The sequence below is a fragment of the Planomicrobium sp. CPCC 101110 genome (assembly GCF_007859395.1).
In the GTDB taxonomy this organism is placed as follows: domain Bacteria; phylum Bacillota; class Bacilli; order Bacillales_A; family Planococcaceae; genus Planococcus.
Map to the genome: position 1 here is coordinate 1 of NZ_VOHD01000016.1, position 56,136 is coordinate 56,136.

Here is a 56,136-nt window from a genome sequence, read left to right on the forward strand (position 1 = left end):
TCTAGCCAGGCTTGATCAGTAGTTGTTTGCTCAAGCCGCCAAAGCGGCTCTCGCAGAAATTTGTTTCGGCGTTCGGAACGCCTCAACAATCTTTGTTGACGTTTTGCTGTTCAGTTTTCAAGGTTCATGTTGTTCGTCGTCTTTAGCGACAACTTTTTTAGTATACCATTTCCACAATTCGATGTCAACTATAAATTTTTAATTTATATCGAGGAATCGTTTTGCTTTATCGGCAACTTTATTAGATTACCTCTTTCGCAACTCTTTGTCAACATCTAATTTCGTTGTTTTTATCGAGTCGTTTTGAGGACATTTACTAATATACCAGCCCCTAATATCTAAGTCAACACTTTTAATTGATTAATTACATTTAAGAATCATCTTTTAATAAAGCTTCTCATCCCGCTCAATATTCAGTTAAGGGGTGCACCCGTTTGCGCTTCCCGATCGCCTTCTTCTGCTCCATAAAAAAATAGCCGTCCGGCTGCTCCCTTAGCAAGGGCAGCCGGATGGCCATTGATCGTTTATCTTTTTTTAGCAGCTGGCTGTGCTGCGGCTTTCCGCGCTGCACGACGTTCCTCTAGTTTTTGCCGGTCTTCATCAGACTTGGCGTTATATTTCGGCAAGACTAAAAGTTGATATGCATTCACTGATAAAAACGGGAACAGCAGTAACGTAACCCAGCTGTCGATATTCCCGGCTTCCACCATTAAAGCTGGCAGCCATTCTAACGTAGTTACTACAATCATGAAGAACAAAGCGGAAATGAATGTCGCTTTGTTTGTCCATTTCGCTTTGAAGTAAGCCGTTGTTACAGCAGTTGCAACTAAAACAATCAGCAATACAGCATAAAGCCATGCTTGTCCAGTGGTTTCAGCATTTGGCGCAAAGCGGAAAACAATCAAATCGAAAATAACCACCGCAATGATCAGAAGTTGAACCCAGTTCCAAAGCCGAAGCGTCCGGAACATGTTCATACCAAACTGATGGATTGTCAAATAAGCGAAAAAGCCCATCTGCGCTATCAGGCTCATTGTTGCCCCAACAACCACCATCCATACAAAGCCTGCAACGAATTCTCCCCACTGGCCAGTCTGGAATGCGTCTGCAAACACATCGTTCCAGCGAATAAACAACCCAAGGATCCCTGTTATCAATCCACCGATCAAAATTGCATTTATAGAAAATTTTATCCAATTTCGTATTGTCACTTGAATGCCTCCGTTATTTGAAGTCCTTTTACAATTGTATCAACCGCCAAGGGAAAAATCCATCAGCCATACGCAATAGATGTGAACAAACCTTGAAGGTCTGGAATAGAAGCAGAAAACCCGGAAACCGCATTCGGTTCCCGGGCCGTTCAATTATTTATTTCTTTGCAAATTGCGCCAGGATTTGCTGAGCAATTTCTTCATAAATTTTTCCTGTCGGGTGATCTGCAGCATACACAGACGGGGCAAAATCTTCCTCATTCCAATCAGGCTGGCCAAGCGGAATCTGGCCAAGCAAAGGCGCCTGTAATTCTTCTGCCAATTTCGGGCCGCCGCCTTGTCCAAACAAATATTCTCTGGCCCCTGTTTCTTTGCTTTCGAACCACGCCATGTTCTCGATGACGCCAAGAACTTCGTGATCTGTTTGAAGAGCCATGGCGCCTGCGCGTGCAGCTACGAACGCAGCTGTCGGATGCGGCGTTGTGATGACAATCTCTTTTGATGCCGGAAGCATTTGATGGATGTCGAGTGCAACATCCCCTGTTCCAGGCGGCAAATCCAATAGTAAATAGTCAAGTTCTCCCCATTCTACATCACGGAAAAACTGATCCAAAACTTTTCCAAGCATCGGGCCACGCCAAACAACCGGCATGTTATCTTCTACAAAAAAGCCCATGGAGATCACTTTTACGCCGAAACGTTCTACAGGAATGATTGTGTTGCCGCGTACAACAGGTGTTTTATCGATGCCCATCATATCGGGCACACTAAAGCCGTAGATGTCAGCGTCAATCAAGCCGACTTTTTTTCCAAGCCGCGCAAGTGCCACAGCCAAGTTGACTGAAACTGTCGACTTGCCGACACCGCCCTTGCCGCTTGCAATCGAAATAAATTCAACTTTGTTTAATGGCGACAACAAGTCTTGCGCTTCAGCAGCTGTTGCTTGTCCGCGGAATTGGGCCAAAGCTTCCGGAGGCAGTTCTTCAAAGCGAATTCCGACAGAGGCTGCACCCGCTCCTTTTAGCATTTCAACAACTTTCATTTGCAGTTGCATTTGTTCCGGTGTATTTGTTTTGGCAATTGCCAGCTTTACACTGACATGATTTTTTTCTTCTTTTATCGAGACAGAAGTAATGCCGTTTGTTTCAGTCAGAGATCTATGTAAAAAAGGATCTTGCAACGCTCCAAGCAAATCACGAACTTGTTGTTCATTAATCATAATCGATACACTCCTTAGGTCTTTTGCTACCGTACAGTATAACACAGAGTTTTCTATTTTAAATCTATTCAGTCTTCGGAAAAGAGATAAACAAACCCCTCTTCTCTGTGAAGAAGAGGGGCAAGATCTTTGTTCAGTTTCCTGTCAGTTCCCTGGTCTTAAGCGCCTGGGTGAGCGTACTGTAAACTTCAATATCTTTGAATTGTATGCCCAGATGAACAGCTGTCTGTGCGATATCCGGCCGAATGCCTGACAATGATGTTCTGACGCCAATCAAATCCAGCCCTTTAATCAATTGGAAGATTTGATGGACAACCATCGTATCGATCACCGGCACTCCCGATAAATCGATGAACAACCTTTCGAGCCCGTGCTTGGCGCTTTTTTGTAATGTATTCTCGAACATCACTTTGGCGCGGTATGTATTGATCTCCCCGATCAAAGGAAGCAGACCCGTCTTATTGGCAAGAATGATGACCGGTGAACTTAACTCGATGATCATCTCCTGCTGAGCATTGGATTTTTCTTCAGCTGCCTTCGCATTCTCGCAGCTGAACCTTAAAATGATTTCACTAATGCCATTTACAATGGCGCGCTTCCAAGCTGTAATCTCTTCATATGGGACCATTCCTTTATAAAGCAAAGCATATTCTTCTACAAGATCCAAATACTGATTCTGTGTGCGGAAGAATTCCCGGATTATATCTGTGATGGGCGTAGCTAAATGGGCTTCGTCCTGCGCAATGGCTGTAACCCACTCTTGAAAGTCTTCAAAAAATTCCTTTTCTCCTTTGTTGAAAATCGAAGAAAAGTTAACATGGAAATCATGGTTTTGCTTTTTAAGCGTCTCAACAACTTTGGGGTCGCGAGAACCATAAACGCCGCCTTGGCTATCTCCTAAAGAAGCATACCACTCCTCTGTTAAGTCCCATGTTTTTTCTATAAAGTATTCATACAACTCGACTTTCTTTCCCATTCTTTTTTCTCCTCCTGCAGTATACTCCGGGCATCTTTATTGCACATCATGATTCCAATCTGATGAAGCCAACATGCAAAACAAACACTAATCCCTTAAAGACCTTCTGTTTTTATAATATATCATCCTTTCAAAATTTGCATTGTGAGACCGCAAAAGAATTTTTTCAGATACTGCTCTTGTTAACCCATTTTTGAGTTTATTTCATTCCTATGTCATTTTTCCGACTCCATTCTAAACAGCTTTGAAACATGCTATGCTGAAGTCCAACGAGGTATCGCATAGATTCTTTTCAGCTTTTATACTCCCTTTCCAAAAATAGAAAGGAGAATGCTCTGTGTCTTTAGAAAGCATAAAAGAGATCCTAGAAACGGTTTGTTACTACAACACGGTGAACATCACCCAAACATTCAGCAAAAATGAACAAGCGCTATTTACTGTAGTCTGTTTAAAAAATACGTCTACCTTGGAAGTAAAGAACCTTCAGACGCAAATGGTCAGTTATTTTGAATCAGTAGAAGAGGCAGCGGTTGCCATCGACAAAGAAATAAGTGCCTGTAACGTGACCTCCTGATTTTTTAGGGGGTTTTCCTTTTGGATCGATTTATGATTAACCATAAAAAAAGCCCTCTTCTCGAAATGAGAAAAGGGCTTTTGTTGATCCAATTAACGTTTTGAGAACTGAGGTGCGCGACGTGCAGAACGAAGACCTGGTTTCTTACGTTCTTTCATGCGTGGGTCGCGTGTCAAAAGACCAGCAGATTTCAAAGCAGGACGGAAAGCAGGGTCTACTGTAAGTAGAGCGCGTGCGATTCCGTGGCGTACTGCTCCAGCTTGACCTGTGAAGCCGCCGCCTCTTACGTTTACAAGCACGTCATAGCTTCCAAGAGTTTCAGTAGCTACTAGTGGCTGTTTGATGATTTGCTCAAGCGTTTCGTATGGAACGTAATCCGATACGTCACGGTTGTTGATTGTAATTGTGCCGTCGCCAGGTACTAGACGTACGCGAGCTGTTGAATTTTTACGGCGACCTGTACCGATATATTGAACTTGTGCCAAAGGTGTATCCTCCTCTTATTTACTAATATTATCCGCGAAGTTGGTAAACTTCAGGCTGTTGCGCTTGGTGTTTGTGTTCTGGTCCAGCGTAAACGTGAAGTTTGCTGAATGTTTGACGTCCTAAAGAGTTTTTAGGAAGCATTCCTTTGATAGCCAATTCAAGCATTTTTGTAGGGTAGTTTGTGCGCATTTCAAGTGCAGTACGCTGTTTCAACCCGCCGCTGAATTGAGTGTGACGGTAGTAGATTTTGTCAGTTAACTTTTTGCCAGTTAAATGAATCTTGTCAGCATTGATGATGATTACGTGATCACCAGTGTCAACGTTTGGTGTGAATGTTGGTTTGTATTTCCCGCGCAAGATTGAAGCGACTTCAGAAGCTAAACGTCCAAGAGTTTGCCCTTCTGCATCGACAACCAACCATTTACGCTCTACTTCGTGACCTTTAGCCATGAATGTTGTACGCATGTATATTGTCCTCCTAATAAATCGTCTCTTTTATAAATCACAGTTCCATGTTCCGTTGTTCCGTTTTTTCGTTATCCCTAACAAATAACCTTCCGGGGCATATCGTGGGGGTAATGAAAATACCATACATCATGTTATAACGCCAGCGCTTGAAAGTCAAGTGTTTTTCTAAAAACACCAGGAAAAGTTGCTTCAGTCGGTATAAGCTACATTTTCCAAGTAAAGCCCATGTGCGGCGGCCGTTTTCCCGGCAGCGCTTCGATCAGCCGCCGCCACGATTCTGGCCATTTCATCTACTGTTCTTCTTCCAAGGCCAACTTCCATCAAGGTGCCGGCAATTATCCGCACCATATTGTATAAAAAGCCGGATCCTTCTATCACCATATGGAGTTCTTCTCCGTGCTCTTCGATCTCCAATCGGCGCACCGTTCGGACTTTATCGACAACTCCGGTATTTGCAGCGCAAAAACTGGAAAAGTCATGCGTGCCTATCACAGCCTCTGCTGCCTGCCTCATCGCTTCCACATTCGGGCGCTGCTTTGTATGCACCATGTAATTCCGAGTGAACGGGCTAATGATTTGGCTGCGGTCCCATTTATAGCGATACGTTTTCCCGCTTGTATGGTAACGTGCATGAAACGCCGGATCTGCTTCCTCAATGGCCAAAATCCGAATATCTTCAGGCAGCAGTACATTCAAAGCCTTCAGCCAGCCGGCAACCGGAATTGCGAGTGTCGTGTCAAAGTGAATAACTTGACCCGTCGCATGCACTCTAGCGTCTGTCCTTCCGCTAGCTACAACTTGAATCGTCTGTCCTTTATGAATGGTTCTTAGTACGTTCATCAACTCTTGCTGCACAGTGCGCGAATCCGGTTGGACCTGATAGCCCGCAAATCCTGAACCGTCGTAAGCAATTGTAGCCTTCATTCGTTTCATTTCGTCTCTCCTTAAACCCGCAAATACCATAGAACGGCCGCTAAGCCCACAAGAAGCACCAAACTTAACGTATCAACAAATCTCCAGTTCAACTGCCGGTAGCGTGTTCTTCCGGCATCTCCGCGGTACCCTCGCACTTCCATAGCTGTCGCTAGATCTTCTGCCCGTTTGAAGGCACTGACAAACAACGGGATAAGCAATGGCACGACCGCTTTCACCCGCTCTTTTATCGGACCAGATCCAATATCCGACCCTCTCGCCATCTGGGCTTTCATGATTTTCCCTGTCTCATCCATCAGAGTCGGGATGAAACGCAAAGAAATTGACATCATCAATGCCAATTCATGGACAGGCAATTTCAACCGCTTGAACGGCCCAAGCAAAACTTCAATTCCATCGGTAATTGAAATTGGCGAAGTGGTCAACGTCAAAATACTTGTGATAAATACCAGCACCAAGAACCGGATCGAGATGAAAATCCCTTGCCTCAATCCTTCTTCGTAAATCTCCAGAAACCCGAAATTTATGAGCAGGTCTCCTTCTCTCGTAAAAAAGATATGCAAGAGGAATGTAAAAATCACCAATATAATGACCGGTTTCAGACCCGTGATCAAAAAGTAAAGGCGAATTTTGGATAAAGCCACAACCAAAAACGTAAACGCAAGCAAGACGGCATACGTCACCACACTATTGGCAATAAAAACAATAGCGATAAACAAGAAAACAAATAGAATTTTAGCTCTCGGATCCATCCGGTGGACAAAAGAGTTCCCAGGGATAAAACGCCCAAAAATCATCTTTTCCATCATCCCAGATCACGCCCCTTTGAGAGTGCAAGCGCAATATTTTTGGCCAATGCTTCTTCTGTCAATGAAATCCCGTCCAACACAATGCCGGTCTTTTCTTCAAATTTGCGCTGAAGCCGTATAGAACGAGGGGGTTCCAGGCGGTAATCCTGAAGCTGCTCTTCATCCGTAAAGATGTCCCTCGGCTCTCCTGTAGCCACACAACGGCCGTTGTGCATGATTGCCACCAAATCTGCGTAACGTGCAGCGTCCTCCATGCTATGCGTCACTAAGACAGTCGTTAAGTTTTTTTGTATATGAAGCTGATGGAAAAGGTCCATAATTTCACGGCGACCTCTTGGATCCAAGCCCGCTGTCGGTTCATCAAGCACCAGCACATCTGGTTCCATAGCCAATACACCTGCTATTGCCACTCTCCGCATTTGCCCCCCTGAGAGGTCGAATGGGGATTTGGACAATACTTCAGGAGGCAATCCGAGCTGTTCAACCAATTCATGGGCCCGGCGGCTCGCTTCTTCTTCCGGCACCCCGTAGTTCAGCGGTCCGAACATGATATCTTTCAAAACTGTTTCGTCGAACAACTGCTGCTCTGGAAACTGGAAAACTATACCGACTTGGCGCCGTACAGGCCGCAGATTCTTCGCTTTGACTCCTGCCTGGAGTTTCCGGTCCCCAATAGTCACATGCCCCTCAGTCGGCAATAACAACGCGTTCAGATGCTGCAATACTGTCGATTTGCCTGATCCTGTATGGCCGATAATCGCCGTATAGGCTTCTGATGGAATATGTAGCGTCACGTCATGCAGCGCTCTTTTTTCGAAAGGGGTATCTTGTGCGTAACTATATCCTACTTCTTGAAGTAAGATGTCCATATCTCTTCCACCAACTCATCTTCTGACATGTGTTCTTTCTCGATCGGTACGCCTGCTTCTCTCAGCAAATGCGTCATACGCATCGCAAACGGCAAATCGAGGCCTAATTCAACAAGGGCCTCCCCTGATAAAAAGACCTCTTCTGGCTTGCCCTCTGTATGTTTTTGGCCGGCATTCATTACAATAATCCGATCAGCGAGCGCAGCCTCTTCCAGGTCATGTGTAATTGAAATGACGGTCAAGCCTGTCGCTTTCCGAAGTTCCCGTATGGTTTCAATGACTTCTATCCGCCCTTGCGGATCAAGCATAGATGTCGCTTCATCAAGTATCAGCAGTCTTGGCTTCAAAGCCAATGCCCCTGCTATAGCTACCCGCTGCTTCTGGCCGCCTGATAGATGGTGAGGCTCCTGATCCATGAACTCTTCCATTTTTACTTGGCGCAGCGATTCTTTTACCCGTTGCACCATATCAGCATGGGGCACCCCGTTGTTCTCCAAGGCAAAAGCTACATCATCTTGGACTGTTGCGCCGACAAACTGGTTGTCCGGATTTTGGAACACCATTCCCATCTGCGAACGGATCTCCCACAAGCTTTCTTCCGACATCATTTGTCCCATTGCCTCCACCGTTCCTTGCTGCGGAAACAACAAGCCGTTCATCAATTTGGCAATCGTCGATTTCCCGGAACCGTTATGGCCTACAAGGGCAATCCATTCACCGTTTTGAATTGAAAAAGACAAGTTTTGCACAGCCGGCCGCATTGTTTCATTGTCTGGCGTATATGTAAATGTCACATCTGTAAATGACAAGATAGTCGAATTCATCTCAGCTGACCTCCTCTGACTCCTGCTAAACTCTACTCTACTTGGTACCCTATATGTATGTAAATATAGCAACACTTTAACCGGCAAAGTTTTTATTTGTCTTATATTTAAAGTAGTGTAAATAAAAAAAGCGCGCACCTCATTCAGAGAAATGCGCTTTTCTATTTCTATGGCTTCCCCGGTTGCTTAAGCCAGGGTTGAATGAGGTGCGTAGAGCTAGACAAGACGCCGCCCATAGGCTCGCTCATCATAACACTCAGCTTTTCATATTGTCGTATAAATCATGATGCTAAAAGAAGAGGGCCTGAACCCTCTTCAAGTAAACCAATTATGCCTCGGCATAATGATGTCCGGAGGCGTTAATCTGAATCAGTAGATCCAGATTAAACTAATTCGATAATTACGATTGGTGCGCCGTCTCCGCGACGAGGACCCATTTTCATAATGCGAGTGTATCCGCCTTGGCGTTCTGCGTAACGTGGTGCAACGTCATCAAACAATTTTTGCAAAGCAAAAGTTGTTGTTTCGTTACCTTCCTCATCCGTAGATGTTACCAATTCACGACGCATCCATTCTGCAGCTTTACGACGAGCGTGAACATCTCCACGTTTGCCTAAAGTAATCATTTTTTCTACAGTAGAACGCACTTCTTTCGCACGAGCTTCAGTCGTTTGAATGCGCTCATGTACGATTAAGTCTGTTGTAAGGTCACGTAATAGTGCTTTACGTTGAGAACTTGTACGTTGAAGCTTTCTCATTGAAGTTTCCCTCCTTCGGTAAATAGTTCGGATCAGAATTTAAGGCAATCAGTCTTCTTTGCGAAGCCCTAGTCCTAAATCTTCCAACTTCACTTTAACTTCTTCAAGTGATTTGCGTCCAAGGTTGCGGACTTTCATCATGTCGTCTTCCGACTTGCTTGCCAGTTCATGTACCGTATTGATACCTGCACGTTTCAAGCAGTTGTAAGAACGGACCGATAGATCAAGTTCTTCGATAGTCATCTCTAGAACTTTTTCTTTTTGGTCTTCTTCTTTTTCAACCATGATTTCAGCCGTCTGTGCCTCGTCAGTCAATCCTACGAAGATATTCAAATGCTCGGTAAAAATTCTTGCGCCAAGCGCAATTGCCTCTTTTGGACCGATGCTGCCATCTGTCCAGACATCAAGAGAAAGTTTATCAAAATGAGTCAGCTGACCCACTCGAGTATTTTCCACTTGGAAATTGACGCGTGAAACTGGTGTGTAAATAGAGTCAATCGGAATAACGCCGATTGGAAGATCTTCACGTTTGTTCTGATCTGCCCGGGCATATCCACGGCCGCGATTCGCATACATACGCATACGGAGATGGCCATTTTTAGCGATTGTAGCAATATATAGATCCGGATTCAGAATTTCCACGTCACTGTCGTGAGTGATATCTGCAGCCGTAACCGTTCCATCACCTTTAACATCAATTTCAATGACTTTTTCTTCGTCAGAGTAAATTTTAAGCGCAAGCTTCTTAATGTTCAAAATGATTGATGCCACATCTTCTTCTACACCTTCAACAGTGGAGAATTCGTGCAAAACACCGTCAATTTGAATCGAAGTAACTGCAGCGCCTGGTAAAGATGAAAGTAAGATTCGACGTAAGGAGTTTCCTAAAGTGGTTCCATATCCACGCTCAAGGGGTTCGATAACAAACTTTCCATATTTGGAACTGCTATCGATCTCAATCGTTTCAATCTTTGGTTTTTCTATTTCGAGCATTCATTTACCCTCCTTCAAAACGTCGGTGTTTATTTTCGCTTCATCAAGAACTCGAGAGTCAAAAGACTTTCGCTACGGTTCAGAACACATTCAGTATGTCGTGATGTTCAAAAATCCGATTCAGATAAACGATTATACGCGACGGCGTTTTGGCGGACGGCAACCGTTATGAGGTACTGGAGTTACATCTTTGATTGCTGTAACTTCTAGTCCGGCAGCTTGAAGTGCACGGATAGCAGCCTCACGACCTGAACCAGGACCTTTAACTGTAACTTCCAAAGTTTTAAGACCGTGTTCGATTGATGTTTTAGCAGCGGTTTCTGCAGCCATTTGAGCAGCGAAAGGCGTAGATTTACGTGAACCTCTAAATCCTAGAGCACCTGCGCTTGACCAAGATACTGCGTTCCCTTGCATATCTGTAATCGTAACAATTGTGTTGTTAAATGTTGAGCGGATGTGAGCGATACCTGATTCGATATTCTTTTTCACACGACGCTTACGAGTTTGTTGTTTACGTGCCATGTTAAGAAGAAACCTCCTTTACTAATTATTTTTTCTTGTTCGCAACAGTTTTACGAGGACCTTTACGCGTACGCGCATTGTTCTTCGTATTTTGACCGCGTACAGGTAGTCCACGGCGGTGGCGGATACCCCGGAAGCTTGCAATTTCCATCAAGCGTTTGATGTTCATTGATACTTCACGGCGAAGGTCACCTTCAATTTTGTATTGATCCAATTGTTCACGGATATTGTTCAACTCGTCTTCTGTAAGATCACGAACTCGTGTATCTTCAGAAATGCCAGCAGCAGAAAGAACTTTCTGTGCAGTTGTTTTACCAATACCGAAAATATATGTTAATGAAATAACAACGCGTTTGTCGCGTGGAATGTCAACACCAGCAATACGTGCCATGTGTGCCATGCACCTCCTTCATTTTAGCCTTGTCTTTGTTTGTGTTTCGGATTTTCACAGATTACCATTACTTTACCGTTTCTGCGAATAACTTTACATTTTTCGCAGATCGGTTTCACAGATGGTCTCACTTTCATCTAACCTAACCTCCTTAGTAGTCCGGAGTGCAAAAGATTATTTAAAACGGTATGTGATACGACCGCGAGTTAAATCGTAAGGAGAAAGTTCCACTGTTACTTTATCTCCTGGCAGAATGCGGATAAAGTGCATGCGGATCTTGCCAGAAACATGCGCAAGAATCGTATGGCCATTTTCCAATTCTACTTTAAACATCGCGTTAGGCAAAGTCTCAACGACTGTTCCTTCGATTTCAATTACATCGTCTTTCGCCATCGACCCAGTCTCCCTTCTGTATACAAATCAGGTTCTCATCTTCAAACAGTAGTTGCTGATTGAACAATAGTGCTACATTCATTCACCAGGATTGCATGAGTGACAGTGAAGGCAAGTTTCCGAGTTCCGCGTCCCGCTGATGCAGGTCGGGGGTAATCCGGTTGCCAGTCTGCCTCATGTATCCTCGGCCGCCCGGACTGCCTTGGATGAGTTCCAAACCCGTTACACAGATGCTTCCACGAAACCCATTATACTCCCTCCAGTAAGGAATTGCACGGCTCAAAGACCTAAGACAATCGACACTGAATTTCATATAACCAGGCATTTTATGCTTTTGCAGCTCTCGAGAATTCATTTCTCCTGTGCCCCTTAAAGCCACATGGAGGCAACTAACTGCGCCCGGCGCCGGGTATTATCCTCGGTCGCCCTTTAGAAGAGCATCAATGTCAGCAAATACTTGATGAATGTCCTGCTGTCCATTTATATTCCCCAGCACGCCTTTGCTTTCATAGAAATCAAGAAGCGGCTGTGTTTGTTGCATGTTCACTTCTAAGCGTTTCGTAACGGTTTCAGGCTTATCATCTTCGCGTTGGTAGAGCTCTCCGCCATCTTTGTCACACACGCCAGCAGCTTGCGGCGGGTTGAACACAGTATGGTAAGCAGTTCCACACACTTTACAAATCCAACGGCCTGTTAAACGTGCAATCAACTCATCTTGTTCAACTTGAATATTTACGACATGCTCGATTCTTTTGCCAAGATCAGCAAGAAGAGACTCTAGCGCTTCAGCTTGAGGAACTGTACGTGGAAAGCCGTCTAATAGAAAGCCTTCTTGACAATCTACCATGCTCAGACGCTCACGGACGATACCGATAGTCACTTCATCAGGCACCAAGGCACCTTGATCCATGAACGATTTTGCTTTCAAGCCTAGTTCCGTTCCGCCTTTGATAGCGGCGCGAAACATATCACCTGTAGAAATATGAGGGATGTCGTACTTCTCAACAATTTTGTCCGCTTGAGTGCCTTTGCCGGCACCAGGAAGACCCATTAATACGATATTCATACGTTTTGCCCCCTCAGACAATTGGATAAGGAACGCCTAAACGTTCCTTTCGCCTATTGATTATTTCATAAAGCCTTTATAATGACGTTTCACAAGTTGTGATTCCAGTTGTTTCATCGTTTCAAGCGCAACCCCTACCACAATTAGAAGACTCGTTCCGCCAATTTGAGCCGTTTGGGGCAAGCCCGCAAGGTTGATAAAGAAAATTGGCATGATAGCGATCACTGCAAGGAAGATAGCGCCAACGATTGTCAAACGGTACAACACACTTGTTAAATAATCTTGTGTATTTTTACCCGGACGGATTCCTGGAATATATGCACCCTGCTTCTTCAGGTTATCCGACACGTTTTCAGGATTGACCTGAATGAATGCGTAAAAATACGTGAAAGCCACAATCAAGGCAACATAAATAATCATGCCGACAGGACGAGTGTAATCAAAAGTATTTTGGATCGCATCCGTAAACGCGTTGGCTCCAAAGAAAGAAGCGATGGTTTGTGGCGTAATGATAAACGCCACTGCAAAGATTACTGGGATAACTCCGGCCGCGTTTACTTTCAAAGGTAAATGCGTTTGTTGCCCGCCAGCTGTTTGGCCGCGGCCAGCAACGCGCTTAGCATACTGGATTGGAATTTTACGCAGCGCTTGCTGAACGTAAATCACCAATACCGTAATGGCAACAACAGCTAATGCAATCAACGCCAAGATGGCGATGTTGATCGGAAGCTGATCTCCAGCCCCTTCAATCTGTTGTGCATAAAGTTGGTTTATAGAACCAGGTATTGCAGCGACAATCCCAGCGAAGATGATAATCGAAATACCGTTCCCCACACCTTTTGCCGTAATCTGCTCACCAAGCCACAGTAAAAACGCAGTTCCTCCAGTTAATACAATCGCAATAACAACATACGTTGAGATTGTGTCATTTTGGATTAATGTTCCGCCATACATCTGGTTGAACCCATAAGACATACCGATTGCCTGGATAAACGCAAGTACTATTGTGAAGTAGCGAGTGAATTGCGCAAGTTTCCGTCTTCCGACTTCACCTTGTTTCGCCCACTCTGCAAATTTCGGTACAACATCCATCTGCAACAATTGCACAATGATCGATGCTGTAATGTAAGGCATGATTCCCATCGCTAAAATCGAAAAGTTAGCCAGGGCGCCTCCACCGAAAGTATTTAAGAATCCAATCAAACCCATTTGATCAGTAGCTTGCAATACTGTTGCATCAACATTCGGTACCGGAATGAAAGTCCCGATACGGAAAATGATGAGCATCAGTAGTGTAAAGATAATTTTATTTCGAATATCAGTCACGCGCATAAAATTAGAGATTGTCTGAAACATTAAACCACCTCGGTTTGTCCACCGGCAGCTTCAATCGCTTCTTTAGCTGATCCAGAGAATTTGTGAGCTTTGACAGTTAGTTTCTTCTCTAAGCTACCATTGCCAAGAATCTTGATTCCAGAACGTTCGTTGCTCACAACACCTGATTCGATCAACAATGCAGGTGTGATTTCTGTGCCTTCTTCAAAACGGTTTAATACGTCCAAGTTAACGACTGCATAGTCTTTACGGTTAATGTTCGTAAAGCCACGTTTTGGCAAACGACGGAACAAAGGATTTTGTCCACCTTCAAATCCAGGACGAACTCCTCCGCCTGAACGTGCGTTTTGACCTTTATGACCTTTACCCGATGTTTTACCAGTACCTGAACCGATACCGCGTCCGATACGCTTTCTTGAGCTGCGTGATCCTTCTGCTGGTTTTAATTCATGAAGTTTCATATGGTTGGCACCTCCTTCTATAGAAATCAGAAATTAAACTTCTTTAATCGTTACTAAATGAGCGACTTTATCAAGCATTCCGCGAACGGCTGCATTGTCTTGTTGCTCGACTGTTTGGTGCATTTTGCGCAAGCCTAGAGCTTGAACTACTTTGCGTTGGTTCGGTTTTGAACCGATTACGCTTTTTGTGAGGGTAATTTCTAGTTTAGTAGCCATGTAATTTTCCCTCCTTATCCTAATAGCTCTGCTGTAGTTTTACCGCGAAGTTTCGCTACTTCATCAGCACTCTTCAGTTGAGTTAAACCGTCAATAGTTGCACGAACCATGTTGATTGGTGTGTTTGAACCTAGAGACTTAGATAAGATATCTTGTACGCCTGCAAGTTCAAGTACCGCACGGACTGGTCCGCCAGCAATTACTCCAGTACCCGGAGAAGCAGGTTTGATCAGGATTTGTCCTGCACCAAAACGGCCGATTACTAAGTGTGGAGTTGTACCTTTAACCATTGGCACTGCAATAAGGTTTTTCTTGGCATCTTCGATACCTTTACGGATAGCATCTGGAACTTCTTGAGCTTTACCAGTACCGAAACCGACATTACCATTTTTGTCTCCTACTACTACTAATGCGGAGAAACGGAAACGACGTCCACCTTTTACAACTTTCGCTACGCGGTTAATCGTAACTACGCGTTCTTCAAGTTCAAGTTTGTTTGGATCAATACGACGCATGAAATGTGTCCCTCCTTCTTTTAAAATTCTAAACCATTTTCACGTGCTGCTTCTGCTAAAGCTTTAACACGTCCGTGATATAAATAACCACCGCGGTCGAAAACAATCGATGTCAATCCTTGTTCTACAGCGCGTTTAGCGATAGTTTCGCCAATTTTCGTTGCAGCTTCAAGATTTCCTGTTGAGCCTTCGAAACCTTTTTCCATTGATGATGCGCTAACAAGCGTTACACCGTTAGTATCATCGATCAATTGAGCGTAAATGTATTTGTTTGAACGGAATACGTTTAAACGCGGGCGTTGTGCTGTACCCGTAATTTTAGAACGTACGCGTGCATGACGTTTTTTACGAGATGCGTTTTTATCGAGTTTCGTAATCACTGAGGTCACTCCTTTCAACCTGCCTAAGCAGCATTATTTACCTGTTTTACCTTCTTTGCGGCGAACTGCTTCTCCCTCATAGCGAATCCCTTTGCCTTTATATGGCTCTGGCGGACGCACTTGGCGGATGTTAGAAGCAAGAGCTCCAACACGTTCTTTATCAATACCTTTGATAACGACTCTTGTGTTAGCTGGAACTTCAACTGTAAGACCTTCTTCCGGTGTGAATTCAACCGGGTGAGAATAGCCAACGTTAAGAACCAATTTTGTTCCCTGTAATTGCGCACGGTAACCTACACCAACTAATTCTAGTGCACGTTCAAATCCTGCAGAAACTCCAGTGATCATGTTCGCAAGCAAAGCGCGGGTTGTCCCGTGGATTGTGCGGTGTTCTTTAGAGTCAGAAGGACGTGACAATGTTAGGATATTGTCTTCTTGAGAAATTGCGATATCTTTGTTAAAAGTACGAGATAGTTCGCCTTTAGGGCCTTTTACAGTAACGACGTTGTTGTCGGCTACAGTAACGGTAACTCCAGCTGGTACCTCGATTGGTTTTTTACCTACTCGTGACATTCTGTTGCACCTCCATTCGTTTGTTGTTTATTACCAAACGTATGCTATGATTTCTCCGCCGATTTGTTTCGCGCGGGCTTCTTTATCAGTAACTAGACCTTGTGACGTCGATACTAGAGCAATTCCTAGACCGTTTAGTACACGAGGCACCTCATTTGTTTTAGCGTATACACGTAGACCTGGTTTTGAAATACGTTTCAAGCCAGTGATAACGCGTTCGTTGTTAGCTCCGTATTTTAGGAAAATGCGGATCATACCTTGTTTGTCATCTTCAACATACTCAACGTCACGAACGAAACCTTCACGCTTAAGAATTTCAGCGATGTCTTTTTTCACGTTAGAAGCCGGAAGCTCTAATTTCTCGTGACGAACCATATTCGCATTACGAATGCGTGTAAGCATATCTGCAATCGGATCTGTCATTGTCATTACTTTTACCTCCTTCCCAAATTAGGGGATTACCAGCTGGCTTTTTTGACGCCAGGAATTTGTCCCACATATGCAAGTTCACGGAAACAAATACGGCAAAGTTTAAATTTGCGTATTACTGAATGCGGACGTCCGCAACGTTCACAGCGTGTATATGCTTGTACATTAAACTTTGGCGTGCGTTTTTGTTTTGCGATCATAGATTTTTTAGCCACGTTTACGCCTCCCTCACGTTTACTTTTGGAACGGCATTCCGAATTGTGTTAGTAACTCACGAGCTTCCTCGTCAGAGTTCGCAGTTGTTACAATTACGATGTCCATACCGCGTACTTTAGAAACTTTATCATAATCGATTTCAGGGAAGATCAATTGTTCTTTCACACCTAGTGTGTAGTTACCGCGTCCGTCGAAAGATTTTTTCGATACGCCACGGAAGTCACGTACACGTGGTAATGAGATAGCAATCAATTTATCCAGGAAGTCGTACATACGCTCTCCGCGTAGTGTAACTTTACATCCGATAGGCATACCTTCACGAAGACGGAAGCCAGCGATAGATTTCTTAGCTTTAGTAATAACTGGTTTTTGACCAGTGATTGTCTGTAATTCTTCAACAGCTGCATCTAATGATTTAGTGTTTTGTACTGCTTCACCCACACCCATGTTGACAACGATCTTGTCTACTTTTGGTGCTTGCATGATTGAAGAGTAGTTGAACTTGCTCACTAGAGCAGGAGTGATTTCATTCACATATTTTTCTTTTAGGCGGTTCATGTGTGTACCTCCCTTCATTCAGGAATTTTATTTATCTAATTTTTCACCGGATTTTTTTGCAACACGAACTTTTTTGCCATCTTCAACCTTATATCCTACGCGAGTCGGCTCGCCGGATTTAGGGTCAAGTAACATTACGTTAGAAACGTGGATTGCTGCTTCTTGGCTGACAATTCCGCCTTGCGGATTTGCCTGGTTCGGTTTTGTATGCTTCTTCACGATGTTAACACCTTCTACAAGCACACGTTCTTTCTTAGGTAAAGCAGTCAAAACAACGCCTGTTTTGCCTTTGTCTTTGCCTGAGATTACCTTAACTGTATCGCCTTTTTTAATATGCATTCTGTCGCACCTCCTTGGTATTGCACAATGATAGATTAAAGAACTTCAGGAGCAAGTGAAACGATTTTCATGAAGTTGTTGTCGCGAAGTTCGCGTGCAACAGGTCCGAAAATACGTGTTCCGCGTGGACCTTTATCGTCACGAATAATGACACATGCATTTTCATCAAATTTGATGTAAGTACCGTCTTTACGGCGAGCTCCGCTTTTCGTGCGAACGATAACAGCCTTAACGACTTCACCCTTCTTAACAACGCCACCTGGTGTTGCTTTTTTCACGGTACAAACGATTACGTCACCGATGTTTGCAGTCTTACGACCAGAACCACCAAGTACTTTAATCGCTAGTACTTCACGAGCACCCGAGTTGTCTGCAACTTTTAAACGACTTTCCTGTTGGATCACTTAGGTAACCTCCCTTCGGAATTTCTTAAGTTCCGAAATTATTTAAATTAGATGATAACCGCTTTTTCTACAACTTCCACTACGCGGAAGCGTTTTGTAGCTGATAACGGACGAGTTTCCATGATGCGAACGATGTCGCCCATTTTTGCTTCGTTTAGCTCATCATGAGCTTTATATTTCTTAGAGTATTTTACACGTTTGCCATAAAATGCGTGCTTCTTTTGAGTTTCAACCATTACTGTAACGGTTTTGTCCATTTTGTCAGACACGACACGGCCTGTGTATACTTTGCGTTGATTACGCTCAGTCATACTTGCAAACCTCCTCTCGATTTATCAGTTATTGCCACTGAGTACTCTTTCGTGAATCACAGTTTTCATACGGGCAATCGCTTTACGTACTTCGCGGATGCGAGCAGTGTTTTCTAATTGACCAGTAGCCAATTGGAAGCGAAGGTTGAAAAGCTCTTCTTTCAGTGATTTCACTTTTTGTTCGATTTCAGCAGTGGTTAGGTCACGGATTTCATTAGCTTTCATTCGATTCACCACCAATTTCTTCGCGTTTTACGAACTTCGTTTTGATCGGAAGTTTGTGAGATGCAAGGCGCAATGCTTCGCGTGCCACTTCTTCAGATACTCCTGCAAGTTCGAACATTACTTTACCAGTTTTGACAACGGCTACCCAGCCTTCAGGTGAACCTTTACCAGATCCCATACGAACCTCTAGAGGCTTTTTCGTATATGGCTTATGAGGGAAAATTTTAATCCAGACTTTACCGCCACGTTTCATGTAACGAGTCATGGAAATACGTGCTGCTTCAATTTGACGGTTAGTGATCCAAGATGATTCTAAAGCTTGGAGACCAAATTCGCCGAATGCAATTTCTTTGCCGCCTTTAGCTTCTCCGCGCATCTTTCCACGGTGCTCACGACGATATTTAACGCGTTTAGGCATTAACATATTATTTGCCTCCTTCCTCAGATTTCTTCTTAGTTGGAAGGACTTCACCGCGATAGATCCATACTTTTACGCCAAGCTTACCATAAGTTGTGTCTGCTTCAGCGTGCGCATAATCGATATCAGCGCGAAGTGTATGGAGCGGAACAGTACCTTCACTGTAGTGTTCAGCACGCGCAATGTCAGCGCCGCCTAGACGTCCAGATACTTGAGTTTTGATCCCTTTAGCGCCAGAACGCATTGTGCGTTGGATTGCTTGTTTTTGTGCACGGCGGAAAGATACTCGATTTTCCAATTGACGTGCTACGCTTTCAGCAACCAATTTTGCATCAAGGTCAGCTCTTTTGATTTCAATGATGTTGATGTGTACGCGTTTGCCAGTCATAGCAGTAAGCTGCTTGCGAAGTACTTCTACTTCAGAACCACCTTTACCGATTACCATACCTGGTTTCGCAGTGTGAATTGTAACGTTTACGCGGTTTGCAGCGCGCTCGATTTCAATTTTAGAAACCGAAGCTTCTTTCAAACGAGTTTCAACGTACTCACGGATTTTAATATCTTCGTGAAGAAGTGTCGCATAGTCTTTTTCAGCGTACCATTTTGACTCCCAGTCACGAATGATGCCGATACGCATCCCGATTGGATGTATTTTTTGTCCCACGAATTATCCCTCCTTCTTCTCAGATACCACTAGCGTGATGTGGCTTGTGCGTTTGTTAATTGCGCTTGCGCGTCCCATTGCACGTGGACGGAAACGTTTAAGTGTTGGACCTTCATCAACGAATACTTCGCTGACAATCAAGTTGTCCAAATTCATTTCGTAGTTATGTTCAGCGTTAGCAGCTGCAGATTTCAACAACTTCTCAACAACAATTGATGCTGCTTTAGGAGTGTGGTTCAAAATCGCAACGGCTTCGCCAATTTGCTTGCCTCGGATTAAATCTACTACTAAACGGACTTTACGAGGAGCAATACGTACTGTTCTAGCGACAGCTTTTGCTTGCATGGGGAAATCCTCCTCTCAATTAACGTCTTGTTTTCTTATCGTCTGCACCATGGCTTGCGTATTTGCGTGTTGGAGCAAATTCACCAAGCTTATGGCCTACCATATCTTCAGTTACGTACACAGGAATGTGTTTACGTCCATCATATACAGCGATTGTTTGTCCGATGAATGTCGGGAAAATTGTAGAACGGCGAGACCAAGTTTTGATCACTTGTTTTTTCTCAGAGTCCTTTTGTGCATCAACTTTTTTCATAAGATGATCGTCAACAAAAGGTCCTTTTTTCAAGCTGCGACCCATTTGGGATCCTCCCTTCGTGATTGCACCACGGCTCTTTTAGCGAACCGCAGCGAAATCAAATTATTTTTTACGACGACGCACGATAAACTTGTCTGATTTGTTGTTCTTCTTGCGTGTTTTGTATCCAAGAGTTGGTTTGCCCCATGGAGACATTGGCGATTTACGTCCGATTGGCGAACGTCCTTCACCACCACCGTGTGGGTGATCGTTCGGGTTCATTACAGATCCACGTACTGTTGGGCGTTTGCCTAACCAGCGTGAGCGTCCTGCTTTACCGATGTTAATCAATTCGTGTTGCTCGTTACCTACAGAACCGATAGTTGCACGGCAAGTAGCCAAGATCATGCGAACTTCGCCTGACTGCAAACGAACAGTTACGTATTTGCCTTCTTTACCCAATACTTGAGCTGAAGTTCCTGCAGAGCGCACAAGCTGTCCGCCGCCGCCTGGCTTCAATTCGATGTTATGGATTGTAGAACCCATTGGGATGTTTGATAACGGAAGTGCGTTACCTGGTTTGATATCAGCTTCAGCGCCTGACATGATTTGAGTTCCAACTTCGATTCCTTTAGGAGCCAAGATGTAACGTTTTTCTCCGTCAGCGTAATGAATTAATGCGATGTTAGCAGAACGGTTCGGATCATACTCGATTGTAGCAACGCGTCCTGGAATGCCATCTTTGTTACGTTTGAAATCGATGACACGATATTGGCGTTTGTGTCCACCACCGTGGTGGCGTACAGTCAACTTACCTTGGTTGTTACGGCCGCCTTTGCGCTTTACAGGTTGTAAAAGCGATTTTTCTGGCTTGTTCGTTGTGATTTCAGCGAAATCTGAACTTGTCATGTTACGACGACCGTTGGAGGTAGGTTTATATTTTTTAATCGCCATGTTGTTTCCCTCCTTCTTTGATTAGTTCCTTAAGAACTTATAGAAATTAAATTTCGAACAATTCGATGTCTTTAGAGTCAGCAGTCAACTTCACGATCGCTTTGCGGCGTTTGTTAGTATAGCCTGCGTGTTTGCCCATACGTTTGAATTTGCCTTTGTAGTTCATGATGTTGACTTTCTCAACCTTCACGCCAAAGATTTCTTGTACGGCTTGTTTTACTTGTGTTTTGTTTGCGCGAGTGTCCACTTCGAAAGTGTACTTTTTCTCTGCCATTACTTCTGAAGACTGCTCAGTAATGACTGGACGCTTTAATACATCACGTGCTTCCATTAACTAAGCACCTCCTCTATTTTTTCTACAGCTGCTTTAGTCATAACAACTTTGTCATGGCCAAGCAAGTCTAAAACGTTGATGCCGCTTGCTGTTACTACTGTCATACCTTGAAGGTTACGTGCAGACAACGCTACGTTTTCGTCTAGGTCAGCAGTTACGAACAATGCTTTCTTGCCGATTGAAAGGTCTTGCACTAATTTAGTGAATTGCTTTGTTTTCGGTGCATCGAAAGTCAATCCTTCAAGTACCATCAAGTTTTCTCCAGCTACTGCAGATGAAAGTGCAGAACGTAGAGCTAAACGACGTACTTTCTTAGGAAGTTTATAGCTATAGCTGCGTGGCGTTGGACCGAATACGATACCGCCTCCGCGCCATTGTGGTGAACGGATCGAACCTTGACGAGCGCGTCCAGTTCCTTTTTGCTTCCATGGCTTTTTACCACCACCAGCTACTTCAGAACGATTTTTTACTTTATGGTTACCTTGGCGAAGTGAAGCGCGTTGCATTACTACAGCGTCGAATAACACTGATTCATTTGGCTCGATACCGAACACGTAATCGTTCAATTCGATGTCGCCCACTTGTGAACCTGTTTGATTTAATAAAGCTACTTTAGGCATTCTTGTTTCCTCCTTCCTTGAAAAGATATTATTTCGCTTTAATAGAAGATTTCACTCGGATCAACGCTTTGCGTGAACCAGGAACATTACCTTTGATAAGAAGCAAGTTGCGTTCCGCATCAACTTTCACGATGTGAAGGTTTTGGATTGTAACTGTGTTGCCACCCATTTGACCAGGTAATTTCTTTTGCTTGAATACACGGTTAGGGGCAACCGGACCCATTGAACCAGGACGACGGTGGTAGCGTGAACCGTGAGCCATTGGTCCGCGTGATTGTCCGTGGCGTTTGATAACACCTTGGAAACCTTTACCTTTTGTTGTTCCTGTTACATCTACTACATCGCCTTCTGCGAATACATCTACTCTGACTTCCTGACCAATCTCGTAATCAGCTAAGTTTACATTGCGAAGTTCGCGAATGAAGCGCTTAGGAGCAGTGTTTGCTTTAGCTACATGTCCTTTAGCAGGTTTGTTGGAAAGCTTTTCGCGCTTGTCTTCAAAACCTAATTGGATTGCCTCGTAGCCGTCTACCTCAACTGTTTTCTTTTGAAGCACCACGTTTGGAGCAGCTTCGATTACAGTTACAGGGATTAAATCACCGTTCTCAGCAAAAACTTGCGTCATACCGATTTTTCTACCTAAGATTCCTTTGGTCATGTTGTCACACCTCCTGCAATTATTTGTGTTTTTTATATTTCGTTTACCGATTAAAGTTTGATTTCAATGTCAACGCCAGATGGTAAATCTAATTTCATTAACGCATCAACAGTTTGTGGTGTTGGGTTAACAATATCGATTAGACGTTTGTGCGTGCGCATTTCAAATTGCTCACGTGAATCTTTATAAATGTGGACTGAGCGCAAGATTGTGTAAACTGACTTTTCCGTCGGCAACGGTATCGGACCCGATACGCTTGCACCTGAACGTTTAGCTGTTTCTACAATTTTCTCAGCAGATTGATCAAGAATTCTGTGATCATATGCTTTTAAACGGATACGAATTTTTTGTTTTGCCATTATTTTCCCTCCCTTTTCGCCTATTTTTGATAGACATTCTCCACGAAAATTTTCCAATCACTCGCCATGGCAAAGCGGCCGGGTGTATCGGTAACCTCTCGCTTCATCGCAGTCAAAGACCAACGTTCACTAGTATACAAAATTAAAAAGAATTCCGCAAGTGTTTTTACGAAATTCTTTTAATCACTTTTATTAGTATAGCAGGATTTATTTTATATTCAACCTATACGCTAATAGTCCGAACATTTTTATCTTAAGCCAGCCACATGATGGCAATCCAGCCAAAGACCAAGAGCGGAATATTGTAGTGGAGGAAGGTCGGCACGCATGTATCCCATATATGATTATGCTGGCCGTCCACGTTCAGTCCGGCAGTCGGTCCAAGCGTTGAATCGGACGCAGGCGATCCGGCGTCCCCTAATGCCCCTGCCGTGCCGATCAGCGAGATGATCGCAAGAGTTGAGAAGCCGAACTCCATACTCATCGGCACAAAGATTGCCGCGATGATCGGAATCGTCGCAAAAGATGACCCGATACCCATTGTCACCAACAGACCCGCCACCAACATAGCGAAAGCTGCCAGTCCTCTGTTCCCTGCAAAGGTTTCAGAAACACTCGCCACCAGCTGTTCGATGGCTCCAGTAGCTTGGATGACAGATGCAAAACCGTTTGCCGCGATGATGACAAAACCGATGAATGCCATCATGCGCATGCCGGAACTCAGAATATCATCTGCATCCCGCCACTTCATAGCTCCCAGAAGGTACAAGACCAAGATGCCAGCAAGCGCCCCGATAATCATGGAGTCTGTGGTGATTTGTCCATACAGTGCAGCCAGCAGCGCCAAGATAGTTACAGCGATGTCTTTTTTCGAAGCCGCCTTTTTAGAGAGTTCTTCTATATTAGTGTGGGCGATGTGGTAATCGCGCGGCCGACGGTAAGAGATGAATACTGCAACCGCCAGTCCGACTACTAGCCCAAGGACCGGAATCACCATCGCTCTCGGAATGTCTGCCATATCAATCGGCATCCCGGCAAGCTCCATTTGTGTTGCCACAATATCATGGAAGATCAGCCCAAAGCCATACGGCAGTAAAATATACGGTGCAGTTAAACCGAATGTTAGTACTGAAGCGATCAGGCGGCGGTCTATGCGCAATTCGTTCATAACATGCAGCATCGGCGGCAATAACAACGGAATAAACGCAATGTGAATCGGGATTAAATTCTGCGAAAAGATTGCCATGATCAATAGCGCAAATATGATTAATGCTTTTGCCAAACCTTCACGTGTTGTTTCCCCTTCTTTATTAACAAGCTTTAAAACAGTCGAGACCAAAAGTTCCGGAATTCCTGTGCGGGAAATTGCTACAGCAAAGCCTCCAAGCATTGCATAGCTGAGTGCGATTTCCGCGCCTGCCCCAAGCCCCTCTGTAAACGCCGTAACCGTGTCCATAAACGGCAACCCGCCGCTCAGCCCGCCGGCCAGCGCGCCAAGTAATAATGCAAAGACCACATTGACCCGGAGCAAGCTCAGAACCAACATGACCAGAACAGCAACAATAACTGCATTCATGATATCTATCTCCTTTAGTTTGCTAAAGCGTTAAAGCGTACACTTTAAATTAACAAAAGGAGAAAAGGATGTCAACCTCCTTTATTCATAATGGGAGAAAGCTGAAAACAAAAAACCTTTGCCTGGGAGCAAAGGTTTTTTACTTACTATTAAAATGAACTGGCCGCACTTATATCAGTTACGGTTTTTATACATGCATTCAGTTTGCTGATATCAAAGTTGCCGCCGCTGACAATCACCCCTGTATGGTTTGACTGAAATGGCAAATGGCGATAAAGCACCGCAGCTACAGCAGCAGCTCCTGCTCCTTCCACCAACATCTTTTCCCGTTCGAGCATGAATAGGATCGCAGAAGCAATTTCTCGTTCGCTGACCGTTATAACATCATCGACATAAGCGTTAATGATCTGAGTCGTTAATTTGCCCGGCTCTTTTACTTTGATCCCTTCTGCAATGGTTGTGAGAAACGGTACAGCGGAATTTCGAATACCATGGAAGATAGAAGCAATGGCAGGAGCCGCTTGTGCCTGCACCCCGATTACGCGGACGTTTGGCCGGATTGCCTTAATGGCAAGAGCCGTACCCGCAAGCAAGCCTCCGCCCCCAGCCGGAACGACGATAGTGTCGAGATCCGGGCATTGCTGCATCATTTCCATTGCCACTGTCGCTTGGCCTTCAATAACCGCCATATCGTCGAATGGGTGGATAAATGCGGCGCCGGTGAACAGCTGCTCTTTTTTGGCAGCAGCGTACGCTTCGTCAAAATTATTTCCAACAAGCTGCACAGTGGCCCCGTATTGACGAGTTGCCAGCACTTTCGCTTCAGGCGTCGTTACCGGCATATAAATTGTTGCCGGCACCCCTTTTTCTTTCCCCGCCAAAGCGACTCCTTGTGCATGATTGCCAGCAGAAGCGGCCAAAATCCCTTTTCGGCATTCTTCGTCTGTTAAGCGGCTGATCTTATTAAAAGCACCTCTTATTTTGAATGAACCGGTCTTCTGCAAATTCTCCAATTTCAGCGAAACAGAATTGCCGGTGATTTCATTCAACGTTTTCGACTGTTTGCACGAAGTACGGTGGACAATGGATGCCAGCTTTTCGAATGCATCGTATAAACCTACTGTATCGTACGAATTCCCAACTAAATCATCTCCCTTTAATAGTAATGCGCTAAACTGATTGCTTTTTTTCTTCGTATGCCGCAATGTACGAATCATATTGGAAGGTCAATGCAATTTCATCCCAGCCTTTTAGCAGCATTTCTTTCCAGTACGGATCAATGGCAAACTCATATCGGCTTCCGTCTTGTCCAGTGACTGTTTGCTCTTCCAAATTGATTTCCAGCTTGAAGTTTTCCTGGCTCCCTTTCTGGATCAGCTCATTCACTTCCAGATCGGTTAGCCGAATCGGCAAAATGCCATTTTTTACGCAGTTGTTATAAAAAATATCTGCATAGCTTGGTGCGATGACCACATTAAACCCATAATCCTGAATCGCCCACGGGGCATGCTCACGTGAAGAGCCGCAGCCGAAATTTTCTTGTGCGACTAGAATTTCGGAGCCTTCGAAGCGTGGATTATTAAGCACGAAATCCTCAATTTGCGAACCATCTGGACGAAAACGCCAATGATAAAACAAATATTTCCCAAAGCCTGTCCGTTCAATGCGTTTCAAGAATTCTTTGGAAATAATCTGGTCGGTGTCTACATTTTTTCGGTCTAGCGGCGTTAAAACACTAGTGATTTTGTTGATTGGCTTCATAGATTGCCTCCTTGAACTTTTCTCTTATGCTGTAGGAACAGGTTCTTCCATGAATTTGCGGACATCTGTCAAATGCCCTTCAATTGCAGCTGCTGCCGCCATAACCGGACTCACCAAGTGAGTCATAGAACCTGCGCCTTGGCGTCCTTCAAAGTTGCGGTTTGAAGTGGAAGCACAGCGCTCCCCTGCCGGTACGGAGTCTTCGTTCATCGCCAAGCACATGCTGCAACCTGTCTCACGCCATTCAAAGCCGGCATCAAGGAAGATTTGATCCAATCCTTCTGCTTCTGCTGCACGTTTTACTGATTCTGAACCAGGAACAACGATAGCTGTCACCGATGGGTGGACTTTTTTGCCGGCAATGATTTCACTTGCCGCCCGTAAGTCTCCAATGCGGGCATTTGTACAGGAACCAATAAAGACGTGCTGAATTTCAATAGAAGTCAACGGTGTACCTTCTTCAAGCTGCATATAAGCCAATGCTTGCTTTAAGGCATCACGGTCCGCCTGCTGTTCAAAATCAGCTGCAGATGGGACCCGCTCGGCAATGCCGGAACCCATGGATGGGTTTGTTCCCCATGTGACGAATGGTGAAATGTCATCGGCATGAATGCTGTAGGAAACATCGTACTCCGCGCCTTCATCTGTCGCCAATGCCAGCCATTGCTCTGCCGCTTTTTCAAATGCATCGCCTTGAGGAACATGGCGGCGCCCTCTCAAGTATTCAATTGTCGTCTCATCTGGACTAATAAGTCCGGCGCGCGCACCTGCTTCGATCGACATATTACAGATCGTCATTCGCTCTTCCATGGATAACTTGCGAATTGCTTCACCTGTATACTCCACAATATGCCCTGTCCCCATATCGACTCCAAACTTTGAGATAATCGCCAAGATAACATCTTTTGCTGAAACACCAAAGCCCAGTTCTCCTTCAATCCGGATTTCCATCGTCTTCGGCTTTGATTGCCATAGAGTTTGTGTGGAAAGAACATGCTCGACTTCGCTGGTTCCAATACCAAATGCCAATGCACCGAAAGCTCCGTGCGTGGACGTATGGCTGTCTCCACAGACGATTGTCTTCCCTGGTTGCGTAAGCCCAAGTTCCGGGCCGATTACATGGACAATGCCTTGATCTGGATGATTCAGTCCTGCCAAAGGCACTCCGAATTCCTCGCAGTTCTCTTGCAAAGTCTTGATTTGCTTCCGCGAAATCGGGTCTTTGATCGTTTCCCGGTTTCTGGTCGGCACGTTATGATCCATCGTCGCAAAGCACAAGTCCGGACGCCGTACTTTTCTTCCGTTCAACCGAAGTCCTTCAAATGCCTGCGGAGAAGTTACTTCATGCAATAAATGAAGGTCAATATAAAGAAGATCCGGCTTCCCTGGCTCCTCATAGACAATATGCTGTTCCCAAACTTTTTCAATAATTGTTTTTGCCACACTAACCGCTCCAATCAATTAAACATATGAATACATGATATGTTCAGAGATAAATTCCCGTTCCAATTCTTCAATCACTTTTGCAACGAAATCATTTGTCGACATGACCCGTTTCCCTTCACCTTCCAAGTCTCCTGTGCAATAACCATCTTCCAGCACACTCATTACCGCAGATTCAATTGCCGCAGCTTCTGCATGAAGGCCGAAAGAGTGTTTCAGCATCATCGCCGCTGATAAAATAGCTGCAGACGGATTGGCTTTGTTTTGCCCTGCAATATCAGGCGCCGATCCATGGACCGGTTCATAAAGTCCGAAACCATCCGAACGGATGCTTGCCGAAGGCAACATGCCAAGAGAACCTGTGATAACGGACGCTTCATCGCTCAAAATATCTCCAAACATATTTTCGGTAACGACTACATCAAAAGAACGCGGATCTGTAATCAACTTCATTGCTGCCGAATCAACTAGCATATGCTCTACTTCAACATCTGGATACGCTTTTTTGCGTTCTTCCACTATTTCACGCCAAAGCTTGCTTGTTTCTAACACATTGGCTTTATCAACAGAAGTCACTTTGCCTCTGCGGGTACGGGCCATTTCGAATGACTGGTTAACAATACGCTCAATCTCTTCCCGGGTATAAACCAGCGTGTCAACCGCCGATTTTTCAGATTTCCGTTTCGGTTCTCCGAAGTACAATCCGCTCGTCAATTCACGCACAATCATCATATCTACATCTTTAGCCACTTCTTCTTTTAACGGCGATGAAGAAAGCAGGGCGGGCACCGCTTTGACAGGCCGAAGATTTGCGAACAAATCAAAGTGTTTCCGGATAGTCAATAATCCTCTTTCGGGCCGCAGGTGCGACGGCTGGCCATCCCACTTCGGACCGCCAACTGCCCCTAAAAGAATGGCGTCGCTCGCTTCACAAACTTCGATTGTTTCCTGAGGAAGCGGGCTGTTGAATTGGTCGACCGCCGCTCCGCCAATTGCCCCGTGTTTCAAATGAAAAGTATGCCCATAACGCATTGCGATGGATTGCAGCACCTTTACCGCCGCATCTGTTACTTCTGGTCCGATGCCGTCCCCTGGCAATACCGCTATTGTTTTTTTCATAGTATTTCCTCCTCTATCGATGATTGTCCGGCGTTAGATTGCTGGTATTTTTATTTTTTGGCCCGTTTGGATAATTTGTCGATTCACAGCATTCAGATAAGCTTTAGCTGTTGCTTCCAGTACATCTTGCGCAACATCGCGGCCTGTAACCGTTTCTCCGTTGTACGTCATGTTGATAACCGCTTCCCCTAGAGCATCCCGCCCTTTGCCAATTGACGTGACTCGGTAATCCAAGATATGGACTTTACCTTCTACAATCCGTTCCAGCGTGTTGAATATCGCTTCGACTGATCCGGCTCCCGTTGCTGCTTCATTAACCATTTTCCCATCCGGATTGTAAGCTGATGCAGTGGCGGTTGGAATGTTTGCCGTGCCGTATTGAACTTGGACACTTTCCAATTTATAAACGGGTGTTTCTGTATCATGGATCTGCTGGTCTGTCAGCAAAACATACAAATCGTCTTCAACAATTTCTTTTTTGCTGTCTGCCAGTTTCTTGAATTCAATAAATGCTTTGTTTAATTTTTCTTCCGTCAGGTCAAAGCCCATTTTGATGGCTCTGTCTCTAAAAGCATGCCTGCCGGAATGCTTGCCAAGCACCAATTCTGTCGAGGCATCGCCAATCAGTTCCGGAGTAATGATTTCGTATGTCAAAGGGTTCTTCAACATACCATCTTGGTGGATTCCTGATTCGTGTGCAAAAGCATTTTTTCCGACTACCGCTTTATTAGGCTGGATCAAGCTGCCTGTCAATTGGCTTACCAATTGGCTTGTGCGTTTGATCTCGTGCAGGTTGATGCCGGTTTCCGTGTTATAGATTTGTTTGCGAATGTGCAAAGCCACTGCAATTTCCTCTAACGCCACGTTTCCAGCCCGTTCTCCAATGCCGTTAATAGTGCCTTCAATTTGTGTAGCACCGTTTTCGATAGCCGCTAATGTATTAGCTGTCGCCATGCCAAGATCGTTATGGCAATGGGCCGATAATTTCACTTTATCAATGCCTGCAACATTTTCCGTCATATATTTGAACATCGCTCCGTATTCCTGAGGCGTCGCATAACCGACCGTATCCGGCAAGTTGATAGTTGTCGCCCCTGCATCGATGACTTTGCGGATAATATGGGCCAAGAATTCCGGATCTGAACGGGAAGCATCTTCCGCTGACCACTGTACGAGCGGGAAGAACTTCCGAGCATATTTGACTGATTCTACGGCAATTTCCACCACTTGCTCAGGCGTTTTCATCAATTTGTGTTCCATATGAATAGGAGAGGTAGCAAGGAAAATATGGATATGCGGCTGCTCCGCCCCTTTTAGCGCTTCCCACGTCCGGTCAATATCACTTTTCATCGAACGGGCAAGGCCCGTTACGATGGAATTTTTCACTGTCCCTGCAATGCGCTGGACAGCGTCAAAGTCTCCTGGGGAAGCAGCAGGAAACCCTGATTCGATAATCGTCGCTCCAAAACGTTCAAGTTGGCGGGCGATTTCGATTTTCTCTGCAGTATTCAAGTTGATCCCGGCCGACTGTTCTCCGTCTCGCAGTGTCGTATCGAAAATATCAATTTGCCGCATTGGCAACCACCTCTTTGTGTTTGGCTTTTTTGCCTTCGTTGACAAATGGCATCATGGCGCGCAACTCGCGGCCGACTTGCTCGATTTGATGAGATTCTTCCGATTTTTCGATAGCAGTGAATTCCGGACGGTTCAATTGGTTTTCAAGCAACCAGCCTTTTGCGAATTTTCCAGTTTGGATATCTTTAAGAACTTCTTTCATGCGCTCTTTTGTATCAGCATCAACAATGCGTGGTCCCGAGATGAAATCTCCCCATTGCGCTGTGTCCGAGATAGAATAACGCATTCCAGACAAGCCCCCTTCATACATCAAGTCCACGATCAATTTCAATTCGTGCATACACTCGAAGTAAGCCAACTCCGGCTGATAACCTGCTTCAACAAGCGTTTCAAATCCTGCTTTTACAAGAGCCGTTACGCCGCCGCATAGAACTGCTTGTTCTCCGAATAAATCTGTCTCGGTTTCTTCTTTGAATGTTGTTTCCAAAACTCCAGCACGTGCCGACCCAATTCCTTTTGCGTAAGCTAGTGCCACTTCCTTGGCTTGTCCTGAAACATCTTGATGTACCGCGAACAATGCTGGAACACCGGCGCCTGATTCGTATGTCCGGCGAACAAGATGGCCAGGCCCTTTTGGCGCTACCAAGAAGACATCGACATCAGCAGGAGCTACGATTTGGTTGAAATGTACATTGAATCCATGAGCAAAAACAAGCGATTTTCCGGCCTTCAATGCCGGCTTGATTTCTTCATTATAGATTTGCGTTTGCTTTTCATCCGGCACTAGCACCATGATAACGTCTGCTGCTTGGGCCGCTTCTTTTACTGTTGCCACTTGCATGCCATCCGCTTGTGCTTGGTCAAACGATTTCCCAGGTCTTACACCGACTACTACGTTAAATCCTGAATCTTTTAGGTTTTGTGCGTGTGCATGGCCCTGTGAACCATATCCGATGATAGCGATTGTCTGTCCTTTTAATACTTGCTCGTTTACGTCCTGGTTATAATACATTTTTGTCATTTTATTTCCTCCTCGAATTTTGGGTTTTTATAGTATGTTTAACTGCGGTGCCTGCACTTTTTGTGTTTCTCTGACAAACGCTGAAACGCCGGTCCGAGTTAATTCTTTAATGCCATAAGGTTTCATTAAGTCAATAAAAGCTTCGATTTTTTCCGGATCTCCAGTAACTTGGAAAGTGGTGACGTTTTTGCTCATATCGACCACTGTGGCCCGGAAAGGTTCGACGATGCTGTAAATTTCACTTCTGACAGCTGGCGGTGCCACTACCTTCACCAATGCCAGCTCCCGCATGACTACCGCCTTATCGGTAATGTCATTCACTTTGATAACATCAATCTGCTTTTGAAGCTGCTTTAACAACTGTTCTAGTTTCCCTTCATCTTCCACGTTTACAATGAAGGTCATTTTTGACATTCCCGGTTGTTCTGTATGCCCTACTGAGATGCTTTCAATGTTAAACTGCCGCTTCATCAAGAGACCCGTCACCCGGTTCAAAACTCCGCTTTGGTTGATAACCGTTGTTGTGATTACTCGTTTCATTCGATTTTCACTCCGATCATTTCATTCAGCCCTTTGCCTGGCGCAACCATCGGATATACATTTTCCAATTGAACCACCCGGCAATCGATCAGCGCCGGCTCGTTTGATTCAAAAGCTTCTGCAAACACCGCTTCCGCTTCTTCCATCGTTTCGACTTTATAACCTTGAATGTCGTAAGCTTGAGCCAATTTCACAAAATCCGGTTGAACGGAAATCATTGACTGGGAATATCGTTCTTCGTAAAACGTTTCTTGCCACTGTCTTACCATCCCTAAACATTGATTGTTCAAGATGACAACTTTCACCGGAAGCCGCATTTCCTGTAAAAGCGAAAGCTCCTGAAGCGTCATTTGGAATCCAGCGTCTCCTACAATGGCGACTACTTTTTCATGCGGTTTTGCCAGCTGCGCTCCGATCGCTGCAGGAAAACCAAAGCCCATTGTCCCAAGTCCGCCTGAAGTTACCCAATGATGCGGATAATTGAATTTGTAATACTGCGCCGCCCACATTTGATGCTGCCCGACGTCTGTTGTGACTACCGCATCTCCTCGAGTCAATTTGTGGATCAACTCGATGGCTTGTTGAGGAAGTATACCCCTCTCCTTGTCCGCTTTATACTGCAACGGATATGCAGCTGTATTTGTCTTTAGCAGGCGCAGCCAAGCAGCTGTGTCAGGTGACTCGAATGGCTGATTTAGCAGCTCTCGTAACGCTTCTTTCGCATCAGCCACTATCGGAATGGCTGTTGGTACATTCTTTCCGATTTCAGCTGGGTCAATATCGATATGGATGACTTTTGCTTTTGGCGCAAAATGCGCCAAGTTTCCGGTCAGCCGGTCATCGAAGCGTGCCCCGATATTCAACAGAACATCGCATTCACAGATTGCCGTATTCGCTGTATACGTGCCGTGCATACCGGCCATGCCAAGGAACAATTCATGGTGTCCGTCTATAGTTCCTAGCCCAAGCAACGTGTTTGTGATTGGAATTTGGTGGCGCTCAATGAACTCCTGCAATTCTTCTGTTGCACGAGCTGCTAAAACACCGGCCCCCGCTAATATCAATGGTCTTTCAGATTCTGTTAAAGCTTGAATCGCTTTTTGGATTTGCAAGAAGTTCGGTTTTGTTGTTGGTTGATATCCCGGCAATTCGATTTCTTTTGGCCGCTCAGCTTCTACGAACATTTTCGCTGAAATATCTTTCGGGACATCAATCACTACAGGACCTGGACGTCCGGTAGAGGCAATGTAAAAGGCTTCTTGAATGATTCTCGGCAAGTCTTCCGCGCTTTTCACTTGGTAATTATGTTTTGTGATTGGCTGAGTGATGCCAATGATGTCGGCTTCTTGAAAAGCATCTGTTCCGATTACACCACTGGCTACTTGCCCGGTAAAAACAACTAAAGGAATTGAATCGAGCATTGCATCCGCAATCCCTGTCACCAGATTCGTTGCACCAGGCCCCGAGGTGGCAATGACCACTCCAGGTTTACCAGACACTCTTGCATATCCTTCGGCGGCGTGGATTGCGCCTTGTTCATGCCGAGCAAGTACATGCCGGATTGGATTTTTGTGTAATGCATCATAAATTGGTAAAACAGCCCCTCCTGGATAACCGAAAATGATTTCAACTTCTTGCTCTTGCAACGACCGAATCAGTACATCAGCCCCGCTGCCTTTCAGTCTTTGGTCTGTTTCTTGCCTTACTTTCATGTTTACGCCCAATCTGTCCGCCTCCTTTTGATTATGTCTTTGAAACCAAAAAAGCTTTTTCATCCCTAAGCAAAGAAACCTGTTCTTTGTTTAGGGATGAAAAAGCTTCATGGTACCACCCTACTTCACTGCATAGCTGCAGCCTCATGGATAAGTTAACTTATCCGCTGGTAACGATAGCCTAATCTTACAGCCACCGGGAATGCCTAAACGGTGTAAACCTTTCAGCACTCCACTCGGAGGGGATGTCATTAATGGCAGTATTACCGGCTTCCACCTGTACCGGCTCTCTGTGAATACGTGTTCCATTAACTTTAACCTCGTCATTGAGTTGTTTTATTTAGTTCGAGACTGCTTTTAACTGTTCTTGATCATATACTTTTACGCCATCTTCTTCCACAAGTTCACGGAATGCAGAAAGTAAATCTTTGGTGACCGGTCCTGGTTTGCCATCGCCAATCACGCGTCCATCCACTTTGACTACAGAAATCACTTCGACTGCTGTACCGGTTAAGAACACTTCATCTGCCGTATAAACATCATGTCTTGTAAATACGCCTTCTTGAATGTCATAGCCTTTTTTGTTTGCCAAATCGATAATAGCGTTTCTTGTAATCCCTTCAAGTGCTCCAACATAACCCGGAGGTGTTAGGATTTTCCGATTACGGATGATAAAAATATTATCTGCCGAACCTTCTGCTACATAACCTTGGTCGTTCATCATCAAGGCTTCTGAGACACCAGCAAGATTGGCTTCAATTTTCACTAGAATGTTATTCATATAGTTAAGCGATTTTACTTTCGGACTTAATACATCTGATCGGCTTCGACGTGTTGCAACCGATGCAATTTCAATGCCGGAATCATATAGCGCTTGCGGATACATCGCTAATGCTTCAGCAATAATGATTACGTTGGGCTCTTTGCAGCTGAAAGGATCCAGGCCAAGATTTCCAACTCCTCTTGATACGACAAGACGAATATAAGCATTTTTCAACTCATTGCGGCGCAGGGTCTGAACAACCAGGTCGGTCATTTCTTCGAAAGTATATGGAATTTCTAACATTACCGATTTTGCGGAATCATAGAGCCGTTCTAAATGCTCTTCCAGCCGAAAGACGTTTCCATTATAAGAACGGATGCCTTCAAAGACTCCATCTCCATATAAAAAACCATGGTCGTAAACCGAGATTTTTGCATCTTCTCTCTTAACAAATCCACCATTCATATAAATGACCTGCTCACCCATGATGTTCACTTCTTTCCAATAAAATTTAATGACGCGATATATTGTATATCTTTTTGGAATTTTAAATTGTTGTTATCATAACGCCTTTAAAATCAACTGTCAATCAAATTATCTGAAACTTTTAGTGAATTGCAAATCTTTATTTCTTTTGTATCCGTTTTCATTGTTATAACAACAGGGTTTGTATGAACTTGAAATCTTTTTAAAAAAAATTTTAAAAGAGGAAAAAAGAAGAGAAAAAGCGATGGCACAATGCCTTCATGGAGAGATGAAAGCGATAACTCTAAAGCTTTTAAAACGAATGGCGGAGGAATATGAGGGAAAATCGATAACGAATTTTTGATTCGATTTATAATACAAATTTTTGGACTAGAGTTCGAACTTGCAATTTCCATCAAATAAATGAAACGCAAATAAAATTCTGCGCAATAAAAAACCCCTATCTCATTTAGAATGAGATAGGGGCAAGCACCTAACAGAAATTACTTCTGGATAGAAGCAACAACGCCAGCGCCTACAGTACGTCCACCCTCACGGATAGAGAACTTAGTTCCTTCTTCAAGCGCGATTGGAGAGATTAGAGAAACGATCATTTCGATGTTATCTCCAGGCATAACCATTTCAACGCCTTCAGGAAGGTTGCAAACACCAGTTACGTCAGTTGTACGGAAGTAGAACTGCGGACGGTAGTTTGTGAAGAATGGAGTGTGACGTCCACCCTCTTCTTTTGAAAGAACGTAAACTTCAGCTTTGAACTCAGTGTGTGGAGTGATTGTGCCTGGTTTAGCCAATACTTGTCCACGTTGTACGTCGTCACGAGAAATCCCGCGAAGAAGTGCACCGATGTTGTCGCCAGCTTCAGCATAGTCAAGCAATTTACGGAACATTTCTACACCTGTTACAGTAGTAGATTTTGGTTCTTCTGTAAGACCGATGATATCGATAGTGTCGCCGACTTTAACTTGTCCACGCTCAACACGGCCAGTAGCAACTGTACCACGACCAGTGATTGAGAAAACGTCCTCAACTGGCATCATGAATGGCTTGTCAGTGTCACGTGGTGGAGTTGGGATGTACTCATCAACTGCGTCCATCAATTCAACGATTTTTTCTTCCCATTCAGCTTCGCCTTCAAGAGCTTTAAGAGCAGAACCTTTGATAACAGGAATGTCATCGCCAGGGAAGTCATATTCTGATAATAGATCGCGTACTTCCATTTCAACTAGTTCAAGAAGTTCTTCGTCGTCTACCATATCACATTTGTTCATGAATACAACTAGGTAAGGAACACCAACTTGACGTGAAAGAAGGATGTGCTCGCGAGTTTGTGGCATTGGGCCGTCAGCAGCAGATACTACTAGGATCCCGCCGTCCATTTGAGCAGCGCCAGTGATCATGTTTTTAACATAGTCGGCGTGTCCTGGGCAGTCAACGTGTGCATAGTGACGGTTTGCAGTTTCATACTCAACGTGTGAAGTATTGATTGTAATACCGCGCTCTTTTTCTTCTGGTGCGTTGTCGATTTGGTCGTATGAACGAGCTTCCCCGCCAAGACGCTTAGAAAGAACTGTAGCGATTGCTGCAGTCAAAGTTGTTTTACCATGGTCAACGTGACCGATTGTACCAATATTCGCATGTGTTTTCGAGCGATCAAATTTAGCTTTTCCCATTAGAAAAATCCTCCTTAAAATTAAGTTGCTAGGTAACTTGTGTTCCGGAACAATAGGCGCCTATCATTCCGGGCATACAAATTATTTATACTTTATTAAAGATCAAAATTCAATTATTGACCTTTATTTTTTTTGATGATTTCTTCTGAAATTGATTTTGGTACTTCTTCATAGTGATCGAAGTGCATTGAGAACACACCACGGCCTTGCGTATTAGAACGCAATGAAGTTGCATAGCCAAACATTTCAGCAAGAGGAACCATGGCACGGACGACTTGCGCGTTTCCGCGAGCTTCCATACCTTCTACACGGCCGCGGCGTGACGTAATGTCACCCATGATATCTCCAAGGTATTCCTCAGGGATAACAACCTCAACACGCATGATTGGTTCAAGAATTACTGGGTTAACTTTAGAGATTGCATTTTTAAGAGCCATAGAAGCAGCTACTTTAAATGCCATTTCATTCGAGTCAACATCATGGTAAGAACCGTCGAACAATTTAGCTTTGATATCGATCAATGGATATCCGGCAAGAACACCGTTGTCTAGAGAGTCACGTAGACCCGCTTCAACTGCTGGGATGTATTCACGAGGAACAACACCACCAACGATAGCATTTTCAAATTCAAAACCTGCTCCTTCTTCGTTTGGAGAGAATTCAATCCAAACGTGTCCGAATTGTCCACGTCCACCTGATTGGCGTACAAATTTACCTTCAACTTGTGCAGAGCTGCGGAATGTCTCACGGTAAGATACCTGAGGAGCACCCACGTTGGCTTCTACGTTGAACTCGCGGCGCATACGGTCAACGAGGATATCAAGGTGGAGTTCACCCATACCTGCGATGATTGTTTGGCCAGTTTCCTGGTCTGTATGTGCACGGAAAGTCGGATCTTCTTCTTGCAATTTAGCAAGGGCTTGACCCATTTTGTCTTGGTCCGCTTTTGATTTCGGCTCTACTGACAATGAGATAACCGGTTCCGGGAATACCATGCGCTCTAGGATTACTTGGTTTTTCTCGTCGCTCAATGTGTCTCCAGTAGATGTATCTTTAAGGCCGATTGCAGCAGCGATATCTCCGCAGTATACTTCGGAGATCTCTTCACGGGAGTTAGCGTGCATTTGCAGGATACGTCCTACGCGTTCACGTTTACCTTTAGAAGAGTTTTGTACATATGAACCAGATTTAAGAGTACCAGAATATACGCGGAAGAACGTTAGTTTCCCTACATATGGATCTGTCATTACTTTAAACGCAAGCGCTGAGAATGGCTCTTCTTCGCTAGGTCTACGCAATACTTCCTCATCAGAATCTGGAAGAACGCCCGTCATTGGAGGTACATCCAATGGAGACGGCAGGTAGTCGATTACTGCATCAAGCATTAATTGAACACCTTTGTTTTTGAAAGCAGTTCCGCAAACTACTGGGTAGAACTCAACATCCAACGTTCCTTTACGGATTGCCGCTTTAAGTTCTTCCTTAGTAATTTCTTCGCCGCCAAGGTATTTTTCCATAAGATCTTCATCAAGCTCAGCTACAGCTTCCACTAATTTAGTGTGCCATTCCTCAGCAAGTTCTTTATGGGATTCAGGAATTTCACCAGTAGTGATTTCAGTTCCTAAGTCGTTTGCATAGAATACAGCATTCATTTCAACTAAATCGATAATTGCTTCGAATTCATCTTCAGCACCGATTGGCAATTGAATTGGATGAGCATTCGCTTGTAGGCGATCATGCAAAGTTCTAACAGAATAAAGGAAATCAGCACCGATTTTATCCATTTTGTTGACGAATACAACACGTGGAACGCCATAAGTTGTAGCCTGGCGCCATACCGTTTCAGTTTGCGGCTCAACACCTGATTGAGCGTCAAGAACCGTAACTGCACCATCAAGTACGCGCAATGAACGTTCAACTTCTACTGTGAAGTCTACGTGTCCAGGAGTATCGATGATGTTAACACGGTGGTTTTTCCATGAAGCAGTTGTTGCAGCAGAAGTGATTGTAATTCCACGTTCTTGCTCTTGCTCCATCCAGTCCATTTGAGAAGCACCTTCATGTGTTTCACCAATTTTATGGATTTTACCTGTGTAGTATAAAATACGCTCCGTAGTAGTCGTTTTACCGGCATCAATGTGTGCCATGATTCCGATATTACGTGTTTTGTCTAAGGAGAACTCTCTTGCCATGTTGTTTTTCTCCTTCCGTCTCGGATTAAGATTTTAACATCTTGAAAGAAATTACCAGCGATAGTGAGCAAATGCTTTGTTTGCTTCCGCCATTTTGTGAATATCTTCACGTTTTTTCACTGCTGCTCCAGTGTTGTTTGCAGCATCAAGAATTTCATTAGCCAAACGCTCTTCCATTGTTTTTTCTCCACGCAGGCGTGAATAGTTCACAAGGTAGCGAAGGCCTAGAGTCGTACGGCGTTCTGGACGAACTTCAACCGGCACTTGATAGTTAGCTCCACCAACACGGCGAGCGCGAACTTCAAGAACTGGCATTACGTTAGCCAAAGCTTGTTCGTATACTTCGATTGGATCTTTTCCGCTGCGTTCTTTAACTAGTTCAAACGCTCCGTACAAAATCTTTTGTGAAGTACCTCTTTTTCCGTCGACCATCATTTTGTTAATTAAGCGTGTCACCAATTTGGAATTATAAATCGGATCTGGCAACACGTCACGTTTAGCTACAGGACCTTTACGAGGCATGTATGTTCCTCCTTTCAACGAAATCACTTCGTTATTTGAATATGATTATTTTTTTTCTTTTGGACGTTTTGTTCCGTATTTAGAACGTCCTTGCATACGGCCGTTTACTCCAGCAGTATCAAGTGCTCCACGTACGATATGGTAACGTACACCCGGTAAATCTTTTACGCGTCCGCCGCGAAGAAGAATTACACTGTGCTCTTGAAGGTTGTGGCCTTCTCCAGGGATGTAAGCATTAACCTCAATTTGGTTTGTCAAACGTACACGCGCATATTTACGCAATGCAGAGTTTGGCTTTTTCGGTGTCATCGTACCAACACGTGTACAAACTCCACGTTTTTGAGGCGAGTTAGCGTTAGTCTGAGACTTTTTGAAGCTATTGTAACCTCTGTTCAACGCAGGTGAGTTTGATTTCGTGCTTTTTGGTTTACGAGGCTTGTTAACTAATTGATTAATTGTAGGCATCGATTTTTTCCTCCTCTCAAAAGGTGTTCTAATACCACATATCCAGGTGGTTCATTTTTTGGGTAAAAACAAAGTCTTTGTGCTTTTTACACAAAAACTGATATCCAGTACTCGCTAAAACGGTTGTTCTGGAACAGTGTTCCTCACAATGCCGGTTTCAAAACGTTTACTGTCGTTTGTACCGATGATCGTTTTACTTATCTGTACTACTTTAATAGACAATTTAAGATCTTAATTTGAGCAGCAACAGACCGTTAAACATCAACCCTCAATATGTTATCATTCTCTGCTGGCAGTGTCAACTGATTCTTGAAAAATCCCGGAAAGTTATATTAAACTTTCCGGAATCAACAAGACTTTTTTATGATTCTGTGCTAACTGTTTCTGCTTCTTCGTGCAATTCATCTTTTGCAATTTTAATCTGACGGTAACGCTGCATCCCCGTTCCGGCTGGAACAAGTTTACCAATGATAACATTCTCTTTCAAACCTAACAGTTCATCACGTTTTCCTTTGATAGCTGCATCAGTTAAGACACGAGTCGTTTCCTGGAAGGATGCTGCCGACAAGAAAGATTCTGTTTCAAGTGAAGCTTTTGTAATCCCGAGAATAACAGGACGGCTTGTTGCAGGCAAGTTGCCTTCTAAGACCGCTTTTACGTTCGCTTCCGTGAATTGGTGGATGTCCAGAAGTGAACCTGGAAGCAAATCAGTGTCGCCGGCTTCGATTACGCGGACTTTACGGAACATTTGACGAACCATAACCTCAACGTGCTTGTCGCCGATTTCAACGCCCTGCATACGGTAAACTTTCTGAACTTCTTTCAATAGATACACTTGAACAGATTGTACATCTTTAACTTGAAGCAATTGCTTCGGATCAATCGATCCATCGGTCAATACTTCACCGCGGCGGATTGTATCGTCAAGCTGCACTTTCAAACGTGCATTGTAAGGAGCCAGATATTTACGGGTTTCAACGTCTCCTTGAATCGTAATTTCCTTTAGGCCTTCTCTGATTTCATCAATTTCGGTGATAGTACCGTTGATTTCAGAAATAACAGCTTGCCCTTTCGGATTACGTGATTCAAAGATCTCTTGGATACGCGGAAGACCTTGGGTAATATCGTCACCCGCAACTCCACCTGTGTGGAATGTACGCATTGTAAGCTGGGTTCCTGGCTCACCGATTGATTGAGCTGCAATAATTCCAACTGCTTCACCCACTTCAACTTCGTCGCCAGTTGCCAAGTTTGTACCGTAGCACTTCTTACATACGCCGTGTTTTGTGTTACATGTAAACGCCGAACGGATAGTCACTTCTTTGATTCCTGCTTCAACAATCAAACGAGCCAAGTCGTGAGTAATCAATTCGTCTTTAGCTACAATAACCTCTTTTGTTTCTGGATGGCGGACCGTTTTCTTCGCATGGCGGCCAATGATACGCTCGTCAAGCTCTTCGATAACTTCCGTTCCTTCCATCAACGCTCCAACCAACAAACCACGGTCAGTGCCACAGTCATTTTCGCGGACAATTGCATCTTGTGCAACGTCTACTAGACGACGAGTCAAGTAACCTGAGTCTGCTGTTTTCAATGCCGTATCGGCAAGACCTTTACGCGCACCGTGAGTCGAGATGAAGTATTCGAGTACCGTCAGACCTTCACGGAATGAAGATTTGATCGGCAGTTCAATGATTCGTCCAGCCGGGTTGGCCATGAGTCCGCGCATACCAGCAAGCTGTGTAAAGTTGGACGCGTTACCACGGGCACCGGAGTCACTCATCATATAAATCGGGTTTGTCTTATCTAAAGAAGCCATCAGTTTTTCCTGAATAACGTCTTTAGCGCTGCTCCAGTAAGAAATGACACGTGAATAACGTTCTTCTTCAGTGATCAAACCACGACGGAATTGCTTCATTACTTTATCAACATTTGCTTGTGCCTCGATTAGAATTTCGCCTTTATCTGGAAGTACGACGATATCAGCTACCCCAACCGTGATACCAGCTTGAGTTGAATATTTAAACCCAAGGCTCTTCATGCGGTCAAGCATTCTTGAAGTTTCCGTAATGTGGAAACGAGTGAATACTTCAGCGATGATTTCCCCAAGAATTTTCTTTTTAAATGGCGTCACTAGTTCAGCTTCTTTGAAATGACGGCGGACATCTGTCGTTGTCGGAACAAAGTACTTCGCTGGTGTTTCCACTTGTAAGTTGTAATTTGTCGGTTCATTGATATAAGGGAACGACTTTGGCAGAATTTCATTGAAAATGACTTTACCGACTGTTGTCAGCAAAAGCATTTTGTTTTGTTCTTCTGTGAATGTCGGGTTGTTGACTGATCCCGCTAAGATGGCTATACGTGTATGAAGATGCACGTGGCCTGTTTGGTAAGCGATCATTACTTCTTCCGGTCCGGTGAAAGTAGCGCCTTCCCCAGTAGCACCTTGACGCTCAAGCGTTAAGTAATAGTTTCCTAGAACCATATCCTGAGATGGCGTTACAACAGGTTTTCCGTCTTTCGGATTCAAAATGTTCTGAGCTGCAAGCATCAAAAGCCGGGCTTCTGCTTGTGCTTCAGATGAAAGTGGTACGTGAACAGCCATTTGGTCACCATCAAAATCGGCATTGTATGCAGTACATACAAGCGGATGAAGACGGATTGCTTTACCTTCAACAAGTGTCGGTTCAAATGCCTGGATACCAAGTCTGTGAAGTGTTGGTGCTCGGTTCAATAGAACCGGATGCTCCTTGATAACATCTTCAAGTACATCCCACACTTCAGAATGCAGACGTTCGATCTTGCGTTTCGCGCTCTTAATGTTATGGGCAAGTCCGCGCTCTACAAGCTCTTTCATAACGAAAGGCTTGAACAGTTCAATCGCCATTCCTTTCGGCAAACCACACTGATACATTTTCAAGTTCGGTCCAACAACGATAACTGAACGGCCTGAGTAGTCAACACGTTTACCAAGAAGGTTTTGACGGAAACGTCCTTGTTTACCTTTTAACATATGAGAAAGAGATTTCAATGGACGGTTACCCGGTCCTGTTACCGGACGGCCACGACGGCCATTGTCAATCAGCGCATCTACCGCTTCTTGAAGCATGCGTTTCTCGTTTTGAACGATGATGCTAGGAGCACCAAGATCCAATAATCGTTTCAAACGGTTATTCCGGTTGATTACGCGGCGGTAAAGATCATTCAAATCAGAAGTCGCAAAGCGGCCGCCGTCTAATTGAACCATCGGACGAAGTTCCGGCGGAATGACAGGAAGAACATCCAGAATCATCCAATCAGGATTGTTTCCTGAGTTACGGAAAGATTCAACAACTTCAAGACGTTTGATCGCCCGAGTGCGGCGTTGGCCTTGAGCCGTTTTCAATTCTTCTTTCAGCGAATCAGTCTCGCGTTCAAGATCGATTTCTTGCAGAAGGCGTTTAATCGCTTCCGCTCCCATTGCCGCTTGGAATTTCTTCCCAAACTTATCGCGGTATGCACGGTATTCTTTTTCGGAAAGAAGCTGTTTCTTTTCAAGCGGTGTATCGGCAGGATCGATTACTACGTAAGAAGCAAAATAGATAACTTCCTCAAGTGAGCGCGGGGACATATCCAAGATAAGGCCCATACGGCTCGGAATTCCTTTGAAATACCAGATATGTGAAACAGGAGCTGCTAGTTCGATGTGGCCCATACGTTCACGTCTTACTTTTGAACGTGTTACTTCAACGCCACAGCGATCACAGACTACACCTTTATAACGAACGCGTTTGTATTTTCCGCAATGGCATTCCCAGTCTTTGGTAGGACCGAAAATACGTTCACAGAACAACCCGTCTTTTTCAGGTTTTAATGTACGGTAGTTAATTGTTTCTGGCTTTTTGACTTCTCCATAAGACCATGAGCGAATTTTATCGGGTGACGCTAATCCGATTTTCATATACTCAAAATTGTTAACATCTATCAAGGAGCCTACCTCCCTTTTGTCTCGAGTTTCTGCGCGGCTCTTCCTCGTTTATGACCAAGCAAATGGAAGCCGAACGGCTGTTCATAGCCGTCCGATTCCAAAGTTTATCAATCAATTGTTCCAACAGGCGCTTCTTTATCTGCAATTGGCAAGATGTTCAATGAATCAGCTGGCTGAAGGTCATCTTCTTCGTCCAAATCACGCAATTCAATTTCTTCATCATCAATTGTCAGCATTTTAACGTCCATACCTAAACTTTGAAGTTCTTTGATCAATACTTTGAATGATTCTGGAACACTTGGTTCTGGTACGCTTTCGCCTTTGACAATAGCTTCATATGTTTTAACACGACCAACTACATCATCCGACTTGACCGTTAAGATTTCTTGAAGGGTATGGGCAGCACCATAAGCTTCGAGTGCCCATACTTCCATTTCACCAAAACGCTGTCCGCCGAATTGGGCTTTACCGCCAAGAGGCTGTTGGGTAACAAGAGAGTAAGGACCAGTTGAACGGGCGTGCAGCTTATCGTCAACCATGTGCGCAAGTTTGATCATGTACATGATCCCTACAGAGACACGGTTGTCGAACGCTTCACCGGAACGGCCGTCATAAAGAACGGTTTTCCCGTCGCGCGACATTCCTGCTTCTTCCATTGTTCCCCAAACATCTTCTTCATTGGCACCGTCAAATACTGAAGATGCCATATGAATTCCAAGTGAACGGGAAGCCATACCTAAATGCAGCTCCAACACTTGCCCGATGTTCATCCGTGAAGGTACACCAAGCGGGTTAAGCATGATGTCGACAGGAGTTCCATCTGGCATAAACGGCATATCTTCTTCTGGAAGAATGCGCGAAATAACACCTTTGTTACCATGGCGGCCGGCCATTTTATCGCCGACTGAAATTTTACGTTTTTGAACGATATAAGCACGGACCAGCTGGTTAACACCTGGTGGCAGCTCATCGCCGTCTTCGCGGTTGAAAATCTTCACATCAAGTACAATACCGCCGGCGCCGTGAGGCACACGCAGCGAAGTATCACGCACTTCACGCGCTTTTTCTCCAAAGATTGCATGCAGCAAGCGTTCTTCAGCTGTCAACTCTGTAACTCCCTTAGGAGTAACTTTACCAACTAGAATATCGCCATCTTTAACTTCCGCTCCGACACGGATAATTCCACGGTCATCTAAATTACGAAGCGCATCTTCCCCTACGTTCGGAATATCGCGAGTAATTTCTTCAGGCCCTAGTTTTGTATCGCGTGAATCGGATTCGTATTCTTCAATATGGACAGATGTGTAAACATCATCTTTAACAAGGCGTTCGCTCATGATGATCGCATCTTCATAGTTAAAGCCATCCCATGTCATGAAGGCTACTAGCACGTTACGCCCTAATGCCATTTCGCCGCGCTCCATTGAAGGACCATCCGCCAGGATATCGCGTTTTGACACACGGTCGCCCACTTTGACAATCGGGCGCTGGTTATAGCTGGTTCCTTGGTTAGAACGGACAAATTTTTGCAGTTTGTATGTGGTTACGTCGCCTTTCACTTCTTGGCCGTCGATTTCTTCAATGCGGCGAACCTTGATTTCTTTGGCTTCTACAGATTCCACAATACCTTCGTATTTAGCGATTACCGCTGCTCCTGAGTCGCGTGCTGCAAGATGCTCCATACCTGTACCTACGAAAGGCGCTTCAGGATTCAACAACGGAACAGCTTGACGCTGCATGTTCGCTCCCATCAATGCCCGGTTGGAGTCATCGTTTTCAAGGAACGGGATACATGCTGTTGCTACAGAAACAACTTGCTTTGGAGAAACGTCCATATAGTCGACGCTGCTGCGTTTATAGACGGTGTTTTCACCACGGAAACGAGCAACAACTTCTTCTTCAACAAATGAACCATCTGGGTTCAATCTTGAATTGGCCTGCGCCACTACATAGTTGTCTTCTTCGTCAGCTGTCAAATAATCGATGTGTTCAGTTACAATGCCGGTTTCAGGATCCACACGTCGATACGGCGTTTCAATAAAACCGAATTTATTTACTTTGGCAAATGTTGAAAGTGTATTGATCAAACCGATGTTCGGGCCCTCAGGCGTTTCAATCGGACACATACGGCCATAGTGGGAGTAGTGAACGTCACGCACTTCAAACCCTGCGCGTTCACGTGTCAAACCACCGGGTCCAAGCGCCGATAGACGGCGTTTGTGTGTCAGTTCAGCTAATGGGTTTGTTTGGTCCATAAACTGGGAAAGCTGAGAACTGCCGAAGAACTCTTTGATTGATGCAATAACTGGACGGATATTAATCAATTGCTGTGGCACGATTGCTTGTGTGTCGTTGATCGACATACGCTCACGCACTACACGTTCCATACGGGATAAACCGATGCGGAACTGGTTTTGCAATAGCTCCCCTACTGAACGAAGGCGACGGTTACCAAGGTGATCGATATCATCTGTGTTTCCAACACCATAAAGTAGGTTAAAGAAGTAACTAATAGAAGAAATAATATCTGCTGTAGTTACGTGTTTGATGGCGTCTTCCACGTAAGCGTTGCTGATAACGGTAATTTCTTTCTGGCTTTCATCGTTTGGAGCAAAGATTTTAACCGATTGAAGTGTAACGTCTCCTTCAAGAACACCGTTTACCGGATTCACTGTATGGAAACCGACGCCACTCTCCAAGTTAGGAATCAAGCGATCCAAAACTCGGCGGTCGATCAATGTTCCAGCTTCCACCAAAATTTCGCCTGTTTCAGGATCAACCAATGTTTCAGCAATGGTCTGGTTGAAAAGACGGTTTTTAATGTGAAGCTTTTTGTTCATTTTATAGCGGCCCACATTTGCTAAATCATAGCGTTTCGGGTCGAAGAAACGTGAGTAAAGTAAGCTTTTTGCACTTTCAACCGTTGGTGGTTCACCAGGGCGCAAGCGTTCGTAGATTTCCAGAAGCGCTTTTTCAGTGCTTTCTGTGTTGTCTTTTTCCAGCGTGTTCTGAAGGAATTCGTTGTCGCCAAGCAAATCAATGATTTCTTGGTCGGAACCAAATCCAAGAGCTCTTAAAAGAACAGTCACAGGCAATTTACGGGTGCGGTCGATTCGGACATACACAACGTCTTTTGCATCTGTTTCGTATTCAAGCCATGCACCGCGGTTTGGAATAACCGTGGCTCCAAAGCCTTTTTTACCATTTTTATCTGTTTTGTCATGGAAATAAACACTTGGCGAACGTACCAATTGAGAAACGATAACGCGCTCTGCACCATTGATCACAAAAGTTCCGGTTTCTGTCATTAACGGGAAATCCCCCATAAAGACATCTTGTTCCTTCACTTCGTCCGTTTCTTTGTTGTGAAGACGCACCTTTACACGAAGCGGAGCCGCGTAAGTTACATCTCGTTCCTTAGATTCATCGACTGGATATTTTGGTTCTGCGAGACTGTAATCAACAAACTCGAGCGACAGATTCCCTGTGAAATCTTCAATCGGTGAGATGTCCCGGAACATTTCGCGCAATCCTTCTTCAAGGAACCACTCATAAGACGATGACTGAATTTCAATCAAGTTCGGAAGATCCAGTACTTCACTGATTCTCGAAAAACTTCTGCGTTGACGATGCTGACCGTACTGAACTAGTTGACCTGCCAACTTATTCACCCCTCAATAAAACGATTATAGGTCTTTGCGATTTCCACTAAATAGTGTATGATATCGAAAAGACAAAAAGAAAACGAGACTAATTTTAGCTCATTTTCGGTTACCACGTGATTTGTTCTGTCGCCATGCCATGCCCGAAAAAGGGCAAACGACCTCAAAATAATAAATTTTGCATTTTATTATGATATCACAGGCGTTTTGTCAAGTCAAACTTTTCTTGCTTCAAAAATAAAGTAGCCCTTTTTCTTATCTGCTACCTGTACTTCCCCAAAAAGTTCTTCCAACTTCTCCTGCGTCGAAGGAGCTCCCTGCTTTTTTTGGATAACCACCCAAAGAGATCCACCAGCTGCCAATTTACCGAAAGCTTCTTCATAAAAACGAAAAATCGTTTCTTTTCCTGCACGAATCGGAGGATTTGTTAAGATAGCCGAAAAATCCGCCTCTTCCACCGAAGCAAGTCCATCACTTTCGTAAATCTTCACATTTTGGATTCCATTTTTTTCTGAATTTTTTCTGGCCAACTCGATTGCACGCGTGTTGACATCTACCATATGAACTTCTTTTTGAGGATACGCTTTGGCGATTGCCATTCCGATCGGTCCATATCCACACCCAACATCCAACACTGGTCCATCTACTTCCGAATCTTGAAACGCTTCAATCAATAGACGCGAACCAAAATCCACTTCACCTTTGCTAAAAACGCCTGCGTCTGTATGGAAATGGAATTTCTCGCCTCGCAATGTATATGTCCATTCTCGAGGATTGCTTTTTGTTTGAGGATTTTTGGAATAGTAATGTTGCGACATATGAGGTCCCCCTTACATTAATCCATTTCTAACCATAACTTTAAATTTAAAAAGAAGAAAAGCCCGTCGGTATGCACTGACGAGCTTTTCTATCTTTTTATGGATTCTTGAAATTACTTAACTTCTACTGAAGCGCCAACTTCTTCAAGTTTGCCTTTGATTTCTTCTGCTTCTTCTTTAGAAACGCCTTCTTTAAGCGCTTTAGGAGCTTCGTCAACTAGACCTTTAGCTTCTTTCAAGCCAAGACCAGTGATTTCGCGTACTACTTTGATTACTTTGATTTTTTGGTCGCCTGCAGAAGCAAGGACAACGTCAAACTCAGTTTTTTCTTCTTCAGCAGCACCGCCAGCAGCAGCTGCAGCAACAGGAGCTGCAGCAGTTACGCCGAACTCGTCTTCGATTGCTTTTACTAGGTCGTTAAGTTGAAGAACTGTCATTTCTTTGATTGCGTCTAAGATTTGTTCTTGTGTCATTATAATTTCCTCCTATATATTAGGTGATTTTTTTGTGTAGCTTCTTAACCGGCTAACTTATTAAGCGCCTTGTTCTTCTTTGCTGTCTGCAACTGCTTTTGTAATAGCGGCAAAGTTGCGGACTGGTGCTTGAAGTACGCTGAGTAGCATAGATAGTAGGCCTTCGCGTGATGGAAGTTCCGCCAACGCTTTAACCTCGTCTGCTGATGCAATCGTGCCTTCAATAACACCTGCTTTGATCTCAAGTGCTTCGTTCTTTTTAGCGAAATCGTTGATGATTTTCGCTGGTGCTACTACATCTTCGTTTGAAAATGCAATGGCGTTTGGACCTACAAAGTGTTCGTTGATCGCTTCAAGTCCGTGCATTTCTGTTGCGCGGCGAGTCATTGAGTTTTTGTAGACTTTAAACTCAATTCCTGCTTCACGAAGCTGTTTGCGAAGTTCTGTAAGTTGGGCAACATTCAATCCGCGATAATCAACAACTACAACCGAAGCTGCAGCACCGAATTTATCAGCGATTGTTTGTACGACAACTTTTTTCGTTTCAACTGCTTTGCTCATTTTGGCACCTCCTGTAGATTTTTTCACTTATACCGGTTTCACACATAAGAAAAGCCTCTGGTCTTTTAACAGACACAGAGGCATAAAGTCAGCATCAAAAAGATGTGTACTGAATTCATCATGTCCTCGGCAGGGATAAATTAAGCGGCTGGCGCCCCTGCTGTCTGCGGTACAAATGGATATTTCACAACTTCGCTATTATAGCAAAGGAGAAATAGTATGTCAATAGATTATTTAGCGATTACAGTATTAGTGTCTACTTTAACAGCAGGCCCCATTGTAGTTGTAACATTCAACGACTTCATGTAAGTACCTTTAGCAGCCGATGGCTTCGCTTTTTGCACTACGTCGAAGATTGCCGCTAAGTTCTCAGCTAGTTTGCTGTCATCGAAAGAAACTTTTCCGATTGGAGCATGGATGATACCAGTTTTGTCTGCACGGTATTCCACTTTACCAGCTTTGATTTCTTGAACAGCTTTTGTTACGTCAAAAGTAACTGTGCCTGTTTTAGGGTTTGGCATTAAGCCTTTTGGTCCTAAAACGCGTCCAAGTTTACCAACTTCACCCATCATATCAGGAGTTGCTACGATCACGTCGAAGTCAAACCATCCTTGTTGGATTTTTTGGATATATTCAGCATCGCCAACATAGTCAGCGCCTGCAGCTTCAGCTTCTTTAAGTTTTTCGCCTTTAGCGAAAACCAATACGCTTTGAGTTTTACCAGTACCGTTCGGAAGCACAACTGCTCCACGGATTTGCTGGTCGTTCTTACGCGTATCAATTCCAAGACGGAAAGCTACTTCTACTGTTGCGTCAAAGTTAACTGTGCTAGTTTTTTTCGCAAGTTCGATCGCTTCTGTTGCATTGTAAAGTTTTGAACGGTCGATAAGTTTTGCTGCTTCTTGCAGCTTTTTGCTTGTTTTAGCCATTTTAAACGTCCTCCTTGTTGTGGTCTAACGGTGTAAGCCTCCCACGATTAAGGGCTGCGTTGTTCACTATCGAACTCAACGCAACCCATCCAAAAACAACTACTAATAATTAGTCTTCGATTGTAATGCCCATGCTGCGAGCAGTACCTTCAACCATCAACATTGCAGCTTCAACTGAAGCGGCATTTAGATCTGGCATTTTAGTTTCTGCGATTTCGCGAACTTGATCGCGTTTCACAGTCGCTACTTTATTGCGGTTCGGTTCGCCTGAACCTGACTCGATACCAGCCGCTTTTTTCAAAAGAACAGCAGCGGGTGGAGTTTTCGTAATGAAAGTAAATGAACGGTCTTCAAATACTGAAATCTCAACTGGAATGATAAGTCCTGCTTGTTCTGCAGTACGCGCGTTGAATTCTTTACAGAAGCCCATGATGTTAACACCTGCTTGACCCAATGCTGGACCAACCGGTGGCGCTGGATTTGCTTTTGCTGCAGGGATCTGCAATTTTACAACTTTAATAACTTTTTTAGCCACGAAACACACCTCCTTAAGTCCGTGATGTGGTAATAGGGTTTCCCCTCCCACTCAATATCCGTCTATCAACCTTGTTGATAGAATTAGTTAAAATGTACAGATGGTACTCTGACAGTCTGACCTATGAAATAATAACACTGATGAAACAGAATAGCAAGTAATTTTTACACCTTTTGAACTTGCTCGAAATCCAGTTCCATTTTTGTTTCCCGTCCGAAGATATCGATCGATACTTTAACCTTGCCTTTTGTCTCATCAATTTCCTCTACCTTGCCTTGGAAGTTGGCAAACGGCCCTTCCATCACTTCAACCGTATCGCTGACCGCAAAGTCAATATCAAGTTTGCGCCCTGCCATACCCATTTGTTTCAAGATGAACTCTACTTCTTCATCCAAAAGCGGAGTCGGTTTTGCTCCACCGCCTGATGAGCCGATAAAGCCAGTAACCCCAGGTGTATTCCGGACCACATACCAAGATTCATCCGTCATGATCAATTCGACCAATACGTATCCCGGGAAAGTTTTGCGCATTACTGTGCGCTTCTTGCCATCTTTGAAATCTGTTTCTTGTTCTTCTGGAATGATGACGCGAAAGATCTTATCTTGCATGCCCATTGTTTCAACACGCTTTTCCAAGTTCGCCTTTACTTTGTTTTCATATCCAGAGTAAGTATGAACTACATACCAATTTTTCTCCATAATTGCGCGGACTAGACGTCCATCCCTCCTTTTTTCCCAAATTAAAAAACCCGTTCGAATAGAATGACGGGCTATTTTTATTCGTTATTCTTGTTGGCTTAAAGTGCTAAGAACCAGCGGATCAATTCTGAAATGCCTGCATCGACTGCAGCAAAGAAAAGAGCCATGAAGATACATGTTGACAGAACAACGACGGTGTAGCGTGTCAGCTCTTTACGTTTTGGCCAGCTGACTTTTCTCATTTCTGAAAGAACATTATTGAAGAACCCACCAATGTTACCCATTATTTAAAAAACCTCCGAATTTCAAAATCACTCTATATCGTCCGGCATTCAAGTAAAATTCATATCGTTTGTTTATGCACGGTATGCTCATTGCAACGAGCACAGAATTTTTTGAGTTCCAAACGGGTGCTAGGCTCTGCTTTCGCTGGAACCGTATAATTGCGTGATGCACACTTCGAGCAGCTTAAAACGATTTTTTTAGCCATTTCCCTCATCCTATTCGAGTTTGCAGCTTTTCCAAGCGTATCACCTTAAAACTAACCTGTCAACCGCACCTCAAGAGGTGCCGGTCTCGTTCGTTTGCAGGTGGCGCTCCAACTTTCGCTTTACCCGCTGCAATGCATTATCGATTGATTTGACATGCCGGCCCAATTTCTCTGAAATCTCTTGATAAGATTGGCCATCCAAATAAAAAGTCAATACCTCGCGCTCGAAATCACTGAGTACTTCTCCCATTTTTTCTTCCATAAAGAGAAACTCTTCGTTGTTGATCATCAATTCTTCCGGGTCGTCTATCGTGTTTCCGGTCAGCACATCCATTAATGTACGGTCGGATTCTTCATCGTAAATAGGTTTGTCCAGCGATACGTAAGAATTCAAAGGGATATGTTTTTGTCTTGTCGCAGTTTTGATCGCCGTGATAATCTGCCGAATGATGCATAATTCGGCAAATGCACGAAACGAAGACAATTTATCACTCCGAAAATCACGGATCGCTTTGTACAGGCCGATCATGCCTTCTTGTATAATATCTTCTTTGTCGGCACCGATTAAGAAATAAGAGCGGGCTTTCATGCGTACAAAGTGCCGAAACTTCGTGATTAAATAATCCAAGGCCTCAGTATTTCCGCTGTGGACTAAACTAACAAGTTCTTCATCTGTCATATCGGTAAAGCGTTGGGGTTGAACTTGCTCATGATTTCCCACGGGTATCCCTCCGGTTGCGCGAGCCTCTTAAACATCAGTATACAGGAAGAAAATTTTGAGCGTCAACCGTTCATTTCTGTCCGCGCCTCCATTTTTCGAAAATTTCTTCAACTTCACCGGACAGCGGAATTTTGGATGACGCCCGTTGTTCTTGAATTTCTTTCACTCTTTTTGTTATTTTCTTTTGGATTTCTTCCATTTCGATTTCTAACTCACGCGCGGAAATACGCAATGCGCCCTTGGCAAAAATCACCGATTGTTCCGTTGAATCGGAAGTCGCGACATGGATTTGGTCGCGCCGCGTTTTCAAGCTCGACGCAAGTTTTTCAATCCGCTCATCCGCTGTTTCACTTTCTCGCGTGAAAATGATTTCAACGTCATGATGCTTGTTTTTTGCTTCGATTCCAGGGACAAGATGTGCGTCGAATACCACGATAACGCGCCATCCTTTAAAGCTTCGATACTCGGCCATCTGTTCAATTAAACGGTCTCTGGCATCCGCTAATTTGCCCTTTTTTAATTCTTTCAGCTCCATCCAATCACCAATGATATTGTATCCATCAACCAGCAGAATGTTCATGGCCTTTACCCCTATCCGAGCGGATGGCGCTTTCTGTAAACTTCATACATTAAGAGGCTTGCAGCTACCGATGCATTCAGCGATGTCACATGCCCAACCATTGGCAACTGGTAAAGGAAATCGCATTTATCACGCAAAACCCGGCTCATCCCCTTGCCTTCGCTGCCAATAATGACGGCGAGCGGCAATGCGGCGTCCATTTGTCGGTAGTCCGCTGACTCTTTTGCATCCGTTCCGGCAATCCAAACGCCCCGTTTTTTCAATTCGTCTACCGTTTGCGATAGATTTGTAACACGCACTACCGGAATATGCTCAATAGCACCAGTCGAAGCTTTTGCGACTACCGCTGTCAAGCCGACAGCCCGCCGTTTCGGAATGATCAGCCCGTGGACGCCGACTGCATCGGCTGTCCGCATGATCGATCCAAGGTTATGGGGATCTTCTAGTTCATCCAAGATCAAAAAGAACGGATCTTCCGAACGGGAAGCGGCCGCATCGAACAAATCATCAAGACTTGCATAGTTATAAGCCGCAACCGCTGCAGCGATGCCTTGATGGTTCGAATCAGTCAACCCATCAATTTTCTTCTTTGGTACAAATTGAACCAAAACTCCTTTATCTTTTGCCAACTGCAGCAATTCCGTGATGCCTTTTTTCTGTACGCCTTCAGCAACCCAGATCTTGTTGATATCACGATCTGCCCGAAGCGCTTCAAGCACTGGATTCTTGCCGCCAATTATCTCTGATGTTGTTTCTTCGCTCATTTGATCACTCCTCTCAGCTCTTCCACGATAGCAATCGAATAAGAAACGATTTCGTGGAGCCTCTCCTGCTGCTCTTTCAAGTAAAGCCAGCCTAACACCGCTTCAAACGCCGTACTGAAATTATACGTTTGAACGTCAGTATTTTTAGGCACACTGCCCGATTTGGCGTTGCGTCCTCTTCTCATGACCGCCAATTCCGCTTCTGTTAGAAATTCCTCTTCCGTCAACCGCTTCAGCACCATCGCTTGCGCTTTTGCTGACACGAATGTAGTGGACTGGCGATGCAGCATATTGGGTTTGACATGTCCCGAGCGCAATAAATGCTCGCGTACAGCTTGTTCAAAAACCGCATCTCCCATATAAGCGAGGGCCAGTGCATTCAACTGGTCAACGTCCCTGTTTCGTAAAACGTTCACCTTATTACCCCCTCTTCCAGCGCGTACCTTGTGCAGTATCTTCCAGAATGATGTTTTTTTCTTTGAACAAATCACGGATTTCATCCGCTCTTGCAAAATCACGGTTTTTACGGGCTTCAATGCGCTCCTGAAGCAAAGCCTCAACCTCCGCATCAAGCAATTCCTCTTCTTGCTTGAACGGCACACCCAAGACTCCAACCAGTTCATCGAATGTCTGAATAAATGCCTGAATCACATTTGTCGACGTCTGCTTTTCCATCAGGTATGTGTTCGACAGGCGAGACAAGTCAAATACTTTTGAAATGGCATTTGCTGTATTGAAGTCGTCGTCCATCGTGCTGATGAATTCATTTTTGATTTCTTCAATTTTTGATAGCCAAATATCTGAGTGGTCGCCCAGGTCAGCCGATGCGCTTAGACGGTGTTTTAGATTGCTGTAAGCGGTACGCAGGCGTTCAAGCCCGGCACGAGCATCTTCCACTAATTCCCGCGAGTAATTGATAGGATGGCGATAGTGGACTGATAACATAAAGAACCGAAGAACTTGCGGATCAAGCTCTTTCAAGATGTCATTGACCAACACAAAATTGTTCAATGACTTCGACATTTTTTCATTGTCAATATTTATATACCCATTATGCATCCAATAACGTGCAAAAGTTTTTCCAGTCAACGCTTCAGATTGAGCAATTTCGTTTTCATGGTGCGGGAACGTTAAATCCTGCCCTCCGGCATGGATATCAATTGTATCGCCAAGGTGTTCGCGTGCCATTACGGAGCACTCGATATGCCAGCCCGGACGCCCTTTGCCCCAGGGGCTTTCCCAAAAAATCTCGCCTGGTTTCGCCGCTTTCCACAAGGCAAAATCCAGCTCGTCTTCTTTTTTGTCGCCGGTTTCAATGCGGGCGCCAATTTTCAGTTCATCGACCGATTGATGCGACAGCTTGCCATAGCCCTCGAATTTGCGCGTCCGGTAATAGACGTCTCCTTGCGACTCGTAAGCAAAGCCTTTTTCGATCAGCGCTTCGATAAACTCGATAATTTGCGGCATATGGTCCATAACGCGTGGATGGATATCCGCTTCATCGCAGCCGAGCGCTTTCGTATCTTCAAAATAAGCTTGGATAAACCGTTCCGCGATTTGCGGCACCTTTTCGCCCAATTCGTTTGCGGCCTTGATCAATTTATCATCAACATCCGTGAAATTGGACACATACGTTACGTCATATCCTCTATATTCCAAATGGCGGCGGACCGTATCATAGACAATAACCGGACGCGCATTTCCAATATGAATGTAATTGTAGACAGTTGGTCCGCACACATACATTTTTACTTTTCCTTCTTCTAACGGAATAAACGCTTCTTTTTCGCGTGATAATGAGTTGAATATTTGAATGCTCATGACAGCTTCCCTTCTTCCTTTTTAGCTTTTCTCAACCCTTCGACTTCCCTCTGCAATTCAGCCAGTCTGAACTCCATCGCTTCTACTTTATCCATGATCGGATCCGGTAAATCTTGATGGTTCAAATCCGGTTTCACTTTTATACCATCTTTGATGACTACCTTGCCAGGAATTCCAACAACAGTCGAATTGGCCGGTACATTTTTCAAGACGACTGAACCTGCCCCAACT

General features: G+C 44.4%; 69 protein-coding genes and 1 other annotated feature (1 of these 70 only partly in view). Of the genes, 1 reads left to right on the forward strand and 68 read right to left on the reverse strand.

The genetic code is table 11. The features are described 5' to 3' along the window. Positions 1-524 precede the first annotated feature (524 nt). The 3 genes from FQV30_RS17430 to FQV30_RS18295 form a co-directional block, all read right to left on the reverse strand. Positions 525-1,211 (reverse strand): KinB-signaling pathway activation protein, encoded by a 687-nt coding sequence (locus FQV30_RS17430; protein ID WP_146501407.1) that lies wholly within the window; start codon positions 1,209-1,211, stop codon positions 525-527. Positions 1,212-1,368: 157 nt separating this feature from the next. Beyond that, positions 1,369-2,430, reverse strand: coding sequence for an Mrp/NBP35 family ATP-binding protein (locus tag FQV30_RS17435; protein ID WP_146501408.1), 1,062 nt, complete (start codon positions 2,428-2,430; stop codon positions 1,369-1,371). A 133-nt stretch (positions 2,431-2,563) separates the two neighbouring features. Continuing rightward, positions 2,564-3,406 (reverse strand): STAS domain-containing protein, encoded by an 843-nt coding sequence (locus tag FQV30_RS18295; protein WP_146501409.1) that lies wholly within the window; start codon positions 3,404-3,406, stop codon positions 2,564-2,566. A 337-nt stretch (positions 3,407-3,743) separates the two neighbouring features. On the opposite strand from FQV30_RS18295, the gene FQV30_RS17445 reads away from it, so the two are divergent. Then, positions 3,744-3,980, forward strand: a complete 237-nt coding sequence (locus tag FQV30_RS17445; RefSeq protein WP_146501410.1) for a hypothetical protein — start codon at positions 3,744-3,746, stop codon at positions 3,978-3,980. 92 nt (positions 3,981-4,072) lie between these two features. Here FQV30_RS17445 and rpsI read toward each other — a convergent pair whose 3' ends face one another. The 65 genes from rpsI to cysE form a co-directional block, all read right to left on the reverse strand. Then, a complete protein-coding gene (gene rpsI / locus FQV30_RS17450; RefSeq protein WP_036803984.1) occupies positions 4,073-4,465 on the reverse strand; it encodes a 30S ribosomal protein S9 in 393 nt (130 codons plus the stop codon). Between the two features lie 28 nt (positions 4,466-4,493). Continuing rightward, a complete protein-coding gene (gene rplM, locus FQV30_RS17455; protein WP_146501411.1) occupies positions 4,494-4,931 on the reverse strand; it encodes a 50S ribosomal protein L13 in 438 nt (145 codons plus the stop codon). A gap of 192 nt (positions 4,932-5,123) precedes the next feature. Continuing rightward, entirely contained in the window at positions 5,124-5,867 is a 744-nt protein-coding gene (gene truA / locus FQV30_RS17460) for a tRNA pseudouridine(38-40) synthase TruA (protein WP_146501412.1), read from the reverse strand. Between the two features lie 11 nt (positions 5,868-5,878). Continuing rightward, the gene (locus tag FQV30_RS17465; RefSeq protein ID WP_146501413.1) at positions 5,879-6,676 is read right to left on the reverse strand and encodes an energy-coupling factor transporter transmembrane component T family protein; all 798 of its coding nucleotides are present in this window, start codon (positions 6,674-6,676) and stop codon (positions 5,879-5,881) included. Beyond that, positions 6,673-7,545 carry an energy-coupling factor ABC transporter ATP-binding protein gene (locus tag FQV30_RS17470; RefSeq protein WP_146501414.1) on the reverse strand — a complete coding sequence of 291 codons (873 nt, stop codon included), beginning with the start codon at positions 7,543-7,545 and terminating at the stop codon, positions 6,673-6,675. The genes FQV30_RS17465 and FQV30_RS17470 overlap by 4 nt, the downstream gene beginning before the upstream one ends. After that, complete coding sequence (locus FQV30_RS17475; RefSeq protein WP_146501415.1) at positions 7,521-8,369, reverse strand: energy-coupling factor ABC transporter ATP-binding protein; 849 nt, start codon at positions 8,367-8,369, stop codon at positions 7,521-7,523. Before FQV30_RS17475 ends, FQV30_RS17470 begins: the two co-directional genes overlap by 25 nt. A gap of 383 nt (positions 8,370-8,752) precedes the next feature. Beyond that, on the reverse strand, positions 8,753-9,127 hold the full coding sequence (gene rplQ / locus FQV30_RS17480; RefSeq protein WP_106534449.1) for a 50S ribosomal protein L17: 375 nt from the start codon (positions 9,125-9,127) through the stop codon (positions 8,753-8,755). A 48-nt stretch (positions 9,128-9,175) separates the two neighbouring features. Next, complete coding sequence (locus tag FQV30_RS17485) at positions 9,176-10,120, reverse strand: DNA-directed RNA polymerase subunit alpha (protein ID WP_146494310.1); 945 nt, start codon at positions 10,118-10,120, stop codon at positions 9,176-9,178. A gap of 132 nt (positions 10,121-10,252) precedes the next feature. Next, entirely contained in the window at positions 10,253-10,642 is a 390-nt protein-coding gene (rpsK, locus tag FQV30_RS17490) for a 30S ribosomal protein S11 (RefSeq protein WP_006828953.1), read from the reverse strand. A gap of 25 nt (positions 10,643-10,667) precedes the next feature. Next, complete coding sequence (gene rpsM, locus FQV30_RS17495; protein ID WP_146501416.1) at positions 10,668-11,033, reverse strand: 30S ribosomal protein S13; 366 nt, start codon at positions 11,031-11,033, stop codon at positions 10,668-10,670. Positions 11,034-11,056: 23 nt separating this feature from the next. Continuing rightward, entirely contained in the window at positions 11,057-11,170 is a 114-nt protein-coding gene (gene rpmJ, locus FQV30_RS17500) for a 50S ribosomal protein L36 (RefSeq protein ID WP_006828951.1), read from the reverse strand. A 37-nt stretch (positions 11,171-11,207) separates the two neighbouring features. Next, positions 11,208-11,426 carry a translation initiation factor IF-1 gene (infA, locus tag FQV30_RS17505; RefSeq protein WP_006828950.1) on the reverse strand — a complete coding sequence of 73 codons (219 nt, stop codon included), beginning with the start codon at positions 11,424-11,426 and terminating at the stop codon, positions 11,208-11,210. 412 nt (positions 11,427-11,838) lie between these two features. Next, a complete protein-coding gene (locus FQV30_RS17510) occupies positions 11,839-12,492 on the reverse strand; it encodes an adenylate kinase (RefSeq protein ID WP_146501417.1) in 654 nt (217 codons plus the stop codon). A gap of 60 nt (positions 12,493-12,552) precedes the next feature. Next, positions 12,553-13,848, reverse strand: coding sequence for a preprotein translocase subunit SecY (gene secY, locus FQV30_RS17515; protein ID WP_146501418.1), 1,296 nt, complete (start codon positions 13,846-13,848; stop codon positions 12,553-12,555). Next, positions 13,848-14,288, reverse strand: a complete 441-nt coding sequence (gene rplO, locus FQV30_RS17520) for a 50S ribosomal protein L15 (protein ID WP_106534454.1) — start codon at positions 14,286-14,288, stop codon at positions 13,848-13,850. Before rplO ends, secY begins: the two co-directional genes overlap by 1 nt. A gap of 33 nt (positions 14,289-14,321) precedes the next feature. Next, positions 14,322-14,504 carry a 50S ribosomal protein L30 gene (gene rpmD, locus FQV30_RS17525; RefSeq protein WP_106534455.1) on the reverse strand — a complete coding sequence of 61 codons (183 nt, stop codon included), beginning with the start codon at positions 14,502-14,504 and terminating at the stop codon, positions 14,322-14,324. A 14-nt stretch (positions 14,505-14,518) separates the two neighbouring features. Beyond that, complete coding sequence (gene rpsE, locus FQV30_RS17530; RefSeq protein ID WP_106534456.1) at positions 14,519-15,019, reverse strand: 30S ribosomal protein S5; 501 nt, start codon at positions 15,017-15,019, stop codon at positions 14,519-14,521. Between the two features lie 20 nt (positions 15,020-15,039). Next, a complete protein-coding gene (gene rplR, locus FQV30_RS17535) occupies positions 15,040-15,399 on the reverse strand; it encodes a 50S ribosomal protein L18 (RefSeq protein WP_146501419.1) in 360 nt (119 codons plus the stop codon). 33 nt (positions 15,400-15,432) lie between these two features. Then, entirely contained in the window at positions 15,433-15,972 is a 540-nt protein-coding gene (gene rplF, locus FQV30_RS17540) for a 50S ribosomal protein L6 (protein ID WP_146501420.1), read from the reverse strand. A gap of 30 nt (positions 15,973-16,002) precedes the next feature. Next, on the reverse strand, positions 16,003-16,401 hold the full coding sequence (gene rpsH / locus FQV30_RS17545; protein ID WP_006828942.1) for a 30S ribosomal protein S8: 399 nt from the start codon (positions 16,399-16,401) through the stop codon (positions 16,003-16,005). Positions 16,402-16,430: 29 nt separating this feature from the next. Next, complete coding sequence (locus FQV30_RS17550) at positions 16,431-16,616, reverse strand: type Z 30S ribosomal protein S14 (RefSeq protein ID WP_106534460.1); 186 nt, start codon at positions 16,614-16,616, stop codon at positions 16,431-16,433. Positions 16,617-16,635: 19 nt separating this feature from the next. Further along, positions 16,636-17,175 carry a 50S ribosomal protein L5 gene (gene rplE / locus FQV30_RS17555; RefSeq protein WP_146501421.1) on the reverse strand — a complete coding sequence of 180 codons (540 nt, stop codon included), beginning with the start codon at positions 17,173-17,175 and terminating at the stop codon, positions 16,636-16,638. A 27-nt stretch (positions 17,176-17,202) separates the two neighbouring features. Further along, complete coding sequence (rplX, locus tag FQV30_RS17560; protein ID WP_106534462.1) at positions 17,203-17,514, reverse strand: 50S ribosomal protein L24; 312 nt, start codon at positions 17,512-17,514, stop codon at positions 17,203-17,205. 35 nt (positions 17,515-17,549) lie between these two features. Beyond that, positions 17,550-17,918, reverse strand: a complete 369-nt coding sequence (gene rplN / locus FQV30_RS17565) for a 50S ribosomal protein L14 (protein WP_036803916.1) — start codon at positions 17,916-17,918, stop codon at positions 17,550-17,552. Between the two features lie 47 nt (positions 17,919-17,965). Next, a complete protein-coding gene (rpsQ, locus tag FQV30_RS17570; RefSeq protein ID WP_146494303.1) occupies positions 17,966-18,229 on the reverse strand; it encodes a 30S ribosomal protein S17 in 264 nt (87 codons plus the stop codon). A gap of 24 nt (positions 18,230-18,253) precedes the next feature. Then, on the reverse strand, positions 18,254-18,454 hold the full coding sequence (rpmC, locus tag FQV30_RS17575; protein ID WP_006828936.1) for a 50S ribosomal protein L29: 201 nt from the start codon (positions 18,452-18,454) through the stop codon (positions 18,254-18,256). Beyond that, entirely contained in the window at positions 18,444-18,878 is a 435-nt protein-coding gene (rplP, locus tag FQV30_RS17580; protein ID WP_036803910.1) for a 50S ribosomal protein L16, read from the reverse strand. The genes rpmC and rplP overlap by 11 nt, the downstream gene beginning before the upstream one ends. A 1-nt stretch (position 18,879) precedes the next feature. After that, the gene (rpsC, locus tag FQV30_RS17585) at positions 18,880-19,536 is read right to left on the reverse strand and encodes a 30S ribosomal protein S3 (RefSeq protein ID WP_146501422.1); all 657 of its coding nucleotides are present in this window, start codon (positions 19,534-19,536) and stop codon (positions 18,880-18,882) included. Between the two features lie 3 nt (positions 19,537-19,539). After that, positions 19,540-19,881, reverse strand: coding sequence for a 50S ribosomal protein L22 (rplV, locus tag FQV30_RS17590; protein ID WP_106534465.1), 342 nt, complete (start codon positions 19,879-19,881; stop codon positions 19,540-19,542). Between the two features lie 19 nt (positions 19,882-19,900). Continuing rightward, entirely contained in the window at positions 19,901-20,179 is a 279-nt protein-coding gene (gene rpsS / locus FQV30_RS17595) for a 30S ribosomal protein S19 (protein ID WP_106534466.1), read from the reverse strand. Positions 20,180-20,239: 60 nt separating this feature from the next. Next, entirely contained in the window at positions 20,240-21,070 is an 831-nt protein-coding gene (gene rplB, locus FQV30_RS17600; RefSeq protein WP_146501423.1) for a 50S ribosomal protein L2, read from the reverse strand. A 46-nt stretch (positions 21,071-21,116) separates the two neighbouring features. Beyond that, positions 21,117-21,401, reverse strand: coding sequence for a 50S ribosomal protein L23 (gene rplW, locus FQV30_RS17605; protein WP_146494299.1), 285 nt, complete (start codon positions 21,399-21,401; stop codon positions 21,117-21,119). Further along, the gene (gene rplD, locus FQV30_RS17610; RefSeq protein WP_146501424.1) at positions 21,401-22,024 is read right to left on the reverse strand and encodes a 50S ribosomal protein L4; all 624 of its coding nucleotides are present in this window, start codon (positions 22,022-22,024) and stop codon (positions 21,401-21,403) included. The genes rplW and rplD overlap by 1 nt, the downstream gene beginning before the upstream one ends. Positions 22,025-22,052: 28 nt before the next feature. Further along, complete coding sequence (gene rplC, locus FQV30_RS17615; protein WP_146501425.1) at positions 22,053-22,682, reverse strand: 50S ribosomal protein L3; 630 nt, start codon at positions 22,680-22,682, stop codon at positions 22,053-22,055. 50 nt (positions 22,683-22,732) lie between these two features. Next, complete coding sequence (rpsJ, locus tag FQV30_RS17620) at positions 22,733-23,041, reverse strand: 30S ribosomal protein S10 (protein WP_033542800.1); 309 nt, start codon at positions 23,039-23,041, stop codon at positions 22,733-22,735. 253 nt (positions 23,042-23,294) lie between these two features. Beyond that, positions 23,295-24,617 (reverse strand): Na+/H+ antiporter family protein, encoded by a 1,323-nt coding sequence (locus FQV30_RS17625; RefSeq protein WP_146501426.1) that lies wholly within the window; start codon positions 24,615-24,617, stop codon positions 23,295-23,297. A 149-nt stretch (positions 24,618-24,766) separates the two neighbouring features. Then, on the reverse strand, positions 24,767-25,834 hold the full coding sequence (locus FQV30_RS17630; protein ID WP_186725701.1) for a threonine/serine dehydratase family protein: 1,068 nt from the start codon (positions 25,832-25,834) through the stop codon (positions 24,767-24,769). Continuing rightward, positions 25,788-26,378, reverse strand: a complete 591-nt coding sequence (leuD, locus tag FQV30_RS17635; protein WP_146501427.1) for a 3-isopropylmalate dehydratase small subunit — start codon at positions 26,376-26,378, stop codon at positions 25,788-25,790. The genes FQV30_RS17630 and leuD overlap by 47 nt, the downstream gene beginning before the upstream one ends. A gap of 24 nt (positions 26,379-26,402) precedes the next feature. Further along, positions 26,403-27,821 carry a 3-isopropylmalate dehydratase large subunit gene (gene leuC, locus FQV30_RS17640; RefSeq protein ID WP_146501428.1) on the reverse strand — a complete coding sequence of 473 codons (1,419 nt, stop codon included), beginning with the start codon at positions 27,819-27,821 and terminating at the stop codon, positions 26,403-26,405. Between the two features lie 18 nt (positions 27,822-27,839). Further along, positions 27,840-28,940, reverse strand: coding sequence for a 3-isopropylmalate dehydrogenase (gene leuB, locus FQV30_RS17645; protein ID WP_146501429.1), 1,101 nt, complete (start codon positions 28,938-28,940; stop codon positions 27,840-27,842). A gap of 33 nt (positions 28,941-28,973) precedes the next feature. Continuing rightward, positions 28,974-30,515 carry a 2-isopropylmalate synthase gene (locus FQV30_RS17650; RefSeq protein ID WP_146501430.1) on the reverse strand — a complete coding sequence of 514 codons (1,542 nt, stop codon included), beginning with the start codon at positions 30,513-30,515 and terminating at the stop codon, positions 28,974-28,976. Then, positions 30,502-31,536, reverse strand: a complete 1,035-nt coding sequence (ilvC, locus tag FQV30_RS17655) for a ketol-acid reductoisomerase (RefSeq protein WP_146501431.1) — start codon at positions 31,534-31,536, stop codon at positions 30,502-30,504. The genes FQV30_RS17650 and ilvC overlap by 14 nt, the downstream gene beginning before the upstream one ends. A 27-nt stretch (positions 31,537-31,563) precedes the next feature. Beyond that, positions 31,564-32,076 carry an acetolactate synthase small subunit gene (gene ilvN / locus FQV30_RS17660; RefSeq protein WP_146501432.1) on the reverse strand — a complete coding sequence of 171 codons (513 nt, stop codon included), beginning with the start codon at positions 32,074-32,076 and terminating at the stop codon, positions 31,564-31,566. Then, a complete protein-coding gene (gene ilvB / locus FQV30_RS17665; protein ID WP_255473541.1) occupies positions 32,073-33,788 on the reverse strand; it encodes a biosynthetic-type acetolactate synthase large subunit in 1,716 nt (571 codons plus the stop codon). The genes ilvN and ilvB overlap by 4 nt, the downstream gene beginning before the upstream one ends. Positions 33,789-34,128: 340 nt before the next feature. After that, positions 34,129-35,037 (reverse strand): branched-chain-amino-acid transaminase, encoded by a 909-nt coding sequence (ilvE, locus tag FQV30_RS17670; protein WP_146501434.1) that lies wholly within the window; start codon positions 35,035-35,037, stop codon positions 34,129-34,131. Between the two features lie 482 nt (positions 35,038-35,519). Then, positions 35,520-36,707 carry an elongation factor Tu gene (gene tuf / locus FQV30_RS17675; protein WP_146501435.1) on the reverse strand — a complete coding sequence of 396 codons (1,188 nt, stop codon included), beginning with the start codon at positions 36,705-36,707 and terminating at the stop codon, positions 35,520-35,522. Positions 36,708-36,820: 113 nt separating this feature from the next. Continuing rightward, positions 36,821-38,899: an elongation factor G gene (gene fusA, locus FQV30_RS17680; RefSeq protein WP_146501436.1), complete on the reverse strand. Its 2,079-nt coding sequence runs from the start codon at positions 38,897-38,899 to the stop codon at positions 36,821-36,823. Positions 38,900-38,950: 51 nt separating this feature from the next. After that, positions 38,951-39,421 carry a 30S ribosomal protein S7 gene (rpsG, locus tag FQV30_RS17685; protein WP_052654184.1) on the reverse strand — a complete coding sequence of 157 codons (471 nt, stop codon included), beginning with the start codon at positions 39,419-39,421 and terminating at the stop codon, positions 38,951-38,953. 45 nt (positions 39,422-39,466) lie between these two features. Next, complete coding sequence (gene rpsL, locus FQV30_RS17690) at positions 39,467-39,886, reverse strand: 30S ribosomal protein S12 (protein WP_146501437.1); 420 nt, start codon at positions 39,884-39,886, stop codon at positions 39,467-39,469. Positions 39,887-40,247: 361 nt separating this feature from the next. Beyond that, positions 40,248-43,853, reverse strand: a complete 3,606-nt coding sequence (gene rpoC, locus FQV30_RS17695; RefSeq protein WP_146501438.1) for a DNA-directed RNA polymerase subunit beta' — start codon at positions 43,851-43,853, stop codon at positions 40,248-40,250. Positions 43,854-43,960: 107 nt separating this feature from the next. Next, positions 43,961-47,515 (reverse strand): DNA-directed RNA polymerase subunit beta, encoded by a 3,555-nt coding sequence (gene rpoB, locus FQV30_RS17700; protein WP_146501439.1) that lies wholly within the window; start codon positions 47,513-47,515, stop codon positions 43,961-43,963. A 215-nt stretch (positions 47,516-47,730) separates the two neighbouring features. Then, on the reverse strand, positions 47,731-48,333 hold the full coding sequence (locus FQV30_RS17705) for a class I SAM-dependent methyltransferase (protein ID WP_146501440.1): 603 nt from the start codon (positions 48,331-48,333) through the stop codon (positions 47,731-47,733). A 113-nt stretch (positions 48,334-48,446) separates the two neighbouring features. Continuing rightward, positions 48,447-48,806: a 50S ribosomal protein L7/L12 gene (gene rplL, locus FQV30_RS17710; protein ID WP_146494279.1), complete on the reverse strand. Its 360-nt coding sequence runs from the start codon at positions 48,804-48,806 to the stop codon at positions 48,447-48,449. A gap of 60 nt (positions 48,807-48,866) precedes the next feature. After that, positions 48,867-49,367 carry a 50S ribosomal protein L10 gene (gene rplJ, locus FQV30_RS17715; RefSeq protein WP_146501441.1) on the reverse strand — a complete coding sequence of 167 codons (501 nt, stop codon included), beginning with the start codon at positions 49,365-49,367 and terminating at the stop codon, positions 48,867-48,869. 38 nt (positions 49,368-49,405) lie between these two features. After that, positions 49,406-49,555: a sequence feature (ribosomal protein L10 leader region), on the reverse strand. 42 nt (positions 49,556-49,597) lie between these two features. Continuing rightward, positions 49,598-50,296 carry a 50S ribosomal protein L1 gene (gene rplA, locus FQV30_RS17720; RefSeq protein ID WP_146501442.1) on the reverse strand — a complete coding sequence of 233 codons (699 nt, stop codon included), beginning with the start codon at positions 50,294-50,296 and terminating at the stop codon, positions 49,598-49,600. A 109-nt stretch (positions 50,297-50,405) separates the two neighbouring features. Further along, positions 50,406-50,831: a 50S ribosomal protein L11 gene (gene rplK / locus FQV30_RS17725; RefSeq protein WP_052654209.1), complete on the reverse strand. Its 426-nt coding sequence runs from the start codon at positions 50,829-50,831 to the stop codon at positions 50,406-50,408. Positions 50,832-50,995: 164 nt separating this feature from the next. Next, positions 50,996-51,529 (reverse strand): transcription termination/antitermination protein NusG, encoded by a 534-nt coding sequence (gene nusG / locus FQV30_RS17730; RefSeq protein ID WP_106534490.1) that lies wholly within the window; start codon positions 51,527-51,529, stop codon positions 50,996-50,998. A gap of 98 nt (positions 51,530-51,627) precedes the next feature. Next, complete coding sequence (gene secE / locus FQV30_RS17735; protein ID WP_146501443.1) at positions 51,628-51,813, reverse strand: preprotein translocase subunit SecE; 186 nt, start codon at positions 51,811-51,813, stop codon at positions 51,628-51,630. Between the two features lie 59 nt (positions 51,814-51,872). Further along, positions 51,873-52,028 carry a 50S ribosomal protein L33 gene (gene rpmG / locus FQV30_RS17740; protein ID WP_370512414.1) on the reverse strand — a complete coding sequence of 52 codons (156 nt, stop codon included), beginning with the start codon at positions 52,026-52,028 and terminating at the stop codon, positions 51,873-51,875. Between the two features lie 61 nt (positions 52,029-52,089). Next, the gene (sigH, locus tag FQV30_RS17745; RefSeq protein WP_146501445.1) at positions 52,090-52,740 is read right to left on the reverse strand and encodes an RNA polymerase sporulation sigma factor SigH; all 651 of its coding nucleotides are present in this window, start codon (positions 52,738-52,740) and stop codon (positions 52,090-52,092) included. 70 nt (positions 52,741-52,810) lie between these two features. Next, positions 52,811-53,320, reverse strand: a complete 510-nt coding sequence (locus FQV30_RS17750; RefSeq protein WP_146501446.1) for an NYN domain-containing protein — start codon at positions 53,318-53,320, stop codon at positions 52,811-52,813. An 11-nt stretch (positions 53,321-53,331) separates the two neighbouring features. Next, complete coding sequence (gene rlmB, locus FQV30_RS17755; RefSeq protein WP_146501447.1) at positions 53,332-54,084, reverse strand: 23S rRNA (guanosine(2251)-2'-O)-methyltransferase RlmB; 753 nt, start codon at positions 54,082-54,084, stop codon at positions 53,332-53,334. Then, entirely contained in the window at positions 54,081-54,500 is a 420-nt protein-coding gene (locus FQV30_RS17760; protein WP_146501448.1) for a Mini-ribonuclease 3, read from the reverse strand. Before FQV30_RS17760 ends, rlmB begins: the two co-directional genes overlap by 4 nt. A gap of 4 nt (positions 54,501-54,504) precedes the next feature. Next, the gene (gene cysS, locus FQV30_RS17765; protein WP_146501449.1) at positions 54,505-55,905 is read right to left on the reverse strand and encodes a cysteine--tRNA ligase; all 1,401 of its coding nucleotides are present in this window, start codon (positions 55,903-55,905) and stop codon (positions 54,505-54,507) included. Beyond that, on the reverse strand, positions 55,902-56,136 hold the end of the coding sequence (cysE, locus tag FQV30_RS17770; RefSeq protein ID WP_146501450.1) for a serine O-acetyltransferase. Its footprint extends 428 nt past the window's final position; 235 of the gene's 663 nt are visible here — the last part of the coding sequence; its start codon lies beyond the right edge, outside the window — the gene reads right to left on this strand; its stop codon occupies positions 55,902-55,904. The genes cysS and cysE overlap by 4 nt, the downstream gene beginning before the upstream one ends.

Bases quoted from the DNA above. Each gene is read 5' to 3' on its own strand.
- rplQ (WP_106534449.1), bottom strand. From the start codon at position 9,127: ATGAGAAAGCTTCAACGTACAAGTTCTCAACGTAAAGCACTATTACGT.
- rplW (WP_146494299.1), bottom strand. From the start codon at position 21,401: ATGGAAGCACGTGATGTATTAAAGCGTCCAGTCATTACTGAGCAGTCT.
- FQV30_RS17650 (WP_146501430.1), bottom strand. From the start codon at position 30,515: ATGCGGCAAATTGATATTTTCGATACGACACTGCGAGACGGAGAACAG.
- rplV (WP_106534465.1), bottom strand. From the start codon at position 19,881: ATGCAAGCAAAAGCTGTCGCTAGAACAGTACGTATTGCTCCTCGTAAA.
- FQV30_RS17625 (WP_146501426.1), bottom strand. From the start codon at position 24,617: ATGAATGCAGTTATTGTTGCTGTTCTGGTCATGTTGGTTCTGAGCTTG.
- leuB (WP_146501429.1), bottom strand. From the start codon at position 28,940: ATGAAAAAAACAATAGCGGTATTGCCAGGGGACGGCATCGGACCAGAA.
- FQV30_RS17750 (WP_146501446.1), bottom strand. From the start codon at position 53,320: ATGAACATTCTGCTGGTTGATGGATACAATATCATTGGTGATTGGATG.
- rpmG (WP_370512414.1), bottom strand. From the start codon at position 52,028: ATGAGGGAAATGGCTAAAAAAATCGTTTTAAGCTGCTCGAAGTGTGCA.
- ilvB (WP_255473541.1), bottom strand. From the start codon at position 33,788: ATGAAAGTAAGGCAAGAAACAGACCAAAGACTGAAAGGCAGCGGGGCT.
- FQV30_RS17475 (WP_146501415.1), bottom strand. From the start codon at position 8,369: ATGAATTCGACTATCTTGTCATTTACAGATGTGACATTTACATATACG.
- rpsJ (WP_033542800.1), bottom strand. From the start codon at position 23,041: ATGGCAAAACAAAAAATTCGTATCCGTTTAAAAGCATATGATCACAGA.
- rplO (WP_106534454.1), bottom strand. From the start codon at position 14,288: ATGAAACTTCATGAATTAAAACCAGCAGAAGGATCACGCAGCTCAAGA.
- rplM (WP_146501411.1), bottom strand. From the start codon at position 4,931: ATGCGTACAACATTCATGGCTAAAGGTCACGAAGTAGAGCGTAAATGG.
- secE (WP_146501443.1), bottom strand. From the start codon at position 51,813: ATGGGTAACATTGGTGGGTTCTTCAATAATGTTCTTTCAGAAATGAGA.
- FQV30_RS17485 (WP_146494310.1), bottom strand. From the start codon at position 10,120: ATGCTCGAAATAGAAAAACCAAAGATTGAAACGATTGAGATCGATAGC.
- rpmC (WP_006828936.1), bottom strand. From the start codon at position 18,454: ATGAAAGCTAATGAAATCCGTGACCTAACCACTGCTGAAATCGAACAA.
- rplA (WP_146501442.1), bottom strand. From the start codon at position 50,296: ATGGCTAAAACAAGCAAAAAGCTGCAAGAAGCAGCAAAACTTATCGAC.
- FQV30_RS18295 (WP_146501409.1), bottom strand. From the start codon at position 3,406: ATGGGAAAGAAAGTCGAGTTGTATGAATACTTTATAGAAAAAACATGG.
- rpsE (WP_106534456.1), bottom strand. From the start codon at position 15,019: ATGCGTCGTATTGATCCAAACAAACTTGAACTTGAAGAACGCGTAGTT.
- rplD (WP_146501424.1), bottom strand. From the start codon at position 22,024: ATGCCTAAAGTAGCTTTATTAAATCAAACAGGTTCACAAGTGGGCGAC.
- rpsM (WP_146501416.1), bottom strand. From the start codon at position 11,033: ATGGCACGTATTGCTGGTGTTGACATTCCACGCGACAAACGCGTTGTT.
- infA (WP_006828950.1), bottom strand. From the start codon at position 11,426: ATGGCGAAAGACGATGTAATTGAAATCGAAGGAACAGTCGTTGAGACT.
- rlmB (WP_146501447.1), bottom strand. From the start codon at position 54,084: ATGAGCGAAGAAACAACATCAGAGATAATTGGCGGCAAGAATCCAGTG.
- ilvC (WP_146501431.1), bottom strand. From the start codon at position 31,536: ATGACAAAAATGTATTATAACCAGGACGTAAACGAGCAAGTATTAAAA.
- rpsK (WP_006828953.1), bottom strand. From the start codon at position 10,642: ATGGCACGTAAACAACAAACTCGTAAGCGTCGTGTGAAAAAGAATATC.
- rplL (WP_146494279.1), bottom strand. From the start codon at position 48,806: ATGACACAAGAACAAATCTTAGACGCAATCAAAGAAATGACAGTTCTT.
- rplF (WP_146501420.1), bottom strand. From the start codon at position 15,972: ATGTCACGAGTAGGTAAAAAACCAATCGAGGTACCAGCTGGAGTTACC.
- rplJ (WP_146501441.1), bottom strand. From the start codon at position 49,367: ATGAGCAAAGCAGTTGAAACGAAAAAAGTTGTCGTACAAACAATCGCT.
- FQV30_RS17510 (WP_146501417.1), bottom strand. From the start codon at position 12,492: ATGAATATCGTATTAATGGGTCTTCCTGGTGCCGGCAAAGGCACTCAA.
- rpsS (WP_106534466.1), bottom strand. From the start codon at position 20,179: ATGGGTCGCAGCTTGAAAAAAGGACCTTTTGTTGACGATCATCTTATG.
- ilvE (WP_146501434.1), bottom strand. From the start codon at position 35,037: ATGGGTGAGCAGGTCATTTATATGAATGGTGGATTTGTTAAGAGAGAA.
- rplE (WP_146501421.1), bottom strand. From the start codon at position 17,175: ATGAACCGCCTAAAAGAAAAATATGTGAATGAAATCACTCCTGCTCTA.
- fusA (WP_146501436.1), bottom strand. From the start codon at position 38,899: ATGGCAAGAGAGTTCTCCTTAGACAAAACACGTAATATCGGAATCATG.
- leuD (WP_146501427.1), bottom strand. From the start codon at position 26,378: ATGAAGCCAATCAACAAAATCACTAGTGTTTTAACGCCGCTAGACCGA.
- rplB (WP_146501423.1), bottom strand. From the start codon at position 21,070: ATGGCGATTAAAAAATATAAACCTACCTCCAACGGTCGTCGTAACATG.
- cysS (WP_146501449.1), bottom strand. From the start codon at position 55,905: ATGAGCATTCAAATATTCAACTCATTATCACGCGAAAAAGAAGCGTTT.
- rpmD (WP_106534455.1), bottom strand. From the start codon at position 14,504: ATGGCTACTAAACTAGAAATTACCCTCACAAAAAGCGTAATCGGTTCA.
- FQV30_RS17435 (WP_146501408.1), bottom strand. From the start codon at position 2,430: ATGATTAATGAACAACAAGTTCGTGATTTGCTTGGAGCGTTGCAAGAT.
- truA (WP_146501412.1), bottom strand. From the start codon at position 5,867: ATGAAACGAATGAAGGCTACAATTGCTTACGACGGTTCAGGATTTGCG.
- FQV30_RS17705 (WP_146501440.1), bottom strand. From the start codon at position 48,333: ATGTCGCAACATTACTATTCCAAAAATCCTCAAACAAAAAGCAATCCT.
- tuf (WP_146501435.1), bottom strand. From the start codon at position 36,707: ATGGGAAAAGCTAAATTTGATCGCTCGAAAACACATGCGAATATTGGT.
- rplX (WP_106534462.1), bottom strand. From the start codon at position 17,514: ATGCATATTAAAAAAGGCGATACAGTTAAGGTAATCTCAGGCAAAGAC.
- FQV30_RS17465 (WP_146501413.1), bottom strand. From the start codon at position 6,676: ATGATGGAAAAGATGATTTTTGGGCGTTTTATCCCTGGGAACTCTTTT.
- secY (WP_146501418.1), bottom strand. From the start codon at position 13,848: ATGTTTCAGACAATCTCTAATTTTATGCGCGTGACTGATATTCGAAAT.
- FQV30_RS17470 (WP_146501414.1), bottom strand. From the start codon at position 7,545: ATGGACATCTTACTTCAAGAAGTAGGATATAGTTACGCACAAGATACC.
- rpmJ (WP_006828951.1), bottom strand. From the start codon at position 11,170: ATGAAAGTGAGACCATCTGTGAAACCGATCTGCGAAAAATGTAAAGTT.
- rpsH (WP_006828942.1), bottom strand. From the start codon at position 16,401: ATGACAATGACAGATCCGATTGCAGATATGCTTACACGCATTCGTAAT.
- rpsQ (WP_146494303.1), bottom strand. From the start codon at position 18,229: ATGACTGAGCGTAATCAACGCAAAGTATACACAGGCCGTGTCGTGTCT.
- rpsL (WP_146501437.1), bottom strand. From the start codon at position 39,886: ATGCCTACAATTAATCAATTAGTTAACAAGCCTCGTAAACCAAAAAGC.
- FQV30_RS17630 (WP_186725701.1), bottom strand. From the start codon at position 25,834: ATGATTCGTACATTGCGGCATACGAAGAAAAAAAGCAATCAGTTTAGC.
- rpsG (WP_052654184.1), bottom strand. From the start codon at position 39,421: ATGCCTCGTAAAGGTCCTGTAGCTAAACGTGACGTGTTGCCAGATCCG.
- rplC (WP_146501425.1), bottom strand. From the start codon at position 22,682: ATGACCAAAGGAATCTTAGGTAGAAAAATCGGTATGACGCAAGTTTTT.
- rplP (WP_036803910.1), bottom strand. From the start codon at position 18,878: ATGTTAATGCCTAAACGCGTTAAATATCGTCGTGAGCACCGTGGAAAG.
- ilvN (WP_146501432.1), bottom strand. From the start codon at position 32,076: ATGAAACGAGTAATCACAACAACGGTTATCAACCAAAGCGGAGTTTTG.
- nusG (WP_106534490.1), bottom strand. From the start codon at position 51,529: ATGGAGAAAAATTGGTATGTAGTTCATACTTACTCTGGATATGAAAAC.